The organism is Bradyrhizobium sp. BR 10289 (assembly GCF_019455385.1).
Classification (GTDB): Bacteria; Pseudomonadota; Alphaproteobacteria; order Rhizobiales; family Xanthobacteraceae; genus Bradyrhizobium.
This window is the reverse complement of record NZ_JACOFR010000001.1, coordinates 610,214-667,755: the sequence shown is the minus strand read 5'-3', so window position 1 is coordinate 667,755 and position 57,542 is coordinate 610,214. Positions and strand designations below refer to the sequence as shown.

Sequence of the window (57,542 nt, the reverse complement as noted above, 5' to 3'; positions counted from 1 at the left end):
CGACCTCGACCGTGTTGCCGTGACCGATATTGTCCTCGATCGCCGCCGCCAGCCACGGCGTCGCGATGTCGAGATTGATGGGACCGGCGCCGAGCCGCCACCATAGCGCGCCAAAACAGCCGACGAAAATGACGACGAGCGCTCCGACCACGATGGCCAGCCGCTTCAGCCAGCGGCCTCCGCCGAGCCAGCGGCGCATCGACCCAAACCCGTCACCGAAGCGGTGGAAGCTCGAATGGGAACGCGACAGCAGCCGGCGCGCCCGATGGCCCGCCGCCGCTTCCTGATCTGGATCCCAGTCGGCTTCGTCCCATTCCTGCGGCTCGATTTGGCGGCCGCGCCGATCGACATCCCGATTGTAATCCTTGGGCGACGTATTCCTTGCCATTGCCTCTCGATACAGGCGCCCATCAGAGGACTGAGCGCCGCCCGGACCGCAGCCGTCGACGGGGATCGAAGCGCCCCGCCCCGGCGTTGCCGCCATGCCTCGAATATTCCTGCTGTTCGTCATCTCGCCCCGGGAGCGCGTTCAACGAGCAGTGGGGTGGTGCGTGGAATTCCTTGTAACCATACTCCGGCGTCGTCAGACTTGCCCAGCTGAGGGCGCGATTCCGGCACACCGGACGAGAGCTGCAATACCGCTTTGGTTGACCCGTCGAAAGCGACGAAAGGAAGGCGTATGTCCAAGACATCCCGAAAGAAATCGTCCAAAGCGCCCTCCGGCAGTCCGACGGCTAAAAAGAACGCCCTGAAAGCCCGGGCGTCTGCTCAAACAAAGCCCGCAAAGACCCAGCGGGCACCGGCCAGCAAATCAAAGGCGACCATAGCAAAGACAGCATCGCATGGGGCCGCATCGAAACAGTTAAATTCCTCCAAATCGGCAGCCGCAGCGAAGGCGGCCCTGGCCGAAGGCCAGAAGGCCCCCGCCTTCCGCCTGCCCCGTGACGGCGGAAGCGTGGCCGCGCTGTCGGACTATGCCGGCCAGAAGCTCGTGCTGTTCTTCTACCCCCGCGCCGACACGCCCGGCTGCACCCGGGAGGCCATCGACTTCACCCGGCTTGCCCAAGACTTCAAAGCGGCCGGCACCGCCGTGCTCGGCATTTCCGCCGATTCGTTAAAGGCCCAGGAGAAGTTCCGGGACAAGCACAGCCTTGGCGTCCCCCTGATCTCGGACGCGGAGCACGAGATGCTGGAGGCGTATGGCGCCTGGGGCGAAAAGTCTATGTATGGCAAGCGCTTCCTCGGGATTCTTCGTACCACGGTGCTGGTTGGCAAAGACGGCAAGGTGGCCAAAATCTGGCGTAATGTCCGGGTCGACGGCCATGCCGACCAGGTGCTTGAAGCGGCAAGAAGTCTTTAACCAGCCCGTTAGGTTCTAGCGGTTCCGTTTCCAGAAAATTAACCATGACGGGCCCAGATTGCCGCGGCAGTTAGGCCGTACGGACTCATCCGACCGGCGCGGGAGTGCCGATGTCGAAACGTTCTGCCCAATATTCGCAGTACCCCCAGCATCATCCCCACGACCACGGACGGGCCTTCCAGCGTCGTCCCGCTGCTCCCGCGGCGGCCGTCGCGCTGCCCCTTCCCGACGCCGACGACGCCTACACCATCGTCCATCACGGCAAGCAGGTTCGCCTCGGACCCGTGGTGTTCTGGATCGTGGTCGGCACTGTCGTGCTGCTCGGCCTGTGGTCGGCCGCAACCGCCACCTATTTCGCCTTCCGCGACGACGTCCTGACCCGGCTGATCGCCCGCCAGGCCGAGATGCAATACGCCTATGAGGACCGCATCGCCGAGCTGCGCGCCAGGATCGATCGCACCACCAGCCGTCAGCTGCTCGACCAGGAGCAGTTCGACCAGAAGCTCGACCAGATCATGAAGCGCCAGACGGCGCTGGAGTCCCGGGCCACGGCGCTTGGCGCCATGCCCGACGTGACCGGATCGATTCCCCGCTCGACCCCGCAGCGGAGCGATTCGAGCCAGACCCAGGGCACACCGAAGCCCTCGCCGATCAGCGACACCGTGATTTTCGTGGCGCCGCCGGATCGCGAAGCCCGGCTTGAATCGCGCGCGCCGGCCGCGATGGCGCCGCAGGCCAATCAATTCGCCAAGAACCAGGGTTTTGACAATGTCCTGGTCCGGCTTACGAACTCTCTGGATCAAGTCGAGCGTCGCCAGGTGGCCGCGCTCAGCGCCGTCGAAGAGAGCATGGATTCGCGCATGCGCCGGATGCGTGGCGTGGTCAGCGATCTCGGCCTCAACCTTGCCAATCTCGAAGCTGCCGTGCCGCGTAGCGCCATGGGCGGACCCTTTGTGCCGGTCAAGCTGGCGGCCAATGCCGGACCGTTCGAGAAGCAGCTCAATCGCATCAACATCGCCCGCGCCGAGATGGATCGGCTCAATCGCACGCTGGCGCTGGTCCCCTACCGCAAGCCCGTCATTGGCGAGGTCGAGTTCACTTCAGGCTTTGGCGTGCGCAGCGATCCTTTCCTTGGCCGGCCGGCGATGCACACCGGCCTCGACTTCCGCGCCGCGACCGGCGATCCCGCCCGCGTCACTGCCAACGGCAAGGTGGTCTCGGCCGGCTGGTCCGGCGGATACGGCCGCATGGTCGAGGTCGATCACGGTAACGGGCTCTCGACCCGCTACGGCCATCTCTCCGAGATCAACGTGAAAGTCGGCGAGATCGTCAAGCTCGGCCAGGTCATCGGCCTCGTCGGATCCACGGGCCGCTCGACCGGCCCGCATCTGCACTATGAAACCCGCATCGATGGCGAAGCCGTCGATCCGCAGAAATTCCTGCGCGCCGGCGTGCGGCTCAGCGCAGGCTAGGTCCGGGCTCGACCGTTCGCGTCAGACACGAGCCTGGCACGCCTTCCGGAAGAATTTGAGTCCGGCCTCGATCCCCTCTTCGAGCAACTGGCGAGAATACCGCACTGCACGACGCTGCCGGTCCAACGGCCAGCAGCGAGCTGCGGACAGCTCACTGAGGCAAGCAAATGACCGAGCCCGGATCGACCCGCCCGATGAGCGATCCGATCTCCTCAGCGCCGGCCGCCGCCCATGCCGCCACCGGGGCCACCGAAGCCTCCCCCTCCCGGGCCGCCAGGCCCCATCGGACCTCCGCCGGGCGAGCCAAATCCGCCAGGACCCGGCGGACCGCTGTGTCCGGTCGGTCCGGCCGGCCCGGAGCCTGCGGGCGCGCCGGGGCCGCCCCCCGGCGCAGGGGCACCCGCTGGGCTAGGTTGGCTGCCGCCCGGCGTGGCGGCAGGACGACTCGGATGCATGATCGAGCCACCCGGTGAACGTCCGGGATCGCCGGCGCCGCCGCCCGGCCCCTGCGGGGATGGTCCCGGGCCCCGGCCGATCGCCTGGGTCGACTCGACCTGAAGACCACGCGAGCGATCGAACACGCCGTTGACCACCATGCGGGCTTCCCCCGCGGCCGGGCCGAACCGCGAACCATCACGCGCCACGAGGCCGGAGCCAAGCTGGAGATTTGAGCCCGCGCGCTGCACGTAAGCCTCGATCGACAGGCGGCTCGCGCCCGCAAGATCCGAGAAATCGTCGATCCGCGTACGCGCGGCCTGCATTGCACCCTGACTCGCACGGCCTTCGATCTGGACGCGCTGGCCGACCAGCAGCGGATCGACGCCGCTCAGCTTCAGTCCGCCAATGCGCGGGCCATCGGGCCCGCGCTCGACCAGACCCGTGACACGCTCGGTCGCTCCGCGCCGCGGCTCGACCAGGCTTGCGACGATGACGCCGTCGCTGCGGCGCAAGCCGTAGACGGCCACCTGCGCGCCCGCGCTGAGCTTGGTTTCCTTGCCGCTGACGACGATCTTCTGGCCGAGCACCGTCAATTCGTTGCCCTTCATTTGCTCGATCGGACCTGTGACCTCACTCGCGATCGCGATGCTGCGCGTGACGAGGGTCCCGTCAGCCTGACGGGTCGCGACCACGCGAGCGAGCTGGCCGATGCGCAGCGCTTTGGCAGTCGCCGCCTCCCCGTCGATCCTCACAGGGACGTCGCTGGCATAGGTGATGCGCTCGCCGTTGACGTAGATGCTGCCAAAACGCTGGATGATGCCAACGATGCCGGTGCCGCCGATGCCGTGATCATCGCCGCGCGTGATGCCCGTGCCGCCGATGCCCTGATCGGTGCCAAGCTTGACCTGGGCCCGGGCCACTGCCGTGCCGGCAAGCCAGAACCCCGTCAGCAGCAGACGGCGCGAGATCAGTGGAGGCCGGCTCATGAATGACCGCCCTCTTTGCCGGCGTCCTTTCCGTCGACCTCCTCATCGGCATCTTCGCTGTAGATGTAGATGCCGAAATTCCAGCGGGCCTCGCCACCCTTGTCCTTGGCGAGCGCGCGGTTGGCTTCGCGGTTGGCGGTCTTCAACGCGTCCATCGCGAGCTCGCGGGAGCGCGCCTCGAGCTTCCGCGCCAGCTTTGGCGAGATGTTGTTGTAGTGCACCGCGCGTTCGAGGAAGCGCGGCCCCTCCGAGACGTTTTGCGCGGCGGCCGCGACATGATCGTGCAGGTTACGGCCGAGATAGTGCCATTTGCTGTCGTCCTCGCCCGACGGGACGAAGGCCGCCTCGACCAGCTCGATCTCGTCGGCCGCGTTGATGGTGACGAGCTTGCGGTCGATCCATTCATCGAGCACCGCGCGCGGGCGCACGTCCTTGGTGACGGAGGCGACGAGCTGCTCGAAGGACGGCGCATCACCTTCGGCGGTGCGCGGCAGCGCCAGCGGCTCGCCCTTCGCGTCGGTGAACTCGGGCGCTGCGAGCCAGCGCGCAATCACGGCGCTGGTCAGTGACACCGCGGCCGGCGCCTCGTGCACGGGCGCACCCGCTCCGCGCAGCCGCGCCACCTCCTTGCGATGGATGCCGGTGAGCAGGCTGACGCGGCTGTCGGTCTGCTCCTTTCCCTCCAGCGCGAAATCATGCTCGGCGACATTGACGAAAAGCTCGCGCAGCAATTGGGCCAGGGCCGGAAAAGTCATGCCGCTGCGGATGCACAGCCGCACGAGCGGGCGCAGCAGCCGCGCCAGTGGCGCGTGCAGCTTGGCGGCGGCGTTCGGCTGGGGCGCCGCCGCTTTGGGCCCGGACTTGGCATTCATGTCTGAATTGTACCGACGCAACACGTGGGACACAATCCCACTTTTTCCCCTCTGACGATTGACGTGGTAAATTTTCCCACATATACGGAACAATACTGAGGGCGCGACGTAAAGGGACCCACCCATGGCTGACCGCTTGGTCCGCAATTCCAGTTCGCTGCATGCATTGCCGGCTCCCGATCGGGGGCGCGGCGCAATCGAGCCGATGCTGCCGGTGCTGCTGCGCGGGATCATCTTCATCTCGGTGCTGGCGGCGCGGGGGTTCGTTGCCGCGCTGCTCGCAGGCTGACCACCATCATGCATCACATCAACGAACCCCCGCGCCGCCCGTCGGTGCTGCACATCTTCAAGATCTACTATCCCGACCTGTTCGGCGGCACGCTCACGGTGATCCGCGACATCTGTGCGGGTCTGAAAGACGCTTTCGCCTCCGCCGTACTGGTCTGCTCGCAATCGCCCGAGACGCGCGAGATCGCCGTCAACGACGTTCCGGTCGAGCGCGTGCGCTCGTTCGGCAACGTGCTCTCGCTGCCCGCGGCCCCGCTCTATCCCTGGCGCCTGTGGCGTAGAAGCGCCGAGCACGATCTGCTCGCGCTCCACGCCCCCTTCCCGCTCGCCGATCTCGTCTTCGCCTTCGGACTGGGCATCAGGCGGCCGCTGGTGGTGCACTGGCACGCCGATATCGTCACCCATGCCGGCCTACGCTGGTTCATCGAACCCCTGATGCGGCGAACACTGCGCCGCGCCAAGGCGATCATCGTCTCGGACCACGTGCTGGTCGACAACACGCCGCTGTTGCGCGAGTTCGAAGACAAGTGCCACGTGGTGCCGTTCGGCATCGACACCAGCCGCTATGACTGTTCGAAGATCGAGCCGCATCATGTCAACGACCGCGGCCGGCTCGTGCTCGCCTGCGGCCGGCTCGTGCCTTACAAGGGCTTTGACGTCCTGATCCGCGCTGCGGCTACGCACAATTTCGAGGCTTGGATCATCGGCGAGGGCGCCGAGCGGCCGCGGCTCCAGCAAATGATCGAGGAACTCGGCCTCAGTGATCGCGTCCGCCTGCTCGGCTCGGTGAGCGACAGCGAGCGCATCAAGCTGATGTGCCTCGCGGATGTCTTCGTGATGCCATCGGTCACCAATGCCGAGACCTTCGGGCTAGTCCAGCTCGAAGCCATGGCCGCCGGCCGCCCGGTGGTGAACACGGCGCTGGATACGGCGGTGCCGCACGTCGCCCGCCATGGTATGGAGGCGATCACCGTGCTGCCGGGCGACGCCGAGAAGCTCGGCGAGGCTATCACCACCCTGATCCGCGATCCCGAGCGCCGCCGCCGCATGGGACATTCGGGACGCACGCGCGCCTTCTCACGCTATTCGGCCACGGCCTTCAGGCAAGGCATGGAGACCGTCTACCGCAACGCCCTCGCCGCACCCAGCGAGGCGCGATCGGCGATGCGCGCGCCGGCGCAGGCAACCACCTGGCTGGACACGGTGCGGATCGCGGGGACGCTGGCCTGGTCCGACATGCGGCACCGCTACGTCCGCTCGCTGCTCGGCCCGTTCTGGATGTCACTCCAGATGGCGATCGTGGTCGCCGTGCTCGGCTCGGTGATCGGCCAGATGTCGAATTCCAGCATGCTGGCGCGGCTGCCGATGCTGGCGCTGTCGATGACGGCCTGGACCTTCCTCAACGGCGTGGTGCTCGATGCGACCACGGCGCTGCAAAATTCCGCGAGCCTGATCCGTGACCGGGCGCTCCCGCCGGTGATCTTCCTGCTGCAATGCACGTTCCGCCAGGCTCTGTTCGCGCTGCATAATGCCTGCGTGCCGCTGCTGCTGTGGCTGATCATCTCGCCCCACGACCCCTCTCATGCGCTGGCGGCGGTGCCCGGCCTGCTGTTGTTCATCGCCTGCACCTTCGCCTTGAGCCTCGTCCTCGGCGCCATGGCGACGCGCTATCGCGATCTCAAGCCGATCATCGAATCCACCCTAACTCTGGCCTTTCTCGCCTCGCCCGTGATCTGGTCGTCCGACATCATCAACCACCGTTCGACCGTGATGCGGCTCAACCCGCTGACGCATCTGTTCGCGGTATGGCGCGAACCGCTGGCGGGCGTCCCTGTCGATCCCGTCAGCATCGTCTACGTGCTGGTCGCGTTTGCGCTCCTGATCGTCGCGAGCGCCCTGACCCTGGTCCATCTGCGCAAAGCCGCATTCTGGATCTGACGCATGGTCTCGATCAGCCTCCGCAACGTCTGTCTCGACTACCCGCTCTACGGCGCCTACGATTTCTCGCTGAAGCGGCGGTTGCTCGGACACCTCATCCGCGAGCCGGGTGAGACGCGGATCATTCGCGCCGTCGACGACGTCACGATCGAGGCCGAAGCAGGCAGCCGCATCGGGCTCGCCGGTCCCAACGGCTCAGGCAAGTCGACACTGCTGCGGCTGATCGCCGGTGTCTATCCGCCGAGCAGCGGCAGCCTCACGGTCAAGGGCAACGTCGTGCCCCTGCTCGGCCTGAATGCCGGCGTCAATCTGGATTTCGTCGCAGAGGACAACATCGCACTCCTGCTACGGATCAGCGGCCGCAGGCCCACCCGAAGCGTGATAGACGAGATCTGGGCCTTCACCGAGCTCGAGACGCGCATGCAGCGGCTGCCGCTGCGGATGTTCTCCTCGGGCATGCTGATGCGGGTGCTGTTTGCGACCGCGACCGCCTTTCCGGCCGACATCCTGCTGCTCGACGAATGGCTCAGCGTGGTCGACGAGCACTTTGCCGAGAAGGCCGAGGAGCGCCTGTTACACCTGGTATCGCAGGCCGCGATCGTGATCATCGCATCGCACGACCAGCCGCTGCTGCGCCGCACCTGCTCCACCATCATCAATCTCGATCACGGCCGCATCGCCTCGACTGTCGCGGTCGAGCCGACGGCCGCGCACGGTTTCGAGCTCCGCGAGAGACGCGCATGAAGCAGAACATCCTCGTCGTCTCCGAGTCGCTCGGACAGCCCAATCACAAGCGCGGGATTTTCCACTTCACAAGGGAGCTGGTGCGCTCGCTCGCCTCGGAAGGCCACGACCTCACCCTGTTGGTGGAAACTTCGAAACGTTACCGCAAGCTGTGCCGGCGCGAACGACGCACCAAGCTGTTCGCGGCGCAGGCGCGCAACATCGAGCTGCTGGCTCTCTATCGCTTCCTTGACGAGATCAACGTGCGTGGGCCGGTGACGCTCAGCGGCGCGCGCCGCAAGTTCGATTGGCTTCGTCACAAGGGCGCCATGTTGCTGTCACGCGACAACATTTCTTGCCTCCTGCGCGCCATCGGCCTGGGTCGCGCGAACGCGCACGTAATCGAGAACCGGCCTGCCGCGCTGGAGTACATTCCGCCGGACCTGAATCATCTCGAACTGTTCGGCGACTTTCAGCTCGAGCAGGGATTCTTCACCTATCAGGATTCCTCGGCCTTCTTCCTGCTGCCGCCGCCGCGAATCGAGGCACGCGACTACGACGTAATCCTCGTGGACACGCCGACACGTGTCGTGATCAGGCGCAAGCCGGGCGCAAAGGTGATCTGTGTGATCCACGATTTGCTGCCGCTCACCGACATCAAACTGAGCGACATCGCCACGCGGCAGTTCCTGGCGCGCATCCGCACCAGCCTGCGCCAGGCCGACGAGCTCGCCTTCGTTTCAAACTATAGCATGATGCGGTTCAGGGACCTGTTGCCGCAATTTGCGCACCTGCCGGCGCGGGTCGTATATCCCCGCACCCGGTTCGACGCCCCGGATGTCCTGCATCTGCCAGCCCCGTCGGGGCGTCCGGGGCGGCCGAGCTTCGTCGTGATCGTCTCGAACGAGCCGCGCAAGAACGCTTCAACTGTCATTCGCGCGTTTCGTGGCGTGCCCCAGGCCGATCTCGTGGTGATCGGCTATGCCGGCGAGATCAGCCGGATGCGCAATCTGCCGCCGAACGTCCGTTTTGCCGGCTATGTCGACGAGCACGAGAAGGCCGCCCTGATCGCGGAGGCGCACGGCCTCATCATGCCGAGCTTTGCCGAAGGTTTTGGCGTGCCGATCATCGAGGCGCTGGCTGCGAACACGCCGGTGCTGTGTTCGGATATCGCGGTCTTCCGCGAGGTCGCGGGCGAGCTTGCCGATTATTTCGACCCGTTCTCGACCGATTCCATTGCGGCCTCCGTCACCCGCGTGCTGACGCGGCAGGAGGAGTGCCGCGGCAAGATCCGCGCGCGGCGCCACGAGCTTGCCGAGCGGTTCGGCTATCAAAGCCAGGCCCGCGATTTCCTCGACCATGAGATGCCCGTGGAACGCCTGGTCGCGGCCCGGTAGGCGCATCCAGATGACCGCTGGACCTGTCGTCTTGTCAGCTGCCGCCGGCCCGCGCGACCTGCGCAGCCGATGGCAGGCTCTGAGCCGTTCGGCCGCACTGGTCCGGACAGCCGATGTGCTGGTGATCCTGATCGCGGCATCGCTGCCCTGGTCGACCACGGCGCCGTCGATCTTCGTCGGGCTCTGGCTGCTCGCGGTCACGCCGACCATCGACTGGCGCAACTATGCGCGCGATCTCGCGCGGCCGGCGTTTGCCCTGCCCTTCGCTTTCCTGCTGCTCGCGCTGCTGGGCACGCTGTGGTCGGACGGCGCCTGGCCGGACCGGCTGCACGCGATCAAGCCAGTCGCAAAGCTGGTGCTGATTCCGCCGCTGCTCTACCATTTCAGCCGGTCGGAGCGCGCCTTCCAGGTTGGCCTCGCCTTTCTCGCCTCCTGCGCACTGCTCGCGGTCTACTCTTGGATCGTGCTGTTCGATCCTGCCTGGAAGATCACCGCGACGGCCTCGGCCGGCGTTCCCGTCAAGAATTACATCGACCAGAGCCAGGAGTTCACGCTGTGCGCATTTGCACTGGTGCTGCCGGCGCTGACCTTCTGGCGTAGCGGACGCGTGATCGCGGCCGCTGCTTGCCTTGCATTGATCCTGCTGTTTGCCGCCGACATGGTTTTCGTCGCCGCGAGCCGCACGGCCTTGCTGTGCATTCCCATGCTGCTGGCCTTGTTTGCCTGGAAGCATCTGGGCCGGCGGGCGACGCTAATCCTGATCGCGGGTACGATCGCTGCGAGCGCGCTCGCCTGGACGACCTCGTCCTACCTGCGCCAGCGCATCACCGATGTCGTCATCGAATACCGCCATGGCCATGAGGACATCAGCCATGCCTCGACCGCGCAGCGCCTGACCTATTGGCGCAAGGCGCTGCACGCCTTCACCGAGGCGCCCCTGATCGGCCATGGCACCGGCGCGATCAAACGGCAATTCGAGCGCGCCGCCACCGGCGCAAGCGGCCTCGACGCGGAGATCGTCAGCAATCCGCACAACCAGACCCTCAACGTCGCCATGCAATGGGGCCTGCTGGGCATCGCCCTGCTCTACGCGATGTGGATCGCGCATCTTCGCCTGTTCCTGGGCGAAGGCCTTGCCGCCTGGATCGGTCTCTTGGCCATCGTGCAGAACATCGCGAGCTCGCTGCTGAACTCGCATCTGTTCGATTTCCACGAGGGGTGGATGTATGTGCTCGCCGTCGGCGTTGCCGGCGGCATGGTTCTCAAGGCGCAAGCTGGTCGCCAGCCCTGACTACTGGCCGCGCTCGTGGCCGACTTCGCCGGTGATGACGTCGCCGAACAGCTCCCAGGCCTGACCGTTGAAGCGCATCAGCTGCATCTGCTCGATCGGGAAATAATCGTCCGGCGAGGTGTTGACCATGATGCCAGGCAACATCAAATCGGTGTGGAAATTCTTGAGGTTGGCCGCCTGCTTCATGACGTTGTCGCGGGTGAGATTGTCGCCGCACTGCTTCAGCACCTGCGCCATCGCCTCGGCCTGCACATAGCCATAGATGTTGTTGGCGTTGGCCTTGTCGCCATCAGGGTAATACTTGTCCATGAATTCGCGCCATTTGATCACCGCGGGATCCTTGTCCCAGGTCGGATCGGTCGGGTCCTTCAGATAGGCGGTCGAGATGATGTCCTTGGCATAGTCGAGCCCGGCGGGCTTGAGCACCGCGGCGACCGAGGTCGCGGTGTTGGCGAGCAAGAACTTTGGCTTCCAGCCGAGCTCGCCCACTTTGCGGATCGCCTGCGCCGATCCCTTCGGCGCGGCCCATGAGAAGAAGATGTCGGCGCCGGAATCGTGCAGCGCCACGATCTGCGAGTCGATCGAGGGATCGCTGACCTCGTAGGATTTGTCGGCGATGATCATGCCGGCCTTGTCGCCGAGCCCGTCCTTCAGGCCCTTGAACTGGTCCTTGCCGGCGTCGTCGTTCTGCCAGAACACCGCGATCTTGCCGTTCGGAAAATTGTCGCGGATGTATTTGGCGTAGATGCGACCTTCGCTCTGGTAGTTCGGCTGGAAGCCCATGGTCCATGGGAAATTCCTGGGATCGCCGAACTTGGTGCCGCCGGAGGCGACGAACAGCTGCGGCACCTTCTTCGCATTCATGTATTTCATGATCGCGGAGTTCGAGGGCGTGCCGAGCGATTGGAAGATCAACAGCACCTCGTCGCTCTCGACCAGCTTGCGCGCCTGCTCAATCGCCTTCGGCGGCGAATAGGCGTCGTCATAGCTGATGAAGTTGATCTTGCGGCCGTTGATGCCACCCTGGTCGTTGATCATCCTGAAGAAAGCCGCCTCGGTCTTGCCGATCACGCCATAGGACGACGCCGGCCCGCTATAGGGCATGATGTTGCCGACCTTGATTTCTGTGTCTGAGGCGCCGGGGTCATATTTCTTCTGCGCGAGGGCCGGTGCCGCGGCGAGCACTCCGGCAGCAAGCATGGCAAGGGCAGCAAGGTGTTGGCGACGACCCGGCATCGTTCTCTCCCCTTATGTTTTGTAGTCTTGTTTTGGGAGAGTGTCGCAAGGCGGTGTGCTGCTGGCAAGCGCGGGGATTTTCCGCGAGATGAAACCACGAAGCTGGAACTTACGCGCCGCGCCGCAGCAGGCTCAATGCGCGTCCGTCGATCACCAGCAATGCGCTGCCGATGACGATCGCGCCGGCGATCTCGTGCGCGGAGATCGACTCGCCCAGCACCAGCCATCCCAGCAGAATGGCGGTGACCGGAATCAGCAGCGTCACCAGCATCACATTGGTCGCGCCCGAGCGCCGGATGAACTGAAAGAAGACGACGTAGGCGAGCGCCGTCGAGAGGCCGGCAAGGCCGAGCACCGCAAGCCAGGTCGTGAGGCCCGGCATTGGAAGACGCCACGGCTGCTCCACTGTCCCGGCGACCACCGCCATCATCACCGTCGAGGCCGTCAGCTGAAACGTTGCCGTGCCGAGCGGGGATGAGTCCTTCAGCAGCCGTCGCGCGGCCAGCGCGGCGAGGCCATAGCTGAAGGCACCACCCAGGCAGAGCAGGATGCCGATCCCCTACCCGGTTCGCGTCTCGATTCCCCATCCGCGCAGGATGATCACGCCGGCAAGACCGAGCGCCACACCGGCGACACGGCGCATCTGCAAGGCCTCCTCGCGCGCGCACGCCATCACCAGCACCGTGAAGAGCGGCGTGGTCGCGTTCAGGATCGAGGCTAGTCCGCTCGGAATGAAGGTCTGCCCGATCACGATCAGCGAGAATGGAATGACGTTGTTGAGCAGACCGATCACGACGAACGGTGCCCAGCCCACCAGACCCTTGGGGAAGCCGATCCCCTGCATGCGAAGGAGCGGCAGCAGCATCGCGGCACCAAGCGCGACGCGCAGGAGCACAAGCGTCAGCGGCGGCAATTCCCGCAAGGCCGCGCCATTGAAGAAGAACGAGCCGCCCCAGAGGATCGAGAGCCCGCCGAGCAGCCACCAGCCTCGCGCGTCAATCCGGTTGTCGTTTGGGAGCATGGGTCTCACCTTGGCGGCCGAGCCTGCCGCCTAGGGTACAGCGGCGAACAAGGCCACCCGATTTCCGACAAGACGGCTCAAGAGGATCGGTTTGATCGGGTGTCACAGGCAATATCGGCAACAACCGCCCCAATCACCAGCGCGCCGCCGACCAGCGCATGAACGGCCGGCACTTCGCGAAAAGCGACCCAGATCCAGAACGCCATCAGCGGCGTCTCCAGGGTCGCGATCAGCGAGGCTTGTCCTGAAGGCAGCAGGCGCGAGCCGAGCATGTAGAAGGTCAGGCCGAGCGCGACCTGGAGGCAGCCGAACATGGCGAGGATGGCAAGACTCTGGCCGCCGACATGGGCGATGTCATGCGCGAACGGCAGGCTGACGAGGCTTCCCAGGAAATTCGAGAGCGCGGCCGCCGCCACCATCGACGTCTCGCGGTGGCGCCGGATGACGACCGTCATGGCGGAGATAGCGAGGACCATCAGGCAACTCAGCGCCACGCCGCCGATATCGGCGCCGGCCCTGATGCCGCCGACCGTGATGACCACGCCGGCAAACGCGACGAGGCTCGCAATCAGCGTGCGCCATGTCGCGGCTTCGCCGAGCCAAAGCCAGGCCAGCGCCGCCGCAACGAACGGCTGCGTCGCAATCAGCACCGCGACGTTCATGACATTGGTCATCTGGAGCGCGGGAATAAACGAGATCATGCCGAGGGCAGACAGTGAAGCGACGAGCAGGCCGCCCCTCCCCGGGACGACCAATTGCCGCAGCGCGCCGCGGCCCTGCATCACCACAAGGAACACGCTGATCAGGCTGCCGCCGAACAGGCCGCGCCAGAACAGGATGGTCCAGGGATCGAACGGCAAGAGGCGCGTGAAGAACGGCGCCGTGCTCCAGGCAATCGCCGCTGCAGCAACGAGGGCAATGCCGAGACCGCGTTCCGATCGAGACTGCCCCATGTCGATGCGTCCGACTAAAGCTGTTACTTCGGCCGCGACACCAGCTCGATCATCTTGCCTTCGTCGTCGTCGGGCATCGCGGCTTTCGCATGCGCGTAGGCCTCGACCGCGGCGCGCGAGACCAGCGGCTTGTCGGCCAGCAGGCTTTCCGCGAGCCTCACCGCATAGGCGGCATCCTTGTGCCGCAGCGCTGCCGTGAACGTCGCGCCGCTGAAATCGCGCGCGACCATGCGCTTGGAATGACGCTGCACTTGAGGACTTGCGGCCACACCCGCCTGGATCGAGTCCAGCACCAGGTTCATGTCGAGCCCGGCCTGCTCTGCGATGGCGAGACCCTCGGCAAGACCGGCGATCTGGATCGCGCCCATGAGATTGTTGATGAGCTTGTAGACCGTGCCGGAGCCGACCGCGCCGAAATGACGGATGGTCGAGCCGATTGGCGTCAGATACGGCCGCGCGCGTTCGAGATCGGCCGCGTCTGCGCCTGCGAGCAGCGTCAGCTTTCCAGCCGCGGCTGCATCCGGCAATCCCGTCACGGGGCAGTCGATATAGATCAGCCCGCGCGCGTTCAGCTCGCGGCCCATCTCGCGGGCATGGTCATACGAGACCGTGGAGCATTCGATCGCGATGGTGCCCGATTTGGCCGTCTTGGCCGCGCCTTCGGGACCGAGCCAGACCGCGCGCGAAGCTTCGTCGTCGGCAACCATGGTCACGACGGCATCGGCGTCGATCGCGGCATCTTCAGGAGAGGTCGTCCAATGCGCGCCGCGCGCGATCAGATCTTCCGCCTTCGCCTTGCTGCGATTCCACAGTGTCACCGTGAAACCGGCATCGAGATAGCGGCCGGCCATGCCGTGGCCCATCCGTCCAAGCCCGATGAAGGCGACGCGTGCCACGGCTAGTCCACGTCCTCGACGTCGCCCGCGGTGGTGCCGAAGGCGCGCTGCGCCAGCGTCGCCGCCATGAAGTCGTCGAGCTCGCCGTTGAGCACCCCCGATGTGTCGGAGGTCTGCACGCCGGTGCGCAGATCCTTCACCATCTGGTAGGGCTGCAGCACATAGGAGCGGATCTGGTGACCCCAGCCGATATCGGTCTTGGCGGCCTGGTCGGCCGCGGCCTTCTCCTCGCGCTTCTTCAGCTCGATCTCGTAAAGGCGCGCGCGCAGCATGTCCCAGGCCTGCGCCCGGTTCTTGTGCTGGGAGCGGCCGGCCTGGCAGACCACGGCAACGCCGGTCGGGATATGCGTCAGGCGCACCGCGGATTCGGTCTTGTTGACGTGCTGACCGCCGGCGCCGCCCGAGCGCATCGTGTCGACGCGAACGTCGGATTCCTTGATGTCGATCTTGATGCTGTCGTCGATGACAGGAAACACCTGCACCGACGAGAACGAGGTGTGCCGCCGCGCATTGGAATCGAACGGCGAGATACGGACGAGACGATGCACGCCCGCTTCCGTCTTCAGCCAGCCATAGGCGTTGTGGCCGGAGACCTGGATGGTCGCGGACTTGATGCCGGCCTCTTCGCCCTCGGACTCCTCGAGGAACTCGACCTTGAAGCCGTGCGTCTCGGCCCAGCGCGTGTACATGCGCAAGAGCATCTGCGCCCAGTCCTGGCTCTCGGTGCCGCCGGCGCCGGCATGGACTTCGAGATAGGAATCGAAACGGTCGGCTTCGCCCGAGAGCAGCGCCTCGAGTTCGCGACGCGCCACTTCCTTCTTCAGGTTCTTCAGCGCGGCTTCAGCCTCGGCCACGACGCCGGCATCGCCCTCGGCCTCGCCGAGCTCGATCATGCCGATGTCGTCTTCGAGCTCCTGCTCGACCTTGCCAATGCCCGAGAGCGAATCCTCCAGCGAGGTCCGCTCCTGCATCAGTTTCTGGGCTTTCTGGGGATCGTTCCAGAGGTTGGGATCTTCTGCGAGCTTGTTCAGCTCAGCGAGGCGCGCCGTCGATTTCTCGACGTCAAAGATGCCTCCTCAGCAGCCCGACTGACTGCTTGATCTCTTCTACCAACCGTTCGATTTCGGCGCGCATGTCGTTCTCTGGTCGGGCGCATGATCCGGGAAAGTGTGCAGCGGTTTCCCGAAAAGATCATGCGCAAACAAAATCCAAAGCGCGATGACTCATCATCGTGCAGTGGGGATGTAGCGGCGGCGGCGGCAAAGCGCAACCGCCGGAACCGCGATCGTCTGGCTTGTCCTAAGCCTTAGTAGAGTCCACCGGTGCCCGGCCGCATGAAGAAGCCGGAATCCGGCTGCTGCTGCTGCGAGGTCGGCACGCCGCCGCCGCGGCCGTCGGCATCGGCGACACCGATGACGGAGTAGTTATCCGGCGGCGCCGTGCCCGGCTTGAAGGCCTCCAAAATGGTTCCGCCGGTCTCGCCGGGACCGGCGCGCATGCCGGTCTTGGCGACGACGCGCACAAGCTTGATGCCGGCGGGCACCTTGAAGGGAACGGCGGGCTTGTCGGCGAGCGCGAGCTTGAGGAAGTCACGCGCGATCGGCGCGGCCAGATGGCCGCCGGTCGCGGCGTTGCCCTTGCCCAGCGCCCGCGGCTTGTCGTAGCCCATATAGATGGCGACGGCGACGTCGGGCGAGAAGCCGACGAACCAGGCGTCCTTGGCCTCGTTGGTGGTGCCGGTCTTGCCGGCGATCGGCTTGCCGACCTCCTTGACCACCGTCGCGGTACCGGCCTGGACCACGCCTTCCATCAGCTCGGTGATCTGATAGGCGGTCATGGAATCCAGCACCTGCTCGCGGCGATCGATCAGCTGCGGCTCGGCCTGGTTCTTCCAGCCGCCGGGCGCGTCGCAGCCGCGGCATTCGCGCTGGTCGTGCTTGAAGATGGTGCGGCCGTAGCGATCCTGGATGCGGTCGATCAGGGTCGGCTTCACGCGGCGGCCGCCATTGGCGATCATCGAATAGGCCGTGACCATTCGCATCGCCGTCGTCTCGCCGGCGCCGAGCGCGTAGGACAGATAGTTCGGCAGCTCGTCATAGACGCCGAAGCGGCGCGCATATTCGCCGATCAGGGGCATGCCGATGTCCTGCGCAAGGCGCACCGTCACGGTGTTGAGCGACTGCCGCAACGCATTGCGCAGCGTCACCGGGCCCTGGAACTTTCCGGACGAGAAGTTTTCCGGCCGCCACACGCCGGCGCCCTGGCCCTGGTCGATTTCGATGGGGGCGTCGAGCACGACGGTCGAGGGCGTATAGCCGTTGTCGAGCGCGGCCGAATAGACGATCGGCTTGAACGACGAGCCCGGCTGCCGATAGGCCTGCGTGGCGCGGTTGAATTGGCTCTGGTCGAACGAGAAGCCGCCGACCATCGCAAGCACGCGGCCGGTCCAGGGATCCATCACCACCATCGCGCCGGAGACTTCCGGAATCTGGCGCAGGCGGTACTGGCCTTCGACCGGCTGTCCTTCCTTGGTGTAGAGCGGATCGGCGTAGATGACGTCGCCGGGCTGCAGCACCTGCGACACCGCCGTCGCAGTCCTGCCCTTCGCAGGCCCTGTGGTCGGCTTGGCCCATTTGATGCCGTCAAGCGTGATGAGGCCGGTCTCGCGCTGCTTGCTGATGGCGCCGCCGAGTTCTCGGGGCGGCTGGAAGCCGATGCGCGCCGACTGGTCGCTGGTCTCCAGCACCACCGCCATGCGCCACGGCGAGATGTCGGACAGCGACTTGATCTCGGCAAGCTTGACGCCCCAATCGCCGGATGTGTCGAGCTTGCTCATGGCGCCGCGATAGCCCTGCTGCTCGTCATAGTTCACGAGGCCTGAGACCATGGTCTTGCGCGCCATGACCTGGATCTTCGGATCGAGCGTGGTGCGGACCGAGAGACCGCCCTCGTACAGCTTCTTCTCGCCATAGCGCTCGAAGATGTCGCGGCGGACTTCCTCGGCGAAATATTCGCCGGCGAAAGTGTGGGCGCCGCCGGAACGGTTGGTGACGGCCAGCGGCTCCTTGCGCGCCTTGTCGGCGTCGGCCTGCTTGATCCAGCCGTTCTCGAGCAGACGGTCGATCACGTAATTGCGGCGCTCGATGGCGCGGTCGCGGTTGCGCACCGGATGCAGCGTCGCCGGCATCTTCGGCAGCGCCGCCAGATACGAGGCTTCCGCCACCGTCAGCTCGTTTACCGACTTGTCGAAATAGACCAGCGAGGCGGCCGCGATGCCGTAGGCGCCGAGACCGAGATAGATTTCGTTCAGATACAATTCGAGGATCTTGTCCTTCGAATAGGTCTTCTCGATGCGCATCGCCAGCAAGGCTTCCTTGATCTTGCGCGAGAACGATACCTCGTTTGTCAGAAGGAAGTTCTTGGCGACCTGCTGGGTGATGGTGGAGGCACCCTGCGGACGACGGTTGGATCCGAAGTTCTGCAGGTAAAGCACGCCCGCGCGCGCCATGCCGGTGTAGTCGATGCCGCCATGTTCGTAGAAATTCTTGTCCTCGGCCGCGAGGAAGGCGTTGATCACGAGCTTGGGCACGGCCTGGATCGGCAGGTACAGCCGCCGCTCCTTGGCGTATTCGCCGAGCAGCGAGCCGTCGACCGCGTGCACGCGGGTCATCACCGGCGGCTCGTAATCCTGAAGCTGAGAGTAATCCGGCAAGTCCTTGGAGAAATGCCAGATCAGGCCTGCCACGGCCCCGACACCGACAAGGAACACCACTGTTCCCGCGGCGAACAGGAAGCCCATGAACCGCACCAGCAAGCGCATTATCTGTTTATCCGTTCAAACTCTGGATCAGCCCAGTATCAGCCCCAAGATCAGCCTCAAGGCACCGAAATCGCAGCCACAACTGGTGCCAACCTCACGTCACGAATTCACCGGCCTACGCAATCACATCAGGGCCGGGCCACAGGACGCTCGCCGAGCGGGATTCTCATCGATTCCGGAACCCCCTGCGGTGTTTTTATAAATCGTCCGCTGTGGCCAAACTAGGGCCTTTGCGGCGGGGCGGAAAAACCCTTCTTCAATTCCTTCAATTCGCCTGTCCCGCGGTGGCCAGCCGCTTGGCCAGGAACCCGTCGATGGCCTGCGCCATCGAGCCCACGGCCTTGGCGCGCCAGCCCTCCGAAATCAGATGTTCCAGATCGCCCTTGTTGGAGACATAGCCGATCTCGACCAGCACCGAGGGCACGTCAGGGGCCTTCAGCACCCGGAAACCGGCTGACTTCAGGGGATGCTTGTGCATCCGCACGGTCGACTTCATTTCGCCCATCAGAAGATGGGCAAAACGATTTGAAAAGGTGCGGGTTTCCCGCTGCGTCAGGTCGATCAGGATGTCGGCGACGTCGGTCGGCTCTTCCGCCAGATTGAAGCCGGCAATCGCGTCCGCGCGGTTTTCGGCGTCCGCCAGACGCTGGGCCTCGGCGTCGGAAGCCTTGTCGGAGAGCGTGTAGATCGTGGCTCCCTGCGCGTCCCCCTCGGTCTTCGGCAGCGCATCGGCATGGATCGAGACGAATAGCGCGGCCTTCAGGTTGCGCGCGATCTTGGTCCGGTCGTTGAGCGGGATGAAGGTGTCGTCGTCCCGCGTCATCACCACGCGGTACTTGCCGGCCTTTTCCAGCCGGTCGCGCAGCGCGAGACCAAAGGCCAGCACCAGGTTTTTCTCGCTCTCGCCGCTCGACTGCGTGCCGTTGTCGATGCCGCCATGCCCGGGATCGATCACCACCACCGGGCGGCCATCGGCCTTCTGCTGCGGCGCCTCCGGCACTGCCGCGGCGGGGACCGTCGCGGGCGGCGCGTCGGCGACTGCGGGCCTCAGTTCGGGGCGGTTTTCCGGAGCCAGCGATTGCACGAAGGCGGCGCGGTCGACCTCCTCCAGCTCGAGCACCAGCCGGGCCGGCTGGCCGTTGGCGGCCTCCAGCACGTAGGAATTGGCGATCTTGGCCGGACCGGTCAGGTCGAACACGATTCGCGAGCCGCCCGGCATGACGAGGCCGTAGCGGAACGCCTTGACCAGGCCCCGCCCACCGGACCCGGTGCCCGAGGGCAGCTGAAAATTGAGCTGCGGGACGTCCACCACGACCCTGTAGGGGTCGGCAAGCGTCACGGCGCGGAAGCTGATGGTCTGGTCGATATCGAGGATGAAGCGGGTCTGCTTGCCGTCGCCGGCAAGACGCGCCCCCGAGGCGGTTGGAAAATTCGTCACCGCAACAGCGGGTTGCGGCTGACTTTCGGCGGCACTCAGATGCCATGAATCAGTGCACGCCACCGCTGCGGCGCACAACAACGCGCACCCAACCAAAATGCGATGATTTATGCGGCTCGCCACCGATTCCGTGCCTCCGAGCAGCTTTTTTTAACGCAATAGAACCACAGGGTTAATCGATGCTTAATGACGGATACGCGAAACTCGCTGACTGTGACCGCCGTGCGACGCTCCCTTGCACGGATGGCCCATTCCTCGTATGTACGGAATGCTGACGGCCGATATTTCCGGTTGTGTCGCATTCAGCCTCCCGGTGCAGCGCCGGAACGCCCAAGTTTTGGGAATTCCAGCGTTTTCCGTTCCCCTCTAAGGCCAGCGCGGTGCGCGGCAGCGAGGCGGAGCGGGTCGAGCCCCGGCGGTGGGACGGTCTCTCGATACCACTCACGTATCAGGGACGGTTCTGACAGCGGCGTAACCCATTACCCGGCCCCTTGATCCCAAGGGGGCGGTTCGTGATCCCCCAAGGCGAGCGCGCTCGCGCCATGCCTGGCCAGCAGCAACTGATTGAGGGGCGGCCCCGCCGCCCAATGTTTCATACGGGCCGACGCTTGATGCGCCAGACTGTGCCGACGAATTCTGAAGGACCATTCGCGACGCTGCGGAGTGACAATCCCGCGCGCCGCCATGGTCCTGAAGCTTCCGGTTCGGCAAGGCGCGAGAGACGGCGTTTCGGCCTTCCCCTCACCCCCGAATCAGGTGGACCGTCGCGTCACCCGGCAGCGCAGATTGCGCCCTCGGTCGATCGCGCCCGCCGCCGCCAAGAGTCAAGACATGCCCAACAAGATGTTGATCGATGCCACCCACCCGGAAGAGACCCGGGTCGTCGTGGTCCGCGGCAATCGCGTCGAAGAGTTTGATTTCGAGACCGCGCAACGCAAGCAACTGCGCGGGAACATCTACCTCGCCAAGGTCACCAGGGTCGAACCCTCGCTCCAGGCCGCTTTCGTCGAATATGGCGGCAACCGCCACGGCTTCCTCGCCTTCAGCGAAATCCATCCCGACTACTACCAGATCCCGGTCGCCGACCGGCAGGCGCTGATCGAGGCCGAGGAACAGGCCCATCGCGAAGCCGAGGAAGAGAGCGAGAACCGCTCCCACGGTCGTCGCCGCTCGCGCCACCGGAATGCCCGCCGCAAGGGTCATGGCGAGCGCGTACGCAGCGACATCGTCGAGGGTCTTGACGCGGGCAGTGATCCCGCAGCCCAGCCGGTCGAGGGCGCGCCGCTGCCCCAGCACATTGAAGGCGCCCCGCACGAAGGTGAGCACCTGCACGCCGATACCGAGCATGGCGAGCACGAAGGTCATGATCACCACGAGCACGATCACGACGATCATGGCCATGACGATCATGGTCACGACGATCATCACCACGATCATGACGATCACGGCCATGACGTCGCGCACGATCATCATGACCATGACCATTATCATGCCGAAGAGACGCCTGCGCCTGTCGCAGCCGTCGGTGCCGAGCCCGCTGTTGCGGCCGAAGTCGCTGCCGATGCCGCGCCGGTTGAGGCCGCGCCCGCCGAAGCCCATGCCGAGGCTCTGGCCGAGGCCGTGACATCAGCCGTCGAGCCGGCCGATGTCGTCTATGGCGAGAGCGCTGATGCGCCGCACGCCGAGGCCGCCGAAGCAGCCGGTGAGGACGACGACGAGGACGAGGACGGCGAGGAAGAAGCCGAAGAGGAAGTCGTCGAATCCGTCGGCGGCGACGACGTGCTCGAGGAAGTGCCGGAGCGCACCTTCCGCCCGCGCCGTCAGTACAAGATCCAGGAAGTCATCAAGCGCCGCCAGGTGATGCTGGTGCAGGTCGTCAAGGAAGAGCGCGGCAACAAGGGCGCTGCGCTCACGACCTATCTGTCGCTCGCCGGCCGCTATGCCGTGTTGATGCCGAACACCGCCCGCGGCGGCGGCATCAGCCGCAAGATCACCTCGGCCCAGGATCGTTCGCGCCTGAAGGAAGTGGTGCAGGATCTCGACGTGCCCGAGGGCATGGGCATCATCCTGCGCACCGCGGGCGCCGCCCGCACCAAGCCCGAGATCAAGCGCGACTTCGAATATCTGATCCGGATGTGGGAGACGGTGCGCGACCTGACGCTGAAGTCGCAGGCCCCGACCCTCGTCTACGAGGAAGGCTCGCTGATCAAGCGCTCGCTGCGCGACCTCTACAACAAGGAGATCGACGAGATCCAGGTGGCCGGCGAAGCCGGCTATCGCGAAGCGCGCGATTTCATGAAGATGCTGATGCCCGCCAATGTCAGCGCGGTGAAGCAGTATCGCGACGGCCAGCCGCTGTTCTCGCGCATGGGCGTCGAGAGCCAGCTCGATGCGATGTTCTCGCCGACCGTGCAGTTGCGCTCCGGCGGCTACATCGTGATCAACCAGACCGAGGCGCTGGTCTCGATCGACGTCAACTCGGGACGATCGACCCGCGAGCACCATATCGAGGACACCGCGCTCAAGACCAATCTGGAAGCGGCCGAAGAGGTCGCCCGCCAGCTTCGCCTGCGCGACCTCGCCGGCCTGATCGTCATCGACTTCATCGACATGGACGAGAAGCGCAACAACCGTGCGGTCGAGCGCAAGCTGTCGGATTGCCTCAGGCAGGATCGCGCGCGCATCCAGGTCGGCCGCATCTCGCATTTCGGCCTGCTGGAAATGTCGCGCCAGCGCATCCGCGCCAGCGTGCTCGAATCTTCGACCGATCCCTGCCCGCATTGCGGCGGCACCGGTCATGTCCGGTCGGTGTCCTCGGTGGCGCTGCAGCTCTTGCGCGGCCTTGAAGAGATCCTGATGAAGGGCGCGACCCACAATCTCGTAGTCCGCACCCGCACCGACGTCGCGCTCTATGTGCTGAACCACAAGCGCGGCCATCTGCGCGATCTCGAGAACGGCTTTCATGTCACGCTGTCGGTCATCGCCGATCCCAGCGTCAACGGCCCCCAGGCCTACGTGATCGACCGCGGCGAGCAGGTGCACACGCTCGAAGCCGCCAAGGCGTTGCTGGCGGCACAGGTGGCGGCGAATCCGCCGCCGCTCGCCGAAGAGACCTATGACGACGACGAGTTCGATCCGGAGCTGGAGTCCGAGGTCGAGACCGAGGAGACCGAAGGTCTCACCGAAGAACAGGCGTCAGGCGATGCCACGCCCGAGCAGGACGGCCAGCGCCGCAGGCGTCGCCGTCGCCGGCGCGGCCGCGGTGGCCAGCGCGACGGTGAATTGCGTGAGGATACCGCTCCGACCCTTCCCGAGGCGGCTGTTGCGGCCGGTGAAGGCGAAGAGGATTCCGACACCGAGCAGGATGGCGAGGAAGGCGAGGAACAGGCCGCCCGTGGCGAGCAGCAGGGCAGCGGTGATCGCCGTCGCCGCCGCGGTCGTCGCGGTGGACGCCGCCGTCGTGGCAATGGCGAGGAAGGTCTTGCCGGATCCATCGGCGACGAGCTTGCGGCCCATACGCCGCCGGAAGCAACCGATGCGGTTGCCGATTTCGACGGCGCCACCGGCGAGGCGGCGCCCTCGATCGCGCAGGCCGAACACACCGCCGAGCCGCAGGTCACGCAACAGGTCACCGGGCCTGAGCTGCGCTTCGAAGCGCCGGCCCAGCCGGAGCCAGCTCCCTCTGCAGCTCCCTCTGCAGCTCCCTTGGCCACATCAGAAGAGCCCGCCGACGACAAGGCCGCACGACGCCGCTCCACGGTCCGGGAAAAGGTGAGCTTCCTGTCGAGCAGCGCGAGCGAGCCCACAGCGCCGGTCGCGCAGGCGGCCGAGCCCGTCGCTCCGCCCGCAACGGCCCCCGAGCCCGCACCGGAAGCTGTGACCGAAACGCCACCTGCGCCGCGCCGCGCCGGCTGGTGGTCGCGGCGCTTCGGCGGCGGCGGCGAGTAAGCCGGACACAAATCAAAAACGCCCGGCCTGGCCGGGCGTTTTTCGTTTCAGAACCTGCTTGAGCGCTACGACGGCAGTTCGTCATCCCGCGCGACCTCTCGCGCGGTGATCTGGCGAAGCTGGTCGTAGAGATCGGGCGCCTCGCTGGTGCAGAGGCAGACGCCTGTTGCGGAAGGTCCCTCGCCCGCGTTGAGGTAGGCATGGCCCATCGTGCTGTCGAGATAGATGCCGTCGCCGACCTCCAGGATCTCCGGCGCGTAGAACTCGGTGTGGACGGCGACGCGGCCGCTCGTCACCAGGAAATACTCCTCGCCGCCATGGCGCAGCAGCGGACCGAATTCCTCCAGCGACCGCGCGCGGACCTCTGCCATGATCGGCACCATGCGTTTGCCGATCAGGTCGGTGCATTGGTAGGTGTAGGTGTAGAATTTCGTGTTGACGAGCTGACCCTGCCCCGCCCTGCTGATGCTCCGCCGCGCCGTGACCGGCCGCCCCTGCGCTGGCGCCGCGACCGCCGGATTGAACAGCTCGGCGATCTCCATCTTCAGACCCGAGGTGAGCTGGACCAGCTTGTCATAGGTCAGTGACATCAGGCCGTTCTCGACCTTCGACAGGGTCGAGAGCGCCATGCCGGTCCGCTCGGCCACCTGCTTGAGCGTCAGGCCGCGGGCCTGCCGGGCCGCCTTGAGGCATTGACCGAGCTGCGAATTGGCCCCTTCGGGCGTCGTGGTCTCGCTCATGGAGCAATGTTATCACGGCGCCTGAAAATTTGTTGGCCTATCGATCTAATCTTTTCGGGCTAAATCGATCGGATGGAACCCACCAGACCAGCGGACAGGCAATCGAGCAGCATTTATGCACGAAATGCTCCGATTTGACGATTATTGGTGCGTGTTCCTCACTTTCCGATATGCTAAATCGTTTTCATATTCTGAAAGGGATGGGGCCTTGTCCGACCTGTGCGATTCCAGCGCCGTTGAGCTACGCCGCCTGCTAGCCACCAAGGCGATCTCGCCTGTCGAGCTGCTGGACGCCTGCCTGTCCCGGATCGCTGCCGTTAATCCTGCCGTCAACGCCGTCGTCACGCTGGACGAGCCGGGCGCGCGCGCCGCGGCAAACGCCGCCGAAGCAGCCATCCTGCGCGGCGAGGATCGCGGCGCGCTGCACGGGCTTCCGGTCCTCATCAAGGACACCCAGGACACCGCCGGGATGCGCTCCACCTATGGCAGCCCCATCCTGCGCGACAACGTTCCGGCCGCGGACCAGGGTTCGGTCGCGCGCTTACGCGCGGCCGGCGCCGTCATCTTCGGCAAGACCAACACGCCGGAATGGGCGGCCGGCGGCAACACCCGCAACCCCGTGTTCGGTGCCACCGGCAATCCGTTCGATCCCATGCGCTCGGCCGCCGGCTCCTCTGGCGGCTCGGCGGTCGCGCTCGCCTGCGGCATGGCCCCGCTCGCCTCGGGCTCCGACACCGGCGGCTCCTTGCGCAATCCCGCCGGCTTCTCCGGCGTCGTCGGCATGCGTCCCTCTTACGGCCTCGTGCCCAGCGAGAAGCGCATCTTCGGCTGGTCGAACCTGTCGACCGACGGGCCGATGGCGCGCAATGTCACTGATGCCGCACTGATGCTCTCGGTGATGGCGAGCGACGATGCCCGCGATCCCCTCGCCTACACCCTGCCCGGCGAGCCCGTGCGTGGCCGCGCCGAGCGCTGGGCGAACCCGCACCCCGCAGAGCTCGGCAAGCTGCGTCTGGCTTTCACCGAAGATTTCGGCTTCGCGCCGACCGAGCAGGCGATCCGCCGCGTGTTCCGCAATCGCGTGAACAAGCTCGCGCCGCTATTCGCAGACAGCCGCGAGGCCTCGCCCGACTGCACCGGCGCGGACGATGCCTTCGCCGTGCTGCGCGCCGGCATGTTCCTGGCGACGCACGGCAAGAACTACAAAGAGCGTCCCGAGATGCTCGGCCCCAACGTCCGCGCCAATGTCGAGGAAGGCCTGTCCTATTCGCTTGAGGACCAGGCCCGCGCGTCCACGACGCAGACGCGGATCTACCGCGCCTGGCAGACCTTCTTCGCCGGTTGCGACGTGCTGATCAGCCCGACCATCACGCTGAGCCCGCGGCCGTGGTCGGAGCTTTACCCTGCCGAGATCGACGGCGTGCCGACCAAATCCTATTTCCACTGGCTCGCGCTCGCTTACGCCGTCACGCTTCCCGGCCACCCCGCGATCAGCATTCCGCTCGGCCGCGATGAAGCCGGCCTGCCCTTCGGCCTCCAGATCGTCGGCCCGCGCGGTGGCGATGCCATCGTGCTCTCGGTTGCCGCGAGCATCGAAGCCGCGTTCGCGAACGATCGGCAATTGTGCCGTCCGGTGCCTGACCTGGCACGGCTCGCTGTTGCGCCGCCGCTGTCGGCCGCGCCCGATTTTCTCGCCTGGGAATGACCCAGGCCTGACAGGAGAATTCTGCCGATGCAAAGCGCAATCATTCTCGGCGGCGGCATGGTCGGTGTCGGTGCGGCGCTGCATCTGCAGCGGCGCGGCTGGGCCGTCACGCTGGTCGATCGCAGGGAGCCCGGCCGCGAGACCAGCTACGGCAATGCGGGCATGATCCAGGCCGAGGCGGTGCGCCCCTATCCGATGCCGCGTGACCTCGCCTCGCTCCTGAAGATCGCGACCGGTCGCACCAACGACGTGCGCTACAGCTTCTCCTCGCTCCATCGCCATATTGAGCCGCTGCTGCGCTACTGGTGGCATTCGGCGCCGAAGCGGCATCGTGAGGCGATCGTCGGCTGGGCGCGCCTGATCGCCTATGCGACGCCCGAGCACGACATCCTCATTCGCGAAGCCCATGCCGACAATCTGATCCGCCGCGCCGGCTACCGGGCGCTCTATCGGGACGCCGCTGCGCTGGATCAGTCGATCAAGGCCGCGGAGGAAGACAAGCACGAGTTCGGCGTGAATTATCGCGTGCTGTCGGGCAGCGAGCTGACGAAAGCCGAGCCGATCCTGCGCGACGATCTCCCCGGCGCGATCCATTGGCTCGACACCTGGACCGTGTCCGATCCCGGCGCGCTCGTGACTGCCTATGCCGAGCTGTTCCAGCGCCTCGGTGGCACGATCGTGCTCGGCGATGCGCAGTCGCTGCAGCAGACCGCAACCGGCTGGTCGGTCGACACCGACCAGGGCCGCATCGACGCCGCCAACGCCGTCGTCACGCTGGGGCCGTGGTCGCCGGATCTGCTCTACAAGTTCGGCTATCGCATCCCACTGGTGCGCAAGCGCGGCTATCACATGCATTACAGCGGCGGCGCTTCGCTCGATCTGCCGTTGGTCGACAAAGGCAACGGCTACGCCATGGGCCCGATGGCCAAGGGCATCCGCATCACCACCGGCGCCGAGCTGACCGGGCCGGACGCGCTCGCAACACCGATCCAGCTCGCCAGCGCCGAAGCCTCCGCCCGCGAACTGATCGATCTCGGCAAGCGCGCCGAGCCCGACCCGTGGTTCGGCACCCGACCTTGCACGCCCGACATGCTGCCCGTGCTCGGCCGCGCCCCGCGCCATCCCGGCCTCTGGATGAATTTTGGCCACGGCCATCAGGGCTTCACGCTGGGACCCGCAACGGGGCGCCTGCTCGCGGAGATCATGAACGGCGAGACGCCGTCGATCGACCCGGCGCCGTATCGGCCGGAGCGGTTTTAACTCTCCGCCTTCGCGGCGAGCACCGCGAGCGCGGCGGAGATCCGCATCAGCGGATCGTCCCATTCACGCGGGGCGCGTTGCCGGAACAGGCGCATGGTCGGGTACCACGGGCTGTCCTCGCGATCGCGCAGCCAGCGCCAGTCGAGCGCATAAGGCGTCAGCATCCACACCGGGCGCCCCAGTGCGCCGGCAAGATGCGCAACCGACGTGTCGACGGCGATGACGAGATCGAGCGCCGCGACCGCTGCAGCCGTGTCGGCGAAATCGCCGAGCGCGGGTGCCAGATCGATGATGTCCGTCCCGAGCGCCGCCAGCACCTCGCCATCCCCGGGCCGCGGCTCCTTTTGCAGGGAATAGAGCTGCACACCCGGCATCACAAGGCGCGGCAGTACCGCCTCAGCCGATAGCGAGCGCTGGCGGTCGCCCTTGTGCCTGGCGTTGCCAGCCCAGACCACGCCGACCTTCAGCGCGGTCACGTCCGCAAGCGCCGCACGCCAGCGGGCCAGCTTTGCCGGATCGGGATGCAGGTAAGGAATATCGGCCGGAATGGTGTCGAGCGTGGTGCCGAACACGCGCGGCAGGCTCATCAGCGGCAGTTGCAGATCGAACGCCGGCAGTGTCTCGCCGCGCGGGATCACGGTGACGTCAGGCAGCTGCCGCAGCAGCCCGGCGAGCGCGGGCTGCACCTGCAAGATGGTCTTGCCGCCCATGGCCGTCACCATTGGCACATAGCGCACGAAATGCAGGGCATCGCCGAGCCCGTATTCGGCAAACAGCAGCACGGTGCGTCCCTGAAGCGGCTCGCCCCGCCATTCCGGCTCGGTGAAGGTGGGATCGCCGTCCGACAGCGTCCTGCATTTGCGCCGCCAGCGATAGGCCTCGAAGCCGCCGGCGAGATCGCCGTTCATCAGCAGGAAATGGGCGTGGTTGTATTGCGCCAGCGGCTGCTCCGGATCGAGCGCGATGGCGCGATGCGAGACCGCGAGCGCCTCGTCGATCTCCCCGGCATTACGCAGAGCGACCGCCAGATTGGCGTGGCCCTTGGCATAATCAGGGTCGGCCACCACCGCACAGCGATGCGCGGCAACCGCCTCATCGATGCGCTCCTGCTTCTCGAAGATGATGCCGAGATTGGTCCAAGCCGGGGCGTGATCAGGCTTCAGCAGCAGCGCGTGCTCGCAGGCCGAGATTGCCTCGTCGAGCTCGCCGAGCTCGGAGAGACAGGCGCCGAGATTGCTGGCGATCACATGATCCGAGGCATCCAGCGCAAAGCACCGCCGGTAGATCGCGGCGGCTTCCAGCAATTGACCGGCCTCATGCAGGACGAGACCGAGCAGGCGCAGCGCCGTCGCATTATCAGGCGCGAGCGCGATCGCGCGACGGTACTGGACGATGGCTCCTTCGAGCAAGCCTTGCCGATAGAGCACGGCGCCGAGATTGCAGAGCAGCCCGGGATCATCGGGATCCTCGACCAGCCCGCGCCGATAGGCGGTCTCCGCCTCGCAGAGCCTTTTCTGGTCGACCAGGACATTGCCGAGGTTGAGCCAGACGCCGCGATAGTTCGGCTCGCGCGCAATCACCGCGCGGTAGGCCTCCTCGGCTTCAGTGAGCCGCCCCTGCCCGGCGAGCGCGACGGCGAGGTTGAAGCAGGCCCGCGTCAGATGCGCATCGAACGCCAGCGCGCGCCGATAGGCGGCCTCGGCCTCGTCGAAGCGCGAGAGTTCACCGAGCGCGACGCCGAGCTTGTTGTGCAGGCCGGCATCGTCCGGCCGCCGCACCAGCGCGCGCCGGAACGCGGCCACCGCCCCCTCCTGCTCGCCCTTCACGGCGAGCGCATCGCCGAGCGTCACGAGCGCCGGCGCGTGGTCGGCATCGATCTCGAAGATCCGGCCGAGCAGCGCGGCGCCCTCGCTCGCGCGTTCGGTGACGAAAGCGGCTACCGCAGCCAGATGCAGCGCCGGCACGTGATCGGGGTCGACCTTCAACACCTCCGCGCAGAGCGCATCCGCCTCGTTCGGCCGCCCCGCCGCAAAGTGCTCCGCGGCCTGCCACATGGTCGGATTCACAGCCTCATTGCCCACGATGCCCCATCCCTTCGACGTCCGAGATGGGGGTTAAACGTGCGAGGTCGCGGAATCCGTCAGTCGGCGTGCTCGGCAAGCGCGGCCTTGATGCGCTGGGCATCCTCTCGCGTCGCCGGGTTATAGACCACCATGCCGAGATCGGGACGACCGTCGACGGCGAAGGCCGAATATTCGAACGCGATCGGCCCGAGCACGGGGTGGCGCAGATGCTTGACGCCCTCGCCATAGCTGCGGACGTCGTTGTCAGCCCACAGCTTCGCAAAGTCGGGACTGATACGGCAGAGTTCGTCGACGAATTCGGTGACATGCGAGACCGCACCGGCACGCACCACGTCCGCCCGGAACGCCGCGACGACGAAGCGGGCGACGCTGGTCCAATCATATTGCGCGGCCCGCACGTGCGGCTCGCAGAAGATCAGGCGCAGGATGTTGCGCCGTTCCGGCAGAAGCTTTGAGTAGTCGGTCAGCACCATCGTGGCCGCACGATTCCAGGCCACGACGTCCCAGGTCACGGTCCTGATGATGGCGGGGCTGGTCTCCAGTGCATCGAGCACGCGCTGCAGCCGCGGCGAGACGCCCTCGCTGGCCTGGTAGCGAACCTCGGGAGGGCGGCCGAGCCCGATCAGGAATAGATGCTCGCGCTCGACGTCGGTCAGCATCAAGGCGCGGGCGATCCGGTCGAGCACGTCGGCGGAGGGCGCCCCGCCCCGGCCCTGCTCCAGCCACGTGTACCAGGTCGGGCTGATATTGGCCCGCTGTGCCACTTCCTCGCGGCGCAGCCCCGGCGTGCGCCGGCGGCTGCCGCCGAAGCCGAACGCGGCGGCATCGAGCCGGGTGCGCCGGTCCTTCAAATAGATCCCGAGCAGGTTATCGGCGGCCGTCTGACTCATGCTGTTAGCTATTATACCCTGATAATTTCACTACTTTACCCGGATAACCCTAGCGCAGATGGTCGTCTCCACCAACCCCTCTGGAGAATGCTCATGCGTGTTTTCGTCACCGGTGCCACCGGCTTTGTCGGCTCAGCCGTGGTTCGAGAGCTCATCGCCGCCGGCCATCGCGTCACCGGCCTTGCCCGCTCTGATGCGGGCGCCGCGACGCTCGCGGCACTTGGCGCCGAGATCCATCGCGGATCACTGGAAGATCATGCGTCCCTGCGCAGCGGCGCGGCCGCCTCCGACGGCGTGCTGCATCTCGGCTTCAACCACGACTTCTCGAAATTTCTGGACAATTGCGAGCTCGACCGCCGCGCCATCCTCGCACTCGGCGAAGAGCTCAAGGGCAGCGAGCGTCCGCTGATCGTCACGTCGGGCGTCGCCCTGCTCGCGCCTGGCCGCCTCGCGACCGAGGACGATGTGGCGTCGCATCACTTTCCGCGCGTGTCGGAATCGACCGCGCTGTCGCTCGCAGGCGTCCGTGCCGCTGCGGTTCGGCTTCCGCCGTCGACGCACGGCGAAGGCGATCACGGCTTCGTCCCGATCCTGATCAACATCGCGCGCGAGAAAGGCGTTGCCGCCTACATCGGCGACGGCATGAACCGTTGGCCGGCCGCGCACCGTCATGATGCCGCGCGCGTCTATCGTCTCGCGCTGGAGCAAGGCGCAACCATGAAGCACTATCACGCGATCGCGGAGGAAGGCGTGCCGTTCAAGACGATCGCGGAGTTGATCGGCAAGAGGCTCGGCGTACCCGTGGTCTCGAAATCCCCGGACGAGGCCGAGGCGCATTTCGGCTGGTTCGCGCGATTTGCCGGCATCGACGTTCCGACCTCGAGCGCGAAGACTCGCGCGGCCCTCGGCTGGGAGCCCAAAGAAAAAGGGCTGATCGAGGATCTCGACCAGCCCTATTATTTTTCCCCGTCACCCTGAGGTGCTCGCCTTTTCGGCGAGCCTCGAAGGGCGACGGCCCGGCTTTCACCACCTGGCTGCATCCCGGCCGTGCATCCTTCGAGGCTCCTGATGGGGCGCCGAGCGCCCCATCACTCGCACCTCAGGATGACGGAACTGATATGATCAGTCCGTCGTCAGCGCCGTTTCCATGTCGGTCGGATCGATCTGCTGATTGAGCCGCTGGGTGAGCTTGTCGCGATCGAGCTCGCCCTCCCACCAGGCGACGATCACGCAGGCGACGCCGTTGCCGCACAGATTGGTCAGCGCGCGGCACTCGCTCATGAACTTGTCGATGCCGAGCACGATCGCCATGCCCGGCACGAGCCGCGGATCGACCACGGCCAGCGTCGCCGCCAGCGTGATGAAGCCCGCGCCGGTGATGCCGGAGGCGCCCTTCGAGGTCAGCATCGCCACAACCAGGATGGTCAGCTGCTGGCCAAAGGTGAGATCGAAGCCGAGCGCCTGCGCGATGAACAGCGTCGCCAGCGTCATGTAGATGTTTGTGCCGTCGAGGTTGAACGAATAGCCCGTGGGCACCACGAGGCCGACCACCGATTTGGAGCAGCCGAGACGCTCGAGCTTCTCCATCAGGGATGGCAGCGCGCTTTCCGACGACGAGGTGCCGAGCACGATCAGCAGCTCGTCCTTGATGTAGGCCAGGAACTTGAAGATCGAGAAGCCGGCAAGCCGCGCGATGATCCCGAGCACCACGAACACGAACAGCGCCGCGGTCAAATAGAACGTCGCAATCAGCCCCATCAAATTGAGGATCGCGCCGGTGCCGAACTTGCCGATGGTGAAGGCCATCGCACCGAACGCACCGACCGGCGCGGCGCGCATCACGATCGAGATCACGCCGAACACCGCATGCGCGGCGTCGTCGATGAAGCTTCGGATCACATGGCCGCGCTCGCCGAGGCCCATGATAGCGAAGCCGAACAGCACCGAGAACAGCAGCACCTGCAGGATCTCACCTTGCGCGAAGGCGCCGACCACGGTGTCGGGAATGATGTGCAGGATGAAATCGACCGACTTCTGGCCCTCGGCCTGCTTGGCATAATTGGCAACCGCCTGCGCGTTGGCAGCGGCGCTGCCGAAACCAGCACCGGGCCTGACGAGGTTGCCAACAAGAAGGCCGATCACCAGCGCAAAGGTCGAGACGACCTCGAAATAGACCAGCGCCTTGACCCCGATGCGGCCGACCTTCTTGGCGTCCTGGATATGGGCGATGCCGGAGACCACGGTGCAGAAGATGATCGGGGCGATCACCATCTTGATCAGCTTGATGAAGCCGTCGCCGAGCGCCTTGATCCAGTCATTGGTGGCAACCGACGGCCAGAGCCAGCCGACAATGGCGCCGAGCACGATCGCGATCAGCACCTGGACATAGAGAACCTTGTACCACGGCTTGGCTGCGACCGGCGCTGCCGGCGCACCCGTCATCGTTGTCGTCGTCATCGTTTCACTCCCCCTCACACGCGAGAGCCAGCCAAGATCAACTTGGCCGGCCCTGTCAATTGGAACTGCTCGGAATGGCGCGCCTTACCCGCGGCGATCGACGATCCGGCGAGCTGCCGGCATCAGCGCCGCGCCCAGCGCGTTCTTGACCAGCGAGGCGGCGATGAACGGCGCAACGCCGACCAGCCAGGCCTTGTCCGCGCCAAGGCCGATGCCATAGGCCAGCCAGGCGAAACCGGCGATGAAAATGACGACGTGGCCGACCGCCATTGCCACGAACAGCAGCGCCACATTGCGATCCCAGCCACGCTCGGCAAGCCAGCCGGTGATGCAGGCAGCCAGCACGAAGCCATAGAGATAGCCGGCGGTCGGGCCGACCAACGGTGCGATTCCACCGACCGGGCCGGCAAACACCGGCAAGCCAAGTGCGCCCTCGGCGAGGTAGGCGATCATGGTTGCGCTGCCAAGGCGCCAGCCATAGGCCGCACCGATCATCAGCACGACCAGCGTCTGCAGCGTCATGGGCACGTAGGGCAGCGGCAGGTTCACCTTGGCCGACAGCGTCATCAGCGCGGTGCCGAGCGTTACCAGCACGACGGCGCGCAAGGCGCCGACCGCTTCACCCGGACGGGTCGGCCACATCAGGGCGGCGAGAGGAGAATGCGAGGCGGCGCTGGGGGCGTAACGGTCAGACAAGTTGCACTCCGGAATTCTGTCGAAAACTGGCGGCTATTTAAGCCACTGCGCAATCCGGTCAACTGCCTCCCGCATCTCGTCAGCCGAGCGTGCATAGGACAATCGTATGAACGAGCGGCCATGGATCGGGTCGAAATCGACCCCCGGTGTTGCCGCGACATGGGCCTGTTCGAGCATCTGCTTGGCGAACACGAAACTGTCGGAAGTGAAGTCCGAGACGTCGGCATAGAGATAGAAGGCGCCGTCGGCCGGCAGAAACTTGGCAAGGCCAGCTTTCGGCAATCCCTCGATCAGGATGCGCCGGTTTTCCTGATAGCCGTGCTTGATCTCCTCCATCTCGGCCGCGCCGTCGAAGGCGGCTTCGGCCGCAATCTGCGACAGCGACGGCACCGAGATCGACAGGTTCTGCTGCAGCCGCTCGATCGGCCGCACCAGAATATCAGGCACCACCATCCAGCCGACGCGCCAGCCCGTCATGCAGAAATATTTCGAGAACGAGTTGATCACGAGTGCGTGCTTCGACAGCGCTGCCGCCGTCACCGCCGGAAAGGCGTAGTCAAGCCCGTGATAGATCTCGTCGGAGATGAAACGGATGCCGGCATCTTCCGCAGCCGCGATCAGGCCGGCGAGCGCCTCGCGGGACATCATCGTCCCGGTCGGATTGGCGGGACTGCCGACCAGCACGCCCTTCAACGGCGCCTTGCGATGCGCCGCCAGCAGCGCTTCGCCGGTCAACGCGTGGCGTGTGTCGTTGGTGGTCTCGATCAGTACCGGCTCGCAGCCGAGCGCGGTGAGGATATGACGGTACGGCGGATAGCCCGGCACCGTCACGGCGACGCGGTCGCCCGGCTCGAACATTGAGAGAAACGCCAGGATGAAGCCGCCGGACGAGCCCGTCGTCACCACGATCCGGTCGGGGCTGACGTCACAGCCATAAGCGTCCCGATAATGCCGCGCGATGCGCGCGCGCAGCGAGGGGATGCCGAGCGCCGAGGTGTAGTCGATCCGCCCTGCGTCCAGCGCCGCATGCGCGGCTGCAATCGCGGTCTTCGGGGCGCCGGTGGCGGGCTGGCCGACCTCCATGTGGATGACATGGCCGCCCGCCGCCTCGATTCGGGCCGCTGCGGCCATCACGTCCATCACCATGAACGGGGGAACATCGCTGCGGCGGGAGGGCTCGAGCCACTGGCCCAACCGGTTCCTCAATGTCGCGTCGTGCATCGATTTCTGCTATTTCGCTGGCGAACCGGGCCGTCCGGTCCGGAAAACAGGGCGCTTGCGCCCCAGACTGGCCGCATTGTACGGCTCATAAGGGCTACGGCTTACAAGGGCATATCGCGTATCCGGTCCGCCGCCAATCGCCAAAACCTATGACGAAACTTCCAAGCCTGTTCACCAGGCCTGTTTGACCAAGACCATTTGATGTCGCTCCAGATCGCATTGCGCAAGAAGGCCTCCGCCCTCACCGCCCTTGTCACGGCCGTGGCGATCGCGCTGCTGCCGGTCCCGGCCGCCCATGCGCAGGCCAAGGGTCCGCCGGTCCTGCGCGACACCGAGACCGAGCAGCTCTTGCGCGAATACACCCGCCCGATCCTGCGCGTCGCCGGTCTGGAGAAGCAGAACATCCAGATGGTGATCGTCAACGAGGCCTCGTTCAACGCCTTCGTCGCGGACGGCCGCCGCATCTTCGTCAATTACGGCGCGATCCTGCAGTCGGAAACGCCGAACCAGATCATCGGCGTGCTCGCGCACGAAACCGGGCATCTGGCCGGCGGCCATCTGTCCAAGCTGCGCGAGCAACTCGCGAACGCCCAGACCCAGATGATCATCGCGATGCTGCTCGGCGCCGGCGCGATCGCCGCCGGCAGCACCCGCGGCAGCAGCGCCGGCAACAACGGGCTCGCCAACGCCGGCGCAGCCGCGATCGCAGGTCCCCAGGAGATGATCCGCCGCTCGCTGCTGTCCTATCAGCGCCAGCAGGAGGAGAACGCCGACCGCGCCGGCGTGAAATTCCTCACCGCGACCCAGCAGTCGCCGAAGGGCATGTACGAGACCTTCAAGCGCTTCACCAGCGAGAGCCTGTTCGCTTCACGCGGCGCCGATCCTTACCTCCAGTCGCACCCGATGCCCGCCGAGCGCGTCGCCTCGCTTCAGGAGTTCGCCAGCGCCAGCCCCTACTGGGACAAGAAGGACGATCCCGCGCTCCAGCTCCGCCACGACATGGTGCGCGCCAAGATCTCAGCCTTCATGGAGCGTCCCGAGACGGTGTACCGCCGCTATCCGCTGACCAATGACAGCCTGCCGGCGCGCTATGCCCGCGCCATCAGCACCTATCTGCACGGCGATCTGCGCAGTGCACTCGCCCAGATCGACGCGCTGATCGCCGTCCAGCCCAACAACCCGTACTTCTACGAGGTGCGCGGTCAGGCGCTCCTCGAAGGCGGCAAGCCCGCCGAGGCCATCGCGCCCCTGCGCAAGGCGGTTCAGCTTTCCAACAACGCGCCCCTCATCGAGATGTTACTTGGGCAGGCTCTGGTTGGATCGGATAATAAGGCCTACACGGAAGACGCCGTTCGGATTCTCCGGGCCGCGGTGGCGCGCGAACCGGAGGCTGCGCTCGGCTACATGCAGCTCGCGATGGCCTATGGCCGGAAGGGCGACTATGCCGAGGCGGATCTCGCATCGGCCCAGGCCGCGTCCTTGCGCGGCGACAACAAGACCGCCCGCGAGCTTGCCACGCGCGCGAAAACCCGCTTCGCCGTCGGCACGCCCGGATGGGTCAAGGCCGACGACATCGTGGCCTCAAAGCCGCAGCGTAACTAGCTAGAACGACAGCCAACCACGACGTCACGACGCCGAACTTGAAGTCCGCCGGGACGTTTTCCGAAACCTGCTTTGGATAAGAGGATTTGCCTATGCCTTCGCTGCGCCTGCTTGCTCCCGCGCTGTTCGCGCTCGCCATGTTCGGCGCAGCCGTTCCGGCGTCGGCCGACAGCTTCTCCGATGCCCAGCGCACCGACATCGAGGCGATCATCAAGAACTACCTCGTCACCCACCCCGAGGTGCTCGAGGATGCCATGGCCGAGCTCAGCAAGCGCCAGGCCGCGGCCGAGACGCAGAAGCACGAAGCCAGCATCGCGCAGAACTCGGATGCGATCTTCAACTCGCCGCGCCAGGTCGTGCTCGGCAACAAGGACGGCGACGTCACCTTCGTCGAGTTCTTCGACTACAATTGCGGCTACTGCAAGCGCGCAATGGGCGACATGCTCGACCTCATGAAGTCCGATCCGAAGCTGAAGGTCGTGCTGAAGGAGTTTCCGGTGCTGAGCCAGGGCTCGGTGGAAGCGGCGCAAGTCGCGGTCGCCGTGCGCATGCAGGATCCCACCGGCAAGAAATATCTCGACTTCCACCAGAAGCTGCTCGGCGGCCGCGGCGCCGCCGACAAGGCGCGCGCGATGCAGGCGGCCAAGGAAGCCGGCCTCGACACCGCGAAGATCGAGAAGGACATCCAGAGTCCCGAGGTGCGCGCCACCATCGAGGAGAACTTCAAGCTCGCGGAAGCCATGGGCATGAACGGCACGCCGAGCTACGTGATCGGCAAGCAGATCGTGATCGGCGCCGTCGGCCTCGAAGGCCTCAAGGAAAAGATCGGCGTCGCCCGCTGCGGCAAGGCGACTTGCTGAACAGACGTTTCACGACACCACCAATGCGATGAGGCCGGCTGAAAAGCCGGCCTTTTTCGTTGGCGCGATATCGGCGCAAATCAGGCGCGCGCGTTCATCTCGCGTTTAAAAAACTAATGCCGCGGAACAGGCGAAGTTCCGGAACAACTCAAATCTCCTTTCGTTGTCGGCGCGGGCAATGATGCAATGATCACGTGAGGAGAATTCAATGTCTAACCGCTTTATGATTTCGGTTGCCGCACTCGCGCTCGTCGCGGGCACCGGTCTGGCGAACGCACAGGGTAATATGAGCCGCGACAGCGGTGGCGGCGCCGGCGGCGCGCAGATGCAGCATTCGCAGCCCTCGGGCGGCGCCGCCGAGCGCGGTGCGATGGGCAAGGAGTCCTCGGGCGCCGAGAAGGGCACCGTCGGCCAGGCCGGTGGCTCCAGCATGAAGTCCGGCACCGCCGCCGAGGAGAAGTCCTCCGGCGCGATGAAGGATGAGCATTCGGGCCGCGGCGAGATGAACAAGAACGCGGCCGACGACAAGGCCGGCGCGACCAAGGGCCAGCGCACCGACGAACGTGCGCAGGGTCAGCAGCAGGACAAGTCCAAGAGCATGAGCCAGGACACGACCAAGTCCGGCGCCAAGGATGCGAAGGACCAGAAGGCCGAGGGCAGCAAGACCGGCACCTCGACCAATAACGCCGACAGCCGTACCGGCGCGAGCACGAACCAGAACGCTCAGGGTCAGACCGGCACCAGCACCAACCAGAACGCGCAGGGCCAGAGCACGACCTCGACCACGGTTGGCCAGGCCGGCGCGGGCGCCAAGCTCTCGACCGAACAGCGGACGCAGATCACGTCCGTGATCCGCGAGGAGCGCGTCGCCCCCGTGACCAACGTGAACTTCTCGATCTCGGTCGGCACCCGTATTCCGCGCGAGGGCATCGAGCTGCACGCCCTGCCGTCCCGCGTCGTGACGATCTATCCGGAGTGGCGGACCTACCGCTACGTCCTGGTCAAGGACGAGATCGTGATCATCAATCCGGACACCTACGAGATCGTGGCCATCCTGAACACCTAAGGCCGGATCACGGCAACCTCCGGGGGCGGGCAGCAATGCCCGCCCCTTTGCCTTATCGCCGCCAGCCATTGTTCGGGCTGGTTAACAAGCAATTTCCGTAACTTCCGCACAGGTTTTTGCACCCAGGGTGAGGTCCTTGAAGCGCCCCGGGAGGCCCTTCAAGGCTTCCCCTAGGGCGCTTTGTTACCTATAACCCCGCCACGCCGAAGCACCTCTTCCGGGATTGGAATGGCTGAACCTGCAACCGACACGATCCTCGTCCTCAACGGGCCGAACCTCAACATGTTGGGGACACGCGAGCCCGAGAAGTACGGCCATGCGACCCTGGCCGACGTCGAGGCGCTGTGCCGTGAGACCGCGGCGAGCTTCGGTCTCAAGGCCGATTGCCGCCAGTCCAACCGCGAGGGCGAGCTGATCGACTTCATCCACGAGGCGCATGGGCGCAAGATGAAGGGCATCATCATCAATGCCGGCGGCTATTCGCACACCTCGATCGCGCTGCACGACGCGCTGCTCGCGGTGCAGATCCCGGCGGTCGAGGTCCACGTGACCAACATCCACGCCCGCGAGAGCTTCCGTCACCACTCCTACACCGCGCGCGCCGCCTTCGCCTCGCTCGCCGGTTTCGGCATCGAGGGCTACCGCCTCGCCATCCAGGGCCTTGCCGCCAAGCTCGGCATCAAGCCCGAAGCCTGACGCCCCCTCTTCACCCAGAACATTCGGATCAAACAACATGGCGCGCCAGCCAGACGACAAAGCAGCCGCAAAGTTTTCCAGCGAGGATTCCGCGCTCGTCCGCGAGCTCGCCCTTCTGCTCGACGAGACCAGCCTCACCGAGATCGAGATCGAACGTGCCGGCCTGCGGCTGCGCGTCGCCCGCAACATCAGCGTCGCCGCGACCATGCCGGTGCCGATGGCCGCCGCTCCCGTCGCCCCGCCGGCAACGGCAAGCGCCGCCGCCGCACCTGCCGCTGCCGATTTGTCGAAGCATCCGGGCGCCGTGACCTCGCCGATGGTCGGCACCGCCTATTGGGCGCCGGAGCCGGGCGCCAAGCCGTTCATCGAAGTCGGAGCCAAGGTCTCGGTCGGCCAGACGCTGCTGATCATCGAAGCCATGAAGACCATGAACCAGATCCCCTCGCCGCGCGCAGGCACGGTCACGCAGATCCTGGTCGAGGACGGCCAGCCGGTCGAGTTCGGCGAGCCGCTCGTCATCATCGAGTAATTGATGGGGGCGGCCAACCGCCCTCGCCGCGCCCCGCGCGCCAGTCCCTTAAGGACACCATGTTCGACAAGATCCTCATAGCCAATCGCGGCGAGATCGCCCTTCGCATCCTGCGCGCCTGCAAGGAGCTCGGGATCGCGACCGTCGCCGTGCATTCCACCGCCGACGCCGACGCCATGCATGTGCGCCTGTCGGACGAGAGCGTCTGCATCGGGCCGCCGCCGTCCAAGGACAGCTATCTCAACGTGCCCGCGCTGCTCGCGGCCTGCGAGATCACGGGCGCCGACGCGGTGCATCCCGGCTACGGCTTCCTGTCGGAGAACGCGCGCTTTGCGGAAATCCTCGCCGAGCACAATCTGCATTTCATCGGCCCCAAGGCGGAGCACATCCGCCTGATGGGCGACAAGATCGAGGCCAAGAAGACCGCCAAGCGGCTCGGCATCCCCGTGGTGCCCGGCTCCGATGGCGCGGTCGGCCCCGATGACGACGCGATGGCGATCGCCAGGAAGATCGGCTTTCCGGTGCTGGTGAAGGCCGCGGCCGGCGGCGGTGGCCGCGGCATGAAGGTCGCACAGAGCGAGGCTGACCTCCAGGTCGCGCTGTCGACGGCCGCCAACGAGGCCAAATCGGCCTTCGGCGACGCCTCGGTCTATCTCGAAAAATATCTGCAGAAGCCACGCCACATCGAGATCCAGATCCTCGGCGACGGCCGCGGCGGTGCGATCCATCTCGGCGAGCGCGACTGCTCGCTGCAGCGCCGTCACCAGAAGGTCTGGGAAGAAGGCCCCTCGCCCGTGCTCGCCGCAGCCGCGCGCGCAAAAATCGGCGAGACCTGTGCAAAGGCGATGCGCGAGATGAAATATCTCGGCGTCGGCACTATCGAGTTCCTGTTCGAGGACGGCGAGTTCTACTTCATCGAGATGAACACCCGCATCCAGGTCGAGCATCCCGTCACCGAGAGCATCACCGACATCGACCTCGTGCTGGAGCAGATCCGCATCGCCGCCGGCGGCGAATTGCCGGCCAAGCAGAGCGAGGTGCAGATCATCGGCCACGCCATCGAGTGCCGCATCAACGCGGAGAATCCGCAGACCTTCCGGCCCTCGCCCGGCCGCATCACGCAATACCACCCGCCCGGCGGGCTCGGCGTGCGGATCGATTCGGCGGTCTATCAGGGCTACCAGATCCCGCCTTATTACGACTCGCTGGTCGGCAAGCTGATCGTGCACGGCAAGACCCGCACCGAATGCCTGATGCGCCTGCGCCGCGCGCTGGACGAGATGGTGGTCGACGGCATCGAAACCACCCTGCCGCTGTTCCGCGACCTCGTCCGCCAGGACGACATCATCAACGGCGACTATCACATCCACTGGCTGGAACAGTACCTCGCCGGCAAGACGGAACCGGCCGCGAAATAATCGTCTCCCCTCATGGAACCTCTTGGCCCCAATCGCGTTCTGGACGGTTGGGGCAAGTTCCAAGGGGCCGTATTGAACTCCGTGCAACGTAACAAGGCAAACCCATCGTGACGGCTGACGCACAGCGGCGGCGCACGGTGGTGCAAATCCTGCTGCTTTCGGCGGGCCTTCTGGTGCTGACCGTGATCAGCGCCGGCTCGGTCTACCTCGTCAACAAGGCGCGCGACGACGCCAAATGGGTCGTCCATACCCTGGAGGTGGAAAACCAGCTCAACACCCTGCTGCTGGAGATCCGTCGCGCCGAGAGCGGTGCGCGCGGCTACCTCCTGACCGGCGAGGACAATTTCAAGGCGGACCACGAAAAGGCGGTCGCCGCGATCGTGCCCGCGCTGGACCGGATCACGCGTCTGACTGGCGACAATCCGGCCCAGCGCGACAGCATCGAAAAGCTGAGCGCGGCCATCGAGACCCGGCTCGGCCAGTTTGGCCAGGAACTGGAGTTCGTGCGGCAAGGCCAGCCCGACAAGGCTATCGCGCTGGTCCGCGAGGCCGCCGCCGCCAACACCACCGCCACGATCGGCACCGTGGCGGGCTCGATGATCCAGGAAGAAGAGCGCCTGTTCCGGCTGCGGACCGTCAACGCCGACCGAAGCCAGACCTTCGCGGCCTCCATGACGGGCATCGGTTCGGGCCTGGTCGTGCTGTTCGCCCTCATCTCGATCTGGCTGGTGCGACGATCCGCCCGGGCCCGCGACAACGCCGAAGTGCGCCTGCGCGATTCCAACGTCAATCTGGAGGCCATCGTCGATAGGCGCACCGCCGATCTGCGCGAGGCCAACGACGAGATCCAGCGCTTTGCCTATATTGTCAGTCACGATCTGCGCTCGCCACTGGTCAACATCATGGGCTTTACCAGCGAGCTGGAGGAATTGGGCAAGGACATCTTTCGCCGGATCGGAGGCCTCGCCGGAGCGCCGGTGGGCGGGCCGCCGGCCGAAATCGCCGATATGCCGCTCGATGGCCCCGACAAGCAACTTTCGGCGGATTTTTCCGAGGCGCTCGGCTTCATCAAATCCTCGATCGCCCGGATGGACCGCCTGATCTCGGCGATCCTCAACCTCACCCGGGAGGGCCGGCGCGAGTTCCAGCCGGAGAACATCGAGACCCGCGAATTCATCGAGGGCATCGTGGCCTCGCTAGCGCATCAGGCCGCCGAAGCGCAGGCCGAGATCCATATCGAGCCGCTGCCCAATATCGTCAGCGACCGGCTTGCGCTGGAACAGATCTTCTCCAATCTGATCGACAATGCGATTAAGTATCTCAAGAACGGCGTCCCCGGCACGATCAGAATCCGCGGGCGCACCAAGCTCGGCTACGCTATCTTCGAAATCAGCGATAACGGCCGCGGCATCGATCCGAAGGACCATCAGCGGATCTTCGACCTGTTCCGTCGTGCGGGAACCCAGGACAAGCCCGGTCAGGGCATAGGTCTTGCACATGTGCGTGCACTTGTGCGTCGCCTTGGCGGCACCATGTCGGTATCGTCGGAACTGAACGCGGGCAGCACTTTCACGATCACGCTGCCCATCAATTGGAACGCCAGCAACCGGAACGCCGATAAATGACTCAGCCCGTCAGCATCATCATGATCGAGGACGACGAGGGACATGCGCGGCTGATCGAGCGCAACATCCGCCGGTCCGGCGTCAACAACGAGATCATCTCCTTCCAGAACGGCACCGATGCCATGCAGCATTTGTTCGGCGCCGACGGCAGCGGCCTCGTGCAGAAGGGCAACGCGCTGCTGATTCTGCTCGACCTCAATCTCCCTGACATGACCGGGATCGACATCCTGAAGCAGATCAAGGAGAACAAATATCTGAAGGCTTCGCCCGTGGTGGTGCTGACCACGACGGATGATTCCCAGGAGATCAAGCGCTGCTACGAGCTCGGCTGCAACGTCTACATCACCAAGCCCGTCAATTACGAGAGTTTCGCCAACGCCATCCGGCAGCTCGGGCTGTTCTTCTCCGTCATCCAGGTCCCGCCCGCCGCCACATGAACCAGCGCACGCCAACACTGCTCTACATCGACGACGACGCAGGCCTCGCGCGCCTGGTCGATCGCGGCCTGTCGCGGCGCGGCTACAGGGTCATTCATGCCGCCAGCGGCGAGGAAGGCCTGGAGCGCATCCGCAGCGCGGGGGCCCAGGGCAGCAGCGCAGGCTGCATCGACGTCGTCGCGCTCGACCAGTACATGCCGGGCCTCGACGGCCTCGAGACGCTCGAGCAGATCATGGCGATCCCGGACGCCCCGCCCGTGGTGTTCGTCACGGCCTCGCAGGATTCCAGCATCGCGGTGACGGCACTTAAGGCGGGCGCGGCCGATTACCTCGTCAAGGACGTCAAGGGCGACTTCATCCCCCTGCTCCACGTTGCCGCCGACGGCGCGCTGCGCCAGGCCGAACTGCAGAAGGCGCGCGAGGAAGCCGAGGCAGAGATCCACGCTTCACGCGACCGCTACGCAGCTCTTGCCGCCGAGCGCGAGCTGCTGCTGCGCGAGGTCAACCACCGCGTCGGCAACTCGCTCCAGATCATTGCCTCGCTGCTGCACCTTCAGGCGAGCTCCGCCGGCCAAGACGAGGTCAAGGCCGCCCTCACCAACGCGATGGGCCGCGTTGCCGCGGTGGCGCAGGTGCACCGCCGCCTCTACACCTCGCAGGACCTCAAGAGCGTCGTCCTCAACCAGTATCTGGACTCGCTGCTCGAGGATCTCCGCCGCTCCGCCGAAGGCAACCGGATGTCGCGCCTGACGGTGAAAGCCGAGGCGATCGAGATCGACCCGGACCGCGCGGTCGCCGTCGGCATCATCGTCAACGAACTGGTGATGAACGCGGTGAAATACGCCTATCCCGATGGCGCCGGTCCCATCCATGTCGAGCTGACCTCGCAGGGCGAAGATCTCCTGCTCTCGATCACCGATGACGGCGTCGGCGACAAGGTGAAGGCGGATCCGCGCTCCACCGGCATGGGGCAGCGCATCGTCGCGGCGATGGCCGCGAAACTGGATGCGACCGTCGAGCGCGACCCCGCCCACAGCGGCACCCGCGTCATCCTGCGGTTCCGCCGCGTGCCCGACGCGCCCTCCAAGGCCGGCACCGCCGCCGCGGGCTGAGCTGCGCCGCCCATCGCAACGCCGCCGCGATCCTGCTATGATCGCGTCATGACTTCTCGCGACTCCGCCTCGTCTGAAATCACGCCCGCCGTGCTGCTGCGCGCCTATGCCTGCGGTATTTTTCCGATGGCCGAGAGCGCCGACGATCCGACCCTGTTCTGGGTCGAGCCGGAATTGCGCGGCGTCATCCCGCTCGACGGATTCCGCGTTGCCTCGCGGCTCGCGCGCACCGTGCGTTCGGATGCGTTTCGCGTCACCGTCAACACCGCGTTCAAGGCGACGATCGCCGGCTGCGCGGCGCCGCAGCAAGGGCGCGAGGACACCTGGATCAACAAGCGCATCCGCGATCTCTATGGCGGCCTCTACGAGCTCGGCCATTGCCACAGCGTCGAGGCCTGGCAGGGCGACGAACTCGTCGGCGGTCTCTACGGCGTCAGTCTCGGTCGCGCCTTCTTCGGCGAGAGCATGTTTCACACCGCGCGCGATGCCTCGAAGGTGGCGCTGGTGCATCTGGTCGCGCGGCTGATCCATGGCGGCTTCGAGCTGCTCGACACGCAATATGTCACCGAGCATCTGAAGAGTTTTGGCGCGGTCGAGATCTCGCGGCGGCGCTACACCGCCCTGCTCGACAAGGCGCTGGCCGGCGAGCCCGGCGACTTCCTCAGGCTTTCGGCAGGCGCGGCGATCCCGGGCGCACGCGCACTCGAGATCATCGCCTCACGGCAATAGAAACCGATGGATTGCGTTGGCCGGAGGCCACCTCCCCCTACGGGAGAGGTGAAGGAGCCCGGAGCTCTCAGCCTGATCTGATACCCTACCGACTGCCGAACCCCGGAATACCGAACAGACCGCGCTGCTCCTGCGGCGGAGGTGGCGGCGGCGCCGGTTGCGCTTGCGGCGGTGGCGGCAACGGCTGCGGCGGGCGCTGCTGCACGGCCTGTTTCGGCGCGGCCTTCTTCTGCGCGGGAGGCGGCGGAGGGGTTGCGGGCTTGTTCGCGGGATCGGGCGCCGCGGTCGCGATGGTCTGCTGCGGCTCTTTGCAGTCGGTCAGCCAGATGTCGTAGATCGGATGCTCGACGCCGTGCAGGCCCGGGCTTGCCGCGTACATCCAGCCCGAGAAGATCCGCTTCACCTCGCCCTGCAAGGTGATCTCGTCGACCTCGACGAAGGCGTCGGTGTTGGCGGCTTCCGTCGCCGGCCGCGTGTAGCAGGCATCGGTCTTGACCCTGAGCGCGCCGAACTGGACGGTCTCGCCGATATCCTCGTCGAAATTGATGATGCGCCCGGTGATCTTGTCGAGGCCCGAGAAGGTCGCCTTCTTGTTCACGATCTTCTGGGCCGGCGGCTCGGTCACGACCTCGTCGCCCGGCTGCAGGCTGGCCGGGGTCTGCGGCACGGGACCGGCGGGGCCGCCCTTCTGCGGAGGCTGGCGCTGACCGGGAGCAGCCGGCGGCACGGCGCCCGGCGCATTGGGCGGCGCGACCGCGACGGCGGGCGGCTGGTTCGGCGGCGCTGCGGGAGAGCCCGGCGGCGGCGCCAAAGGCTGGCTCTCGACCGGCCCGGGCATCACGTTGCCCTGACGGCCCTGCGGCGGCGGCATCGGACGCGACGGCAGCACCCGCCCTTGCGGCGGCAGCTCGGGCACCTCTTCGTCGTCGTCAGGGATTTGCGGCTGCGGCTGGCCGCGGGGAATGCTGCCGGGCGGCCGCAGCGGCGGCGGATCGGAAAAGATCGTACCGATTTGCGCCTGAGCCGGCGTTGCAGCCGTCAGTGCGGTGGCGGCCAAAAGCGCCGCTAGGCCTGTCAGGGTAAATGTTCGAAACATCTCGCGCGGCTTCAACAGCGAATCGGGCTTGCTGGACATTCTACAGGGGATACCGCCGCTCGCAGGCCCTCCGGTTAACACGCCGAATACGGCGGGGAAAGGGCGGCATCCCAGCCCTGCCCGCCGCCGGCTGGCCAGAGCGCCGGCCGGATGGGATAGTCGGGCGCCCTCCCGGGGGGCGGCACGGGGCGATTCCGCCCGTATCCACGTCCCGAAGCAGCCACGCCTGAACGACGGCCTGTCCCCGGCGCGTTCTTCCATGGCGGCGTGCTCATCCGGACGACGGACCTTCACTGACGCGACATCGAGATGCCTGCCGTTCTTCAAACCATCTTCGCCCTTCCTCTGCGCGTCCTCACCTGGCTCGGCGGCCAGGGCACGCGCGCGGTTGCCGCGATTGCGTTCATCGCGGTCGCCGTTCCGCCGCTCGGCGCGCTGCTGCGCCCCTACGTCACCGAGGCGATCCTTGCCCTGCTCTGCATCTCCTTCATGCGCGTTGATCTCGTGGCGCTGCTCGGCCATCTGCGCCGCCCCGCGCTGATCGCCAGCGCAACGCTCTGGACCACGATCGGCGTGCCGCTGATCGTCGGGCTGCTCGCCCATGGCGGCGGACTCGACACAAGCTCGCCCGGCCTGTTCCTCGCGCTGATGCTGCAGGGCATGGCCTCGCCGATGATGGCAGCGCCTGCGCTGGCGGCGCTGATCGGCCTCGATGCCACGCTGCCGCTGGTGACGCTGGTCACCGCCACCGCGCTCGTGCCCTTCACCGCCTCGCTGTTCGCAAGCCTGTTTCTCGGCGGCATGCTCAGCATCTCGCCGCTCGCGCTCGGCACGAAACTGCTCGGCATCCTCGCGGTCTCGCTGATCGGCGCAACCGCGATCCGCTGGCTGTTCGGCGCCGAAGCCATCCACCGCCACAAGCGGCCGATCGACGGCTTCAATATCCTCATCCTGCTGGTGTTCGCCTCCGCCGTAATGGGCGATGTCGCCCACGACTTCGTCGCCGATCCCGTCTTCACGATCGGCGTCGCCCTGCTCGCTTTCGCCGTCTATTTCACCCTGCTCGCGGTCACGACGCTGATCTTCCGCCGCGCCGGCTATGAGCGCGCCTTCGCGGTCGGGCTGATGGTGTCACAGCGCAATCTCGGCCTGATGCTGGCCGCAACCGCAGGCGCACTGCCGCCGGCGACCTGGCTCTACTTTGCGCTGACGCAGTTTCCGATTCATCTTGCGCCATATCTGCTGACGCCGATCGCGCGGCGCTTGACGGAGCGGGCAACCAACTCGGCTCCCGCACCTGCGGGCGGCACGACCTCGTCGCGCTGACGACGAACGCCCTTGTCGGCTACTTCAGAGCCAGGCTGCTGCAATACCAGGGAATGTCATTGGGTCTCCACCCGATCAACATCGATGTCGCCCGGCATTCTTCGTAGCTCTTGAAACCATAGATGTTTCTGCATGGTATTGCCGACATCCCCCCGGCAGACAGCGAGCAGCCATGGTTGGCCGCGCTTGGCGTGCTCGCGCTGGTGGCGCAACCGCCGACACAGCTGCCGGTGAGCGTGGCAAGCCTGGCGATCTTGGCGGAGTCGGAAATCGGAGCCGCCAACACGCCACCGACGGTCGCGGTCTGCGCCCCGTCGTAAATGGCGCTGCGGACAACCGGGTGCTGTTTCGGCTTGAGCCGCGCTGTCGGGGCGTCGACAGCGACGCCGGGAATGGATGTTGCCGTTTGCGACAAGGCCGAACCGCCCGACCCGCAGACGATCAAGGCGACGCAAAAGAAGAGAGCAGCTCCACGCGACGAGAATCTCATGACCACGTCTCCCTACGCTGACGGCCGAGACTACGCGCTTTGGTTGAACACGACAAGATTGTCGCCGACGTGACAGAAGCAAGTTCGGGAGCGCTTTGCCGGCTTTCATGCAAGCCTCTCTGCTGAGCCAAGCAAGCCTCCTCGAACCGGTCCACTACCCCGCCCGCGCCGCGCGCCGCAGCGCCTGCGGCGGCTGGCCGAAGGCGCGGATGAAGGCGCGCCGCATCCGTTCGGGGTCGCGGAATCCGGTCGTCTCCGCGACGAGCTCGATCGCCTCGCGCGAGGACTGCACGCGCTCGCGGGCGACCTCGAGCCGCAACTTCTCGATCGCCTTGGACGGCGTCGTGCCGGTCTCGGCGGCGAAGGCGCGGGCGAAGTGGCGCGCGCTCATCCCGGCGCGGTCGGCGAGATCCTCCACCGTCAGCGGCGCGTCGAGATTTTCGCGCGCCCAGGACAATAGCGCACCGAAGCGGCCGTTCGGCGCCTTCAATTCCAGCAGCGACGAGAATTGCGACTGCCCGCCGCTGCGGCGGTGGTAGAGCACGAGCTGGCGCGCGGCCTGTTGCGCGATCTCCTCGCCATGGTCCTCGGTGACCATCGCAAGCGCAAGGTCAATGCCGGCGGTGATACCCGCGGACGTCCACACATTGCCGTCACGGGTGAAAATCTGGTCCGGCTCGAACTTGATCTTTGGATAGCGCGCGACGAAATCGCGTGTCCGTCCCCAATGCGTGGTGGCGCGGCGGCCGTCGAGCAGGCCGGCCTCCGCCAGCACATAGGCGCCGGAGCAGACGCTCGCGACCCGCACGCCGCGCTTCGCCAGCCGCTGGACGAAAGCGCGCGTGACCTCGCAGCGCGCGGCCTCGTTCACGCCCGCGCCCCCCGCGATGACCAGCGTCGTGATCGCGTTCGCCGATTTGAAATCGCGCGCCATCATCTCGACGCCCGACGAGCTCGCCACCAGCCCCGCCTTCACCGCCAGCACGCGCAGCGCCAGCGGCTTGCCGGTGGCGCGCGCCGCGATCTCGAACACCGAGATCGGGCCTGCCGCGTCGAGCAGCTGGAAATCCGGGAAGATCAGGATGCCGATCATGTTCATGTCCGAAAGTGAGGGAATTATGCCATTTTGGACAGAAGGGCATCATGCCAGTTTGCGTCCGTCAAGCGCTTCATTGGAGGTTCTCATGTCGGCGCCGCTCCAGATCGGACTTTTGGTGTTTCCCCGCGTCACCCAGCTCGACTTCACCGGCCCGTTGCAGGTGTTCTCGGCCCTGCCCGGCGCCAAGCTGCATCTGATCTGGAAACGGATCGAGCCGGTGCCGAGCGATGCCGTGCTGACGCTGACGCCGACCACAACGTTCGCCGACTGCCCGCAGCTCGACGTGATCTGCGTGCCTGGCGGCCGCGGCACCGACGACCTGCTCAATGACGAAGAGGTGCTCGATTTCCTGCGCCGGCAGGCCGAGGGCGCGAAGTATGTCACCTCGGTCTGCACGGGATCGCTGGCGCTCGGCGCCGCCGGCCTGCTCAAGGGCTACCGCGCGGCCACCCATTGGAGCGCGATGGAGATGCTCGGCCAGTTCGGCGCAACCCCGACCAAGACCCGCGTCTGCATCGACCGCAACCGCGTCACCGGCGGCGGCGTCACCGCAGGAATTGATTTCGCGCTGACGCTGGTGTCGATCCTGGCCGACCGCGCCACGGCGGAGGCGATCCAGCTGGGGATCGAATACAATCCGGCGCCGCCGTTCAACTCAGGCTCGCCCGACACCGCGCCGGCGGAGGTCCTTGCTTCCGTCAAGGCGCGTATCGCGCCGTTGCAGCCCCACCGTCTCGACGCCGTGAAGCGCGCGGCCGAGCGAGTGAGCTAGGCCCTGCTCCCATTTCCCGGACGCGGTGCGGCACGCAGCGACGCTCCGCAGAGCCGGATCCAGCAGGCCGCACGGATCGCAGCAACATGGGCCCCGGCTCTGCAGCGCACTCACTGCTGACACGACGTTGTCAGGAGGCCGTCGGGACAATCAGGAATGCGACCGCCCCCGGTCGCGTAGCGGAGGACCTGACCATGGCGCGATATCGGCTGCACTGTGTCGGCGCTTCCGGCAATTCGTTCAAGGTCGCGCTCTTCCTCAACTGCGCCGGACTCGACTGGGAGCCGGTAGGCGTCGACTTCGCCGGCGGCGAGACCCGTACTCCTGACTGGCGGGCGTCGACCAATGTGATGGGCGAAGTGCCTGTGCTCGAGGCCGACGGCCGGCTGATGAGCCAATCCGGTGCGATCCTGCTGTGGCTCGCCGAAACCCACGGTATGTTCGGTCCGACCCGCGAGGAAACATTCGAGACGAGGCGCTGGCTGCTGTTCGACAATCACAAATTCACGGGGAATTTCGCGCAGCATCGGTTTCAACGTTGCTTCACGCCGGAGCCCGCCCATCCGGCCGTGCTCGCTTATCTGCGCGCGCGGACCGAGAGCGCGTTCTCGATCGTCGACAGGCACCTCGCCGACCGCCGCTTCGTGCTGGGAGACCGGCCAACGGTCGTCGATTTCTCGATGCTCGGCTATCTCTACTATCCAGCCGAAGAGACGGGTTTCGATCTTGCCGCGGCGTTCCCGTCCATCGATGCCTGGCGCCGGCGTGTGGCCGAGCTGCCGGGCTGGAAGCCGCCCTATGATATGATGCCGCTCGGCAACTCGCCGCCGCTCCGCCTCTATCTCTGAGACCGAGCGACAGATACAAGAAAAAGGCCGCCCGGTTTCCCGAGCGGCCTTTCCTGTCTTACGGCGGCTGCACATTCACATCGGGCGATTTGGGAACTTCCAGACCGGGGGCCTATCTCCCGATCGAGTCCTTCCTCGGCGGCCGCTGCATTTCGGGACAGTCGCGAGCTGTTGCCCGACCGAACGCGATGGTCTCCCATCTCCGTAAGATGGGTTGATTGAGCCGCATCGGCCGCATTGGCGCAACGCCGGCGCAAGCAGCTTCCCCGCTGTTCCCGTTGTCCACAGCGGCGTCAGGCGGATGCGTGTGCATCCAGTCGAAGCGGACGATCGCCGGATTTAGGCCGGCGGGAGAATCAGGCCGGCGTCCAGGGCTGGTAGTCGCCGGTCGCCTTGGGACGCTTGCCGCTGGCCAGCGTCGAACCGGAGGGCCGGTAGGCCTTCGCCGTGCCGGTGAGATTCGGCTGGTGCGGCTTTTCCCACTCGCGGGGCTGGTAGTTGATCTTGGTCGGCGGGATGTCGACGACGTGATGGATCCAGCCATGCCACTCCGGCGGGATACGGCTGGCCTCGGCATAGCCGTTATAGATCACCCAGCGCCGCTCGAAGCCGAGCGCCGGATCGATCGCCCCGCCGCGGGTGCGATAATAGAGGTTGCCCTGCTCGTCCTGGCCGACCAGCTCGCCATAGCGCTTGGTCCAGAGCTGGGTGCCAAAGGTCTGGCCATTCCACCAGGTGAAGAACTTCAGGAAGAATTGTTTCATGCGGCAAGGGCCCTGCTTCGTCGGGTCCTGATGCCATCCGGACGGGGAAATGTCCAGTTCGCCGCGTGCGGGCGCTCCCTGCCGCAAACGCGGGAGCCGGTCGGCAACCGTCCCTGCCGCACATCCGGCGCGATCCGTTCATGCCGGGTACAGTGCCGCGGTGAGAAGCTGCCGCGTCGTGCAAACCCGCGTGAGCCAGGAACCACCGCGCTGTCGTGGGGTTGGCTTGCGGGAAAGGAGTTTGATCATGAAAAGTCTGAAAGTTTTGAGTGCCGCCGCAGCCCTGGCGCTGGTTCTTCCGATGGCAACGCCGAGCTTCGCGCAGGGCCGTGGTGGCCATGGCGGTTTCGGCGGGGGCGGCGGTGGAGCCCATTTCGGCGGTGGCGGTGGCGGCGCCCACTTCGGCGGGGGCGGCTTCGGCGGTGGCGCCCGCATGGGCGGCGGTGGATTTGGCGGCGCGCGGATCGGCGGTGGCGGCGGCAGCTTCACGGCCAACGCCGCAGCACGCAGCGGGCCAGTTTTTGCCGGTGGCGGCGGTCGTAATTTCGCGGTCGCAGGCAACCACTGGAACGGTGGCGGCGGTGGCTGGAATGGCGGCCGCTGGCATGGCGGCGGCTGGCATCACCGCGGCGGCTTCTGGCCCGGGTTCGCAGCTGGCGCCGCGATCGGCGGCCTCGGTTCCTATGCCTACTACGGTGGCGGGTACTACGACGACCCCTACTATTACGGCGACACGTACTATGACGAGCCGTCGGTGGCCGTTGTACAGGATGGTGGTGGCGACTCCTCCGCTTATTGCGCGCAGCGCTACAAGTCCTACGATCCGGCCTCGGGCACCTACCTCGGCTATGACGGCGAGCGTCATCCCTGCCCGTAGCGATATCGACACGGCTTGAACGACAAGGCGTCGCAGCAATGCGGCGCCTTTTTCGCGCAGGCTATGCCTTCTCACCTGTTTCGCCTGCACCTTTCGTTTGCATCGATTTTCGGTACCTCCCGCGTTGTCTACAAGTCGATGCAAAACGGACCTTTATTCACCGAACCGTGCATATCTACCCTGATCCAATCCAAAATTGACCCGACGCACGATTCACCTGTATCACCAATGCGGGGACTTCGATTGCTGGGAAATGTCATGCCGCGTATCCTCGTGGTAGACGACGATCCGATGGTCGGCGCGACCATCGAGGTCCTCCTCCAACGTCAGGGCTTCGACGTCACGCTGGCCGACGGCGGTGAAACGGGGCTGTCTGCGCTGGAAGCGCAAACCTATGATGTGATGCTGGTCGATATCTTCATGCCGCATATGCGCGGCTTCGAATCCATCCGCATCTTTCACGAGCGCGCGCCCGCGATCCCGCTGATCGCGATGTCCGGCTATGCCTTCGCCTCGTCCGCCTCGCCCACACCCGACTTCCTGCGCATGGCGCTGGAGCTCGGTGCGGCGCGCTGCCTGCGCAAGCCGTTCACGCCGGACGCCCTGCTGACCACCATCCGGGAATGTCTCGCCGATGCGGGCGGGAACGCACAGCCGAAGGACAAGAAAGAAGCCCCTTGATCCCAACGCAGCGCGTCATTCTCGGTGCTGGACTTGCAATCCTCCTGATCATCACCGCAGCCTCGATCGGCCTCGACGTCAAGTCGCGGTCGGATACGGCGTGGGTCAATCACACCATCCAGGTGCAGAAGAAGATCTCCGACCTGCGCGTGCTGTTGCGCCGCGCCGAAAGCGCCGCGCGCGGCTACGAGATCTATCGCAGCCAGGGCTTCAACGACGAATTCCAGGCGGTCCGCGCCGAGATCGCTCCGGCGCTTGCGGACCTGAAGCGCGGCGTCCGCGACAATGCCGATCAGGTCGCGCTGCTGGAGGGCACCGAGCCGCTGGCGCTGCGCCGGATCGAGATCGCCGCCGAAGCGGTGCGCCTGCGCGCGTCGAACGACCAGGCCGGTGTTGCCGCGCTTCAGGGCAAGGGCGAGGGCCGCGGCCTGATGGACACGGTGATGGCCAATCTCGATCATTTGAGCGCGGAGGAAGAGCGGCTGCTCGCCGCGCGCTCGCAGGATTCGCGCCGCACCGGGATCGTGCTGCTCGGCATCGACGTCGCCGGCGCGCTGGTGATCCTGCTGCTGGTGGTGATGGTGATGCGCGAGAGCCAGCGTACCGAGGTCGCGCTGAAGAACACGCTGCTGGAGACGACGGCCGCCAACGAGCAGCTCGAGGCCGCGGTCGCCGAGCGCACCGAGCATCTCGTCGCCGCACATGACGAGTTGCGTCTGTCGGTCAACGTGCTCCAGAGCACCTTCCACAGCATGGCCGAGGCGGTGCTGGTCATCGACAGCGAAGGCACCGTGCTGCTGTCCAATCCGGCCGCCGAGCGCATGCTGCTGCATCGCACCGGCATGAATCTCGGCAATCTTCGCGCGATGTCCGAGGTCTATCACGGCGACGGCGTCACCCTGCTCAAGCCCAATGAGCTGCCCTCCGCACGCGTGCTGCGCGGCGAGCAGTTCGAGGCGATGGAGATGATCGTCCGCCCGCACAGCGGCAATCAGGCGCGCCATCTCATGATCAGCGGCCGGCCGATGCGGGACGCACAGGGCGACATCTCCGGCGCGGTGCTGGTCTATCATGACGCGACCATTTCGCGCGAGACCGAGCGGCAGCTACACCAGTCGCAGAAGCTCGACGCGATCGGCAAGCTGACCGGCGGCGTCGCGCACGACTTCAACAACATGCTGACCGTGATCTCCGGCAACACCGAGACGCTGGTGGCGAGCCTGAAGCAGCAGCCCGAGCTGCAGCGCGTGGCACGGCTGATCGACGATGCCGCCGAGCGCTGCGCCGAGCTGATCCAGCATCTGCTCGCCTTTGCGCGCAAGCAGCCGCTGCAGCCGCGCAATGTCGACATCAACGCGGCGATATCGGACATCGCAAAGCTGCTGCGCCCCACTCTCGGCGAGCAGATCCAGATCGAGACCGTGCTGGAACAGGGCCCGATGACGGCGCATATCGATCCGTCCCGGCTCACCAATGCCGTGCTCAACATGGCGATCAACGCCCGCGACGCCATGCCGAACGGCGGCAAGCTGCTGCTGGAGACCCACCGCGTCGTGCTGGACGAAGCCTATGCGCAGGCCAATGCGGACGTCGTGGCCGGGCCTTACGTGATGCTCGCCGTCAGCGACACCGGCACCGGCATGCCGCCCGATATCCAGGAGAAGGCGTTCGAGCCCTTCTTCACCACCAAGGAGGTCGGCAAGGGATCCGGCCTCGGCCTTTCCATGGTCTACGGCTTCGTCAAGCAGTCCGGCGGCCACATCAAGATCTACAGCGAGGAAGGCCACGGCACCACGATCAAGCTCTACCTGCCGCCGGGCGAAGGCACGAGCGAAGTGGCCGCGAGCACCGCGGCGCAGGCCGAAGGCGGCGCGGAGACCATCTTCGTGGTCGAGGACGATCCGCTGGTGCGCAACTTCGTCACCGCGCAGCTCCAGAGCCTCGGCTACAAGACCATTGCCGCCGGCGACAGCCGCGCCGCGCTGCAATTGATCGAGGCCGGCCAGCCGTTCGATCTGCTCTTCACCGACGTTGTCATCCCCGGCGGCATGAGCGGCCGCGAGCTCGCCGACGAGGTGGCAAAGCTCCGGCCGGGCGTGAAGGTGCTCTACACCTCCGGCTACACCGACAACGCCATCGTCCACCACGGCAAGCTGGATGACGGCGTGCTGCTGCTGACAAAACCCTATCGCCGCAACCAGCTGGCGGAGATGATCCGGAAGGCGCTGGGTTGAGTTGCATCAAGGCGCTCTGCGACTTCAGGCCTTAGGTTCTTCCATGCAAGGAGAACCAGCCATGTTCATATCGCCGGACGATTTCCGGATCAAAGCAGAGACTTTCGACCCCACGAAAATCGAGAACATCGTCCGCATCGCCTGCGGCGTGTTCTATCTTCCGCATGTCGCCGGAAAGTTCATCGGCCTCGGCGTTCTCAATCCCGCCATCGTCAAGTTCTTCGCTGCCGCCGGCCTGTCGCCGCCGGAGGCGTGGGTCTACCTCGCTGCGGCCGCCGAATTCTCCGTGGCCGTTGCCTTGACGCTCGGCATCTGCACGCGCTTCGCCGCGCTCGGCTCGGTCGCGTTGATGGCGGTCGCCGTCTATTCGCTGCAGGTCGTGAAAGGCTTTGGCTGGACCTGGAACACGGGCGGCTACGAATATCCGGTGTTCTGGGGCATCTGCTCGCTGGCCGTCGCCGTGCACGCCTGGAAGGCGTGGCTCGGCGCACGCAAGCAGGTCGTCGAGGCCGGCGGCCGCACGGTGCGGATGGCACCCGCCGAATAGAGGCCCGCGCAAACTCAATCCGGCATCAGAACCCGGCCCTGCTCGACGAGGATCTTGTCGCCCTCGGCCGGGGCGGCCGAAATTGAAGGCATGTTCGCGGACTGCAGCAGGGGAGCCTTCCCCGGCTCGCCTCCGCGCGGCATTGTCCGAACCACCTGACTCGGGGGCAACGGCGCCTTGTCGGTCAGGTGAGCCCACATCAGGTCAAGCGCGCGCAGATGATAGAGGACGAGCGGAACCATTCTGCTGTCGAAGCCCGGCAGATCGGTCCCGAAATGCTCTGCGTTCGTAACCTCGATATATCGCAACTTCGAGCTCTCCCCTTCGACGATATTGTTCAGGCCGAGATAGGGACGAGACGAGAAACTGACGGGAACGCGGTCATCACTGCGGCCATGCACGATGATCGTTGGCAACCCGCGCAACTGGCCTGATGCCAGAAACTCGTCAATGCCGGTCTTCACGCGCTGCGATGCCGGCGCGTTTCCGGTCACGAGATCACGAATACAGATGGCGCCATCCAGGTTGAAATCCTGCCGCCCCGTGCTGGGCGACACCGAGAGCCAGCTCCGCCGCGCCCCCGTCGGATCGCTGTCGTTGATCACGTCGATCGTTCCGGCCGGCGCGCCGCCCGGCGCAACGGAGAAGATCGTCGCCCCGAGACCGGGGGGCACGGCCACCGGCCGCCCGTCCGCATCCGTTGCAGCGTAGCTGTAACCGCAGACACGGTCGCGCACGTCGAAGCGGCCGTGATCGTTGACGTACTTGGTCGCAGTCGCATCAGGTGCCACGAAATAGCCGAAGGCGTGACCGACGTCGGTCTCCTCGTCCCAACCGTAAGCATGCATGCGATCGAGCGCTTCGCGTGCCTGGTCGGCCAGCGTCGCGGACGTCAACAATCCCTTGTCGTGAAGAGACTGGCAGCGGTTGGCCGCGTAGGGCACGCGATCCCGCAATGGAATATCTGGTACCGCCAGCACCGCGCAGGGCTGATAGAGATTCCCGAAGCTGAAATAATCGAGCAAGGTCCGGCCCGAGCCGCGCCGCTCCACAGGCCCGCGCTTCACGACCACCCGGTCGTCAGGCTTGAGCTGGACCTGCGGCTCGCGTGCGACGACACCGTCCAACAGGTGATCGGCGTCCTTTTCCGCGCCATAGAGAACGGCTCCTCCGCCGTTCGAGCTTCCCGTCGCAATGACGATCGTGTTCTCGCGCGTGAACGCCGGATCCCGCTTCGCCAGCTCGACGAATGCGAATTTCACCGATCGGAGCAGGTCGGTGCCCCAATCCTTCTCGGGATTCTGCTTCGAATGCGCGGCCTTGAATGCGACACGATGCGGCCATGCAGCGAGGAACGAGGTTCGCGCCGCATCGTCGAGGTCGGCGCGAAAGTGAGCTTTGGACCCGGCCGCTGCTGCCGGCGCTTGCGGTCCGTCGATCAGGTTTACGGTATCGTTTTCCAGAAGATGGAAACCGTTGCCGTGTCCTTTGTCGTTGTAGACGACGGCACAGCGATGCCGCAGCCCCCAATAGCCGAAGTCGACGATGTCACGAAACAGGCTCGCCGAGCCCGCGACCGGAATTGCGATGAGGCATCGCCTCTC

General features: G+C 65.8%; 48 protein-coding genes and 1 pseudogene (2 of these 49 running past the window's edge). 28 read left to right on the top strand and 21 right to left on the bottom strand.

Annotation, left to right across the window (positions count from 1 at the left end):
* A protein-coding gene (locus HYH08_RS03395; RefSeq protein WP_220008312.1) for a YhdP family protein crosses the window boundary here: on the bottom strand, positions 1–484 show its 5' end (the start). Its footprint begins 3,326 nt before the window's first position; the window shows 484 of its 3,810 coding nt (coding positions 1–484); its start codon is at positions 482–484; its stop codon lies beyond the left edge, outside the window.
* 195 nt (positions 485–679) lie between these two features.
* On the opposite strand from HYH08_RS03395, the gene HYH08_RS03390 reads away from it, so the two are divergent.
* Both HYH08_RS03390 and HYH08_RS03385 read left to right on the top strand, forming a co-directional pair.
* A complete protein-coding gene (locus tag HYH08_RS03390; RefSeq protein WP_220008311.1) occupies positions 680–1,360 on the top strand; it encodes a peroxiredoxin in 681 nt (226 codons plus the stop codon).
* 110 nt (positions 1,361–1,470) lie between these two features.
* The gene (locus HYH08_RS03385; protein ID WP_220008310.1) at positions 1,471–2,832 is read left to right on the top strand and encodes a M23 family metallopeptidase; all 1,362 of its coding nucleotides are present in this window, start codon (positions 1,471–1,473) and stop codon (positions 2,830–2,832) included.
* A gap of 212 nt (positions 2,833–3,044) precedes the next feature.
* On the opposite strand, the gene HYH08_RS03380 is transcribed toward HYH08_RS03385, so the two are convergent.
* Positions 3,045–4,256, bottom strand: coding sequence for a DUF5666 domain-containing protein (locus HYH08_RS03380; RefSeq protein ID WP_220008309.1), 1,212 nt, complete (start codon positions 4,254–4,256; stop codon positions 3,045–3,047).
* Positions 4,253–5,128, bottom strand: a complete 876-nt coding sequence (locus HYH08_RS03375) for a DUF6502 family protein (RefSeq protein ID WP_220008308.1) — start codon at positions 5,126–5,128, stop codon at positions 4,253–4,255. The genes HYH08_RS03380 and HYH08_RS03375 overlap by 4 nt, the downstream gene beginning before the upstream one ends.
* A gap of 124 nt (positions 5,129–5,252) precedes the next feature.
* On the opposite strand from HYH08_RS03375, the gene HYH08_RS03370 reads away from it, so the two are divergent.
* The 5 genes from HYH08_RS03370 to HYH08_RS03350 are packed head-to-tail and all read left to right on the top strand — an operon-like array spanning position 5,253 to position 10,765.
* Positions 5,253–5,417: a hypothetical protein gene (locus HYH08_RS03370; protein ID WP_220008307.1), complete on the top strand. Its 165-nt coding sequence runs from the start codon at positions 5,253–5,255 to the stop codon at positions 5,415–5,417.
* Positions 5,418–5,425: 8 nt separating this feature from the next.
* The gene (locus HYH08_RS03365; protein WP_220008306.1) at positions 5,426–7,354 is read left to right on the top strand and encodes a glycosyltransferase; all 1,929 of its coding nucleotides are present in this window, start codon (positions 5,426–5,428) and stop codon (positions 7,352–7,354) included.
* A 3-nt stretch (positions 7,355–7,357) separates the two neighbouring features.
* Positions 7,358–8,098 (top strand): ABC transporter ATP-binding protein, encoded by a 741-nt coding sequence (locus tag HYH08_RS03360; protein WP_220008305.1) that lies wholly within the window; start codon positions 7,358–7,360, stop codon positions 8,096–8,098.
* The gene (locus HYH08_RS03355) at positions 8,095–9,474 is read left to right on the top strand and encodes a glycosyltransferase family 4 protein (protein WP_220008304.1); all 1,380 of its coding nucleotides are present in this window, start codon (positions 8,095–8,097) and stop codon (positions 9,472–9,474) included. Before HYH08_RS03360 ends, HYH08_RS03355 begins: the two co-directional genes overlap by 4 nt.
* A 10-nt stretch (positions 9,475–9,484) precedes the next feature.
* A complete protein-coding gene (locus tag HYH08_RS03350) occupies positions 9,485–10,765 on the top strand; it encodes an O-antigen ligase family protein (protein WP_220008303.1) in 1,281 nt (426 codons plus the stop codon).
* On the opposite strand, the gene HYH08_RS03345 is transcribed toward HYH08_RS03350, so the two are convergent.
* The 7 genes and pseudogenes from HYH08_RS03345 to HYH08_RS03315 form a co-directional block, all read right to left on the bottom strand.
* Entirely contained in the window at positions 10,766–12,001 is a 1,236-nt protein-coding gene (locus tag HYH08_RS03345; protein WP_220008302.1) for an ABC transporter substrate-binding protein, read from the bottom strand.
* A gap of 109 nt (positions 12,002–12,110) precedes the next feature.
* Positions 12,111–13,022 (bottom strand): annotated as a pseudogene (locus HYH08_RS03340) (DMT family transporter).
* A gap of 77 nt (positions 13,023–13,099) precedes the next feature.
* Positions 13,100–13,975 carry a DMT family transporter gene (locus HYH08_RS03335; protein WP_220008301.1) on the bottom strand — a complete coding sequence of 292 codons (876 nt, stop codon included), beginning with the start codon at positions 13,973–13,975 and terminating at the stop codon, positions 13,100–13,102.
* A 23-nt stretch (positions 13,976–13,998) separates the two neighbouring features.
* Positions 13,999–14,973 carry an NAD(P)-dependent oxidoreductase gene (locus HYH08_RS03330; protein WP_349631395.1) on the bottom strand — a complete coding sequence of 325 codons (975 nt, stop codon included), beginning with the start codon at positions 14,971–14,973 and terminating at the stop codon, positions 13,999–14,001.
* A protein-coding gene (gene prfB / locus HYH08_RS03325; protein ID WP_220008299.1) for a peptide chain release factor 2 occupies positions 14,874–16,005 on the bottom strand; the annotation gives its coding sequence in 2 pieces (ribosomal slippage) (positions 14,874–15,935 and positions 15,937–16,005; 1,131 coding nt in all). The genes HYH08_RS03330 and prfB overlap by 100 nt, the downstream gene beginning before the upstream one ends.
* A gap of 172 nt (positions 16,006–16,177) precedes the next feature.
* Positions 16,178–18,691, bottom strand: a complete 2,514-nt coding sequence (locus HYH08_RS03320) for a penicillin-binding protein 1A (RefSeq protein ID WP_220008298.1) — start codon at positions 18,689–18,691, stop codon at positions 16,178–16,180.
* A 265-nt stretch (positions 18,692–18,956) separates the two neighbouring features.
* Positions 18,957–20,252, bottom strand: a complete 1,296-nt coding sequence (locus HYH08_RS03315) for an N-acetylmuramoyl-L-alanine amidase (RefSeq protein WP_220008297.1) — start codon at positions 20,250–20,252, stop codon at positions 18,957–18,959.
* 708 nt (positions 20,253–20,960) lie between these two features.
* On the opposite strand from HYH08_RS03315, the gene HYH08_RS03310 reads away from it, so the two are divergent.
* Positions 20,961–24,077: an Rne/Rng family ribonuclease gene (locus tag HYH08_RS03310; protein WP_220008296.1), complete on the top strand. Its 3,117-nt coding sequence runs from the start codon at positions 20,961–20,963 to the stop codon at positions 24,075–24,077.
* Between the two features lie 65 nt (positions 24,078–24,142).
* Here the strand turns inward: HYH08_RS03310 and HYH08_RS03305 are convergent, their stop codons facing one another.
* Complete coding sequence (locus HYH08_RS03305; RefSeq protein WP_220008295.1) at positions 24,143–24,817, bottom strand: helix-turn-helix domain-containing protein; 675 nt, start codon at positions 24,815–24,817, stop codon at positions 24,143–24,145.
* Positions 24,818–25,025: 208 nt separating this feature from the next.
* Here HYH08_RS03305 and HYH08_RS03300 point away from each other — a divergent pair, with 208 nt between their 5' ends.
* Both HYH08_RS03300 and HYH08_RS03295 read left to right on the top strand, forming a co-directional pair.
* Complete coding sequence (locus tag HYH08_RS03300) at positions 25,026–26,522, top strand: amidase (protein WP_220008294.1); 1,497 nt, start codon at positions 25,026–25,028, stop codon at positions 26,520–26,522.
* A 27-nt stretch (positions 26,523–26,549) separates the two neighbouring features.
* Positions 26,550–27,782: an NAD(P)/FAD-dependent oxidoreductase gene (locus HYH08_RS03295; RefSeq protein ID WP_220008293.1), complete on the top strand. Its 1,233-nt coding sequence runs from the start codon at positions 26,550–26,552 to the stop codon at positions 27,780–27,782.
* Here HYH08_RS03295 and HYH08_RS03290 read toward each other — a convergent pair.
* Both HYH08_RS03290 and HYH08_RS03285 read right to left on the bottom strand, forming a co-directional pair.
* Positions 27,779–29,836 carry a tetratricopeptide repeat protein gene (locus HYH08_RS03290; RefSeq protein WP_220008355.1) on the bottom strand — a complete coding sequence of 686 codons (2,058 nt, stop codon included), beginning with the start codon at positions 29,834–29,836 and terminating at the stop codon, positions 27,779–27,781. The two genes, HYH08_RS03295 and HYH08_RS03290, sit on opposite strands and share 4 nt — an antisense overlap.
* Before the next feature lie 86 nt (positions 29,837–29,922).
* Positions 29,923–30,756 carry a helix-turn-helix transcriptional regulator gene (locus HYH08_RS03285; protein WP_220008292.1) on the bottom strand — a complete coding sequence of 278 codons (834 nt, stop codon included), beginning with the start codon at positions 30,754–30,756 and terminating at the stop codon, positions 29,923–29,925.
* Positions 30,757–30,849: 93 nt separating this feature from the next.
* On the opposite strand from HYH08_RS03285, the gene HYH08_RS03280 reads away from it, so the two are divergent.
* Positions 30,850–31,734, top strand: coding sequence for an SDR family oxidoreductase (locus HYH08_RS03280; protein WP_220008291.1), 885 nt, complete (start codon positions 30,850–30,852; stop codon positions 31,732–31,734).
* Positions 31,735–31,878: 144 nt separating this feature from the next.
* Here the strand turns inward: HYH08_RS03280 and HYH08_RS03275 are convergent, their stop codons facing one another.
* From HYH08_RS03275 to HYH08_RS03265, 3 genes are all read right to left on the bottom strand, one after another.
* The gene (locus HYH08_RS03275; protein ID WP_220008290.1) at positions 31,879–33,213 is read right to left on the bottom strand and encodes a dicarboxylate/amino acid:cation symporter; all 1,335 of its coding nucleotides are present in this window, start codon (positions 33,211–33,213) and stop codon (positions 31,879–31,881) included.
* An 84-nt stretch (positions 33,214–33,297) separates the two neighbouring features.
* Complete coding sequence (locus tag HYH08_RS03270) at positions 33,298–33,855, bottom strand: biotin transporter BioY (protein ID WP_220008354.1); 558 nt, start codon at positions 33,853–33,855, stop codon at positions 33,298–33,300.
* An 87-nt stretch (positions 33,856–33,942) separates the two neighbouring features.
* A complete protein-coding gene (locus HYH08_RS03265; protein WP_220008289.1) occupies positions 33,943–35,130 on the bottom strand; it encodes a pyridoxal phosphate-dependent aminotransferase in 1,188 nt (395 codons plus the stop codon).
* A gap of 201 nt (positions 35,131–35,331) precedes the next feature.
* Here HYH08_RS03265 and HYH08_RS03260 point away from each other — a divergent pair, with 201 nt between their 5' ends.
* The 10 genes from HYH08_RS03260 (at position 35,332) to aat (ending at position 45,204) form a co-directional block, all read left to right on the top strand.
* On the top strand, positions 35,332–36,732 hold the full coding sequence (locus HYH08_RS03260; RefSeq protein WP_220008288.1) for a M48 family metalloprotease: 1,401 nt from the start codon (positions 35,332–35,334) through the stop codon (positions 36,730–36,732).
* 92 nt (positions 36,733–36,824) lie between these two features.
* Complete coding sequence (locus HYH08_RS03255) at positions 36,825–37,592, top strand: DsbA family protein (RefSeq protein ID WP_220008287.1); 768 nt, start codon at positions 36,825–36,827, stop codon at positions 37,590–37,592.
* Positions 37,593–37,800: 208 nt separating this feature from the next.
* The gene (locus HYH08_RS03250) at positions 37,801–38,658 is read left to right on the top strand and encodes a DUF1236 domain-containing protein (RefSeq protein ID WP_220008286.1); all 858 of its coding nucleotides are present in this window, start codon (positions 37,801–37,803) and stop codon (positions 38,656–38,658) included.
* A 228-nt stretch (positions 38,659–38,886) separates the two neighbouring features.
* Complete coding sequence (aroQ, locus tag HYH08_RS03245; RefSeq protein ID WP_220008285.1) at positions 38,887–39,354, top strand: type II 3-dehydroquinate dehydratase; 468 nt, start codon at positions 38,887–38,889, stop codon at positions 39,352–39,354.
* Positions 39,355–39,391: 37 nt separating this feature from the next.
* Positions 39,392–39,883, top strand: a complete 492-nt coding sequence (accB, locus tag HYH08_RS03240) for an acetyl-CoA carboxylase biotin carboxyl carrier protein (RefSeq protein WP_220008284.1) — start codon at positions 39,392–39,394, stop codon at positions 39,881–39,883.
* Between the two features lie 59 nt (positions 39,884–39,942).
* Positions 39,943–41,301, top strand: coding sequence for an acetyl-CoA carboxylase biotin carboxylase subunit (gene accC / locus HYH08_RS03235; protein ID WP_220008283.1), 1,359 nt, complete (start codon positions 39,943–39,945; stop codon positions 41,299–41,301).
* Positions 41,302–41,408: 107 nt separating this feature from the next.
* On the top strand, positions 41,409–42,926 hold the full coding sequence (locus tag HYH08_RS03230) for a sensor histidine kinase (protein WP_220008282.1): 1,518 nt from the start codon (positions 41,409–41,411) through the stop codon (positions 42,924–42,926).
* Complete coding sequence (locus tag HYH08_RS03225) at positions 42,923–43,363, top strand: response regulator (RefSeq protein WP_220008281.1); 441 nt, start codon at positions 42,923–42,925, stop codon at positions 43,361–43,363. The genes HYH08_RS03230 and HYH08_RS03225 overlap by 4 nt, the downstream gene beginning before the upstream one ends.
* Positions 43,360–44,475, top strand: a complete 1,116-nt coding sequence (locus HYH08_RS03220; protein WP_220008280.1) for a sensor histidine kinase — start codon at positions 43,360–43,362, stop codon at positions 44,473–44,475. Before HYH08_RS03225 ends, HYH08_RS03220 begins: the two co-directional genes overlap by 4 nt.
* 48 nt (positions 44,476–44,523) lie before the next feature.
* A complete protein-coding gene (aat, locus tag HYH08_RS03215; protein ID WP_220008279.1) occupies positions 44,524–45,204 on the top strand; it encodes a leucyl/phenylalanyl-tRNA--protein transferase in 681 nt (226 codons plus the stop codon).
* 85 nt (positions 45,205–45,289) lie between these two features.
* Here aat and HYH08_RS03210 read toward each other — a convergent pair whose 3' ends face one another.
* On the bottom strand, positions 45,290–46,339 hold the full coding sequence (locus tag HYH08_RS03210) for a DUF2155 domain-containing protein (RefSeq protein ID WP_220008278.1): 1,050 nt from the start codon (positions 46,337–46,339) through the stop codon (positions 45,290–45,292).
* 270 nt (positions 46,340–46,609) lie between these two features.
* Between HYH08_RS03210 and HYH08_RS03205 the strand changes: the two genes are divergently transcribed.
* Positions 46,610–47,626: a Na+-dependent transporter gene (locus HYH08_RS03205; protein ID WP_220008277.1), complete on the top strand. Its 1,017-nt coding sequence runs from the start codon at positions 46,610–46,612 to the stop codon at positions 47,624–47,626.
* A gap of 19 nt (positions 47,627–47,645) precedes the next feature.
* Here the strand turns inward: HYH08_RS03205 and HYH08_RS03200 are convergent, their stop codons facing one another.
* Positions 47,646–48,116, bottom strand: coding sequence for a hypothetical protein (locus HYH08_RS03200; protein WP_220008276.1), 471 nt, complete (start codon positions 48,114–48,116; stop codon positions 47,646–47,648).
* 154 nt (positions 48,117–48,270) lie between these two features.
* Positions 48,271–49,209, bottom strand: coding sequence for a GlxA family transcriptional regulator (locus HYH08_RS03195; RefSeq protein WP_220008275.1), 939 nt, complete (start codon positions 49,207–49,209; stop codon positions 48,271–48,273).
* A 91-nt stretch (positions 49,210–49,300) separates the two neighbouring features.
* On the opposite strand from HYH08_RS03195, the gene HYH08_RS03190 reads away from it, so the two are divergent.
* Together HYH08_RS03190 and HYH08_RS03185 are read left to right on the top strand one after the other, a co-directional pair.
* A complete protein-coding gene (locus tag HYH08_RS03190) occupies positions 49,301–49,987 on the top strand; it encodes a DJ-1/PfpI family protein (protein ID WP_220008274.1) in 687 nt (228 codons plus the stop codon).
* A gap of 194 nt (positions 49,988–50,181) precedes the next feature.
* Positions 50,182–50,835 (top strand): glutathione S-transferase family protein, encoded by a 654-nt coding sequence (locus HYH08_RS03185; RefSeq protein WP_220008273.1) that lies wholly within the window; start codon positions 50,182–50,184, stop codon positions 50,833–50,835.
* Positions 50,836–51,191: 356 nt separating this feature from the next.
* Here HYH08_RS03185 and HYH08_RS03180 read toward each other — a convergent pair whose 3' ends face one another.
* Positions 51,192–51,599 carry an NADH:ubiquinone oxidoreductase subunit NDUFA12 gene (locus HYH08_RS03180; protein ID WP_220008272.1) on the bottom strand — a complete coding sequence of 136 codons (408 nt, stop codon included), beginning with the start codon at positions 51,597–51,599 and terminating at the stop codon, positions 51,192–51,194.
* A 247-nt stretch (positions 51,600–51,846) separates the two neighbouring features.
* Between HYH08_RS03180 and HYH08_RS03175 the strand changes: the two genes are divergently transcribed.
* The 4 genes from HYH08_RS03175 (at position 51,847) to HYH08_RS03160 (ending at position 55,938) form a co-directional block, all read left to right on the top strand.
* Entirely contained in the window at positions 51,847–52,476 is a 630-nt protein-coding gene (locus HYH08_RS03175; RefSeq protein WP_220008271.1) for a BA14K family protein, read from the top strand.
* Positions 52,477–52,734: 258 nt separating this feature from the next.
* A complete protein-coding gene (locus HYH08_RS03170; protein ID WP_220008353.1) occupies positions 52,735–53,157 on the top strand; it encodes a response regulator in 423 nt (140 codons plus the stop codon).
* On the top strand, positions 53,154–55,391 hold the full coding sequence (locus tag HYH08_RS03165; protein WP_220008270.1) for a CHASE3 domain-containing protein: 2,238 nt from the start codon (positions 53,154–53,156) through the stop codon (positions 55,389–55,391). The genes HYH08_RS03170 and HYH08_RS03165 overlap by 4 nt, the downstream gene beginning before the upstream one ends.
* A 61-nt stretch (positions 55,392–55,452) precedes the next feature.
* Positions 55,453–55,938 carry a DoxX family protein gene (locus tag HYH08_RS03160; protein ID WP_220008269.1) on the top strand — a complete coding sequence of 162 codons (486 nt, stop codon included), beginning with the start codon at positions 55,453–55,455 and terminating at the stop codon, positions 55,936–55,938.
* A gap of 14 nt (positions 55,939–55,952) precedes the next feature.
* On the opposite strand, the gene HYH08_RS03155 is transcribed toward HYH08_RS03160, so the two are convergent.
* Positions 55,953–57,542: the 3' portion of a 3-hydroxybutyrate oligomer hydrolase family protein gene (locus HYH08_RS03155; RefSeq protein WP_220008268.1), read on the bottom strand. 411 nt of this gene lie beyond the right edge of the window; 1,590 of the gene's 2,001 nt are visible here — the last part of the coding sequence; the start codon falls outside the window, past its right edge; the stop codon is at positions 55,953–55,955.

Coding starts and splice junctions, on each gene's coding strand:
- HYH08_RS03370 (WP_220008307.1), top strand. CDS start 5,253: ATGGCTGACCGCTTGGTCCGCAATTCCAGTTCGCTGCATGCATTGCCG.
- HYH08_RS03380 (WP_220008309.1), bottom strand. CDS start 4,256: ATGAGCCGGCCTCCACTGATCTCGCGCCGTCTGCTGCTGACGGGGTTC.
- HYH08_RS03205 (WP_220008277.1), top strand. CDS start 46,610: ATGCCTGCCGTTCTTCAAACCATCTTCGCCCTTCCTCTGCGCGTCCTC.
- aat (WP_220008279.1), top strand. CDS start 44,524: ATGACTTCTCGCGACTCCGCCTCGTCTGAAATCACGCCCGCCGTGCTG.
- HYH08_RS03360 (WP_220008305.1), top strand. CDS start 7,358: ATGGTCTCGATCAGCCTCCGCAACGTCTGTCTCGACTACCCGCTCTAC.
- HYH08_RS03375 (WP_220008308.1), bottom strand. CDS start 5,128: ATGAATGCCAAGTCCGGGCCCAAAGCGGCGGCGCCCCAGCCGAACGCC.
- HYH08_RS03190 (WP_220008274.1), top strand. CDS start 49,301: ATGTCGGCGCCGCTCCAGATCGGACTTTTGGTGTTTCCCCGCGTCACC.
- HYH08_RS03310 (WP_220008296.1), top strand. CDS start 20,961: ATGCCCAACAAGATGTTGATCGATGCCACCCACCCGGAAGAGACCCGG.
- HYH08_RS03320 (WP_220008298.1), bottom strand. CDS start 18,691: ATGCGCTTGCTGGTGCGGTTCATGGGCTTCCTGTTCGCCGCGGGAACA.
- HYH08_RS03200 (WP_220008276.1), bottom strand. CDS start 48,116: ATGAGATTCTCGTCGCGTGGAGCTGCTCTCTTCTTTTGCGTCGCCTTG.
- HYH08_RS03350 (WP_220008303.1), top strand. CDS start 9,485: ATGACCGCTGGACCTGTCGTCTTGTCAGCTGCCGCCGGCCCGCGCGAC.
- HYH08_RS03390 (WP_220008311.1), top strand. CDS start 680: ATGTCCAAGACATCCCGAAAGAAATCGTCCAAAGCGCCCTCCGGCAGT.
- HYH08_RS03210 (WP_220008278.1), bottom strand. CDS start 46,339: ATGTCCAGCAAGCCCGATTCGCTGTTGAAGCCGCGCGAGATGTTTCGA.
- HYH08_RS03270 (WP_220008354.1), bottom strand. CDS start 33,855: ATGTGGCCGACCCGTCCGGGTGAAGCGGTCGGCGCCTTGCGCGCCGTC.
- HYH08_RS03295 (WP_220008293.1), top strand. CDS start 26,550: ATGCAAAGCGCAATCATTCTCGGCGGCGGCATGGTCGGTGTCGGTGCG.
- HYH08_RS03355 (WP_220008304.1), top strand. CDS start 8,095: ATGAAGCAGAACATCCTCGTCGTCTCCGAGTCGCTCGGACAGCCCAAT.
- HYH08_RS03345 (WP_220008302.1), bottom strand. CDS start 12,001: ATGCCGGGTCGTCGCCAACACCTTGCTGCCCTTGCCATGCTTGCTGCC.
- accB (WP_220008284.1), top strand. CDS start 39,392: ATGGCGCGCCAGCCAGACGACAAAGCAGCCGCAAAGTTTTCCAGCGAG.
- HYH08_RS03275 (WP_220008290.1), bottom strand. CDS start 33,213: ATGACGACGACAACGATGACGGGTGCGCCGGCAGCGCCGGTCGCAGCC.
- HYH08_RS03290 (WP_220008355.1), bottom strand. CDS start 29,836: ATGTGGCAGGCCGCGGAGCACTTTGCGGCGGGGCGGCCGAACGAGGCG.
- HYH08_RS03335 (WP_220008301.1), bottom strand. CDS start 13,975: ATGGGGCAGTCTCGATCGGAACGCGGTCTCGGCATTGCCCTCGTTGCT.
- HYH08_RS03220 (WP_220008280.1), top strand. CDS start 43,360: ATGAACCAGCGCACGCCAACACTGCTCTACATCGACGACGACGCAGGC.
- HYH08_RS03385 (WP_220008310.1), top strand. CDS start 1,471: ATGTCGAAACGTTCTGCCCAATATTCGCAGTACCCCCAGCATCATCCC.
- HYH08_RS03195 (WP_220008275.1), bottom strand. CDS start 49,209: ATGATCGGCATCCTGATCTTCCCGGATTTCCAGCTGCTCGACGCGGCA.
- HYH08_RS03225 (WP_220008281.1), top strand. CDS start 42,923: ATGACTCAGCCCGTCAGCATCATCATGATCGAGGACGACGAGGGACAT.
- HYH08_RS03280 (WP_220008291.1), top strand. CDS start 30,850: ATGCGTGTTTTCGTCACCGGTGCCACCGGCTTTGTCGGCTCAGCCGTG.
- HYH08_RS03285 (WP_220008292.1), bottom strand. CDS start 30,756: ATGAGTCAGACGGCCGCCGATAACCTGCTCGGGATCTATTTGAAGGAC.
- HYH08_RS03160 (WP_220008269.1), top strand. CDS start 55,453: ATGTTCATATCGCCGGACGATTTCCGGATCAAAGCAGAGACTTTCGAC.
- HYH08_RS03250 (WP_220008286.1), top strand. CDS start 37,801: ATGTCTAACCGCTTTATGATTTCGGTTGCCGCACTCGCGCTCGTCGCG.
- aroQ (WP_220008285.1), top strand. CDS start 38,887: ATGGCTGAACCTGCAACCGACACGATCCTCGTCCTCAACGGGCCGAAC.
- HYH08_RS03180 (WP_220008272.1), bottom strand. CDS start 51,599: ATGAAACAATTCTTCCTGAAGTTCTTCACCTGGTGGAATGGCCAGACC.
- HYH08_RS03265 (WP_220008289.1), bottom strand. CDS start 35,130: ATGCACGACGCGACATTGAGGAACCGGTTGGGCCAGTGGCTCGAGCCC.
- HYH08_RS03365 (WP_220008306.1), top strand. CDS start 5,426: ATGCATCACATCAACGAACCCCCGCGCCGCCCGTCGGTGCTGCACATC.
- HYH08_RS03255 (WP_220008287.1), top strand. CDS start 36,825: ATGCCTTCGCTGCGCCTGCTTGCTCCCGCGCTGTTCGCGCTCGCCATG.
- accC (WP_220008283.1), top strand. CDS start 39,943: ATGTTCGACAAGATCCTCATAGCCAATCGCGGCGAGATCGCCCTTCGC.
- HYH08_RS03170 (WP_220008353.1), top strand. CDS start 52,735: ATGCCGCGTATCCTCGTGGTAGACGACGATCCGATGGTCGGCGCGACC.
- HYH08_RS03260 (WP_220008288.1), top strand. CDS start 35,332: ATGTCGCTCCAGATCGCATTGCGCAAGAAGGCCTCCGCCCTCACCGCC.
- HYH08_RS03305 (WP_220008295.1), bottom strand. CDS start 24,817: ATGAGCGAGACCACGACGCCCGAAGGGGCCAATTCGCAGCTCGGTCAA.
- HYH08_RS03185 (WP_220008273.1), top strand. CDS start 50,182: ATGGCGCGATATCGGCTGCACTGTGTCGGCGCTTCCGGCAATTCGTTC.
- HYH08_RS03175 (WP_220008271.1), top strand. CDS start 51,847: ATGAAAAGTCTGAAAGTTTTGAGTGCCGCCGCAGCCCTGGCGCTGGTT.